The sequence below is a fragment of the Achromobacter sp. 1012554356 genome (assembly GCF_059760815.1).
This window is the reverse complement of the sequence record NZ_JCBANC010000014.1, coordinates 56,965-107,742: the sequence shown is the minus strand read 5'-3', so window position 1 is coordinate 107,742 and position 50,778 is coordinate 56,965. Positions and strand designations below refer to the sequence as shown.

The window sequence follows — 50,778 nt, the reverse complement described above, 5'->3', positions numbered from 1 at the left end:
GGCGTGCTGATGCCAAAGCCCAGCCCGGCCGTGACCAGGCTGAGCAACGGATCGGTATTGTCGAATTCGTAAGTGCGCTCGATCATCACGCCGTGTGACTCGACCAGCCGGTCGATCTCGGCGCCGATGAACGAGCGCGCGCTGTAGCGGATGAACTGGGCGCGCTGGCCCAGTTCCTTCAACGTGTCGATCCGGTCCATGCTCATCGAGCGCGGCACGATCAGCACGTAGGGTTCGCTGAACAGGCTGTATTTGCGGATGGTGGGCTTGCCCGCCGACGCGCTGGTGGTGACGACGAGGTCCAGTTGCCGGTCTTCGAGCTGCTTGTCCAGCACGGGCGTGATGCCCGACCACAGCCGGATCTGGCGCGACGCGCCGGACAGGCCGTGGATCAGCGTTGGCCCCAGCGTGCCGGCAAACGAGTCCACGCAGCCGAAGCGCACGATGTTGCGCTTGGCCCGGCTAAGGTTGCGCACGCTTTCGGTCATGTCGCCGGCCTGCGCCAGCAGCCGCGCCGCGTGTTCAAAAAGCAGCTCGCCCGCCGGCGTGGGCCGGGCGGGGCGGGTGCTGCGGTCCAGCAGTTCGGTCGACATGGCGGCTTCAAGCTGCTTGATCCGCTGCGACACCGCCGCCTGCGAAAATCCCAGCAGTCGCGCCGCACCCGAGACCGACGCCGCTTCCACCACGGCTACCCACGTCAACAGCAGGTTCCATTCTGGATAATTTTCCGTGCTGCTGAACGAAAAACGGTTCATGGCGTGGGCATCCGGCGGCGTTTGGAATGGGCTTAGCGCTGGCGCGCGGTGGTCTGGCGCAACGCAGCGGTCACCATGCCTTCGACCACCGGAATGACCTTGTCTGCCAGATCGGGGCGATAGCCGTACGGGTGCGTTTCGTCCATGTAGGTGGACTGGCACATTTCGAGCTGGATGGCGTGGACGTTGTCGGCCGGCGACCCGTAGTGACGCGTGATGTAGCCGCCCTTGAAGCGGCCATTGACGGCCCAGGTGTAATCCGTGCAGCCGTTCAACTGCTCATGCACGGCGGCCAGGATGTCGGGCGCGCAGGAGGCGCCGTCGGACGTGCCGATGTTCAGGTCGGGCAGCTTGCCCTCGAATAGGCGCGGCAGGACGCTGGCGATCGAGTGCGCTTCCCACAGCAGCACCGTGCCGTGCTCGGCCTTGATGCGGTCGATTTCCTCGCGCAGCTTGGCGTGATACGGCTTCCAGTACGCGTCCAGGCGCTGGGCGCGCTCCGCGTCGGTCAGCACGGCGTCGTTCTGGTACAGCGCATCGCCGCGAAACGCCTGGGTGGGACACAGGCCGGTTTTGGTCTGCCCAGGGTACAGGCTTTCGTCGTTGGGCGGTCGGTTCAGGTCGACGACGTAACGCGAATAGCGCGCGCCCAGCACGGACGCGCCCAGCGCCTGGGCGAACTGATACAGGGTGTCCAGATGCCAGTCGGTGTCGCCGGATTGCAGGGCAACATCGGTCATGTGCGGACGCTGCGCGTCGGGGATCTGGCTGCCGAGGTGGGGAATGGAGATCAGCAGCGGGGCGGTGCCGCGGCTGAATTGATAGAGGTCGGTCAAGAGGAAACTCCGGGTGGCAATGGCAATGCGCCGCGGCAAAGCCGCAGGCAGCGGGCGCTTGTATGCTAGGCAGCGCGGCCCGCTGCGGGAATTGCATCAGTTTAATGGATGCTGATGATTAGCCAAGCCGATGCTGGACTCGTTGGCCGCAGGGCGTTCACCGTGGGCCGCGTGCCGGATCGGCCGCTTGGCCGTGGCTCGTTGACGGAATTACCGGGCCGCGTGCGGTAGAGTAGACGGCGCGCATACTTTAGCGAGCGGTCATGATCGATGAACTGATTCAACTGGGCAAGCTCGTCAGCCTGGGTCTGGCGCTGATGCTGCCGCTGGCCAATCCGCTGACGTCCATGACGCTGCTGCTGTCGCTCGGCCAGCAGATTCCGTTCAAGGAACGGCAGAAGCAGGTGACCCAGGCGGCGTTCTACGTTGTCGGCATCATGCTGGTGACGTATTACGCTGGCGCGCTGCTGATGCACACCTTCGGCATTTCCATTCCCGGGCTGCGCATCGCGGGCGGACTGATCGTGGTCAGCATCGGCTTCAGCATGCTGTTTCCGTCGGACCAGCCGCGCGCGCTGGAGGCCGAAGCCGCGGCCGACGCGCTCGCGCGCCCAAGCCCCAACATCGCCTTCGTGCCGCTGGCGTTGCCGGGCACGGCGGGGCCCGGCACGATTGCGATGATCATCAGCGGCGCGTCGTCGGTCGATACGGCCATCGCACCTGACTATGCGCGCTGGGTGGTGGCCGTGACCCCGGTCATCGTGTTTTCGCTGCTGGGGCTGCTGTTCTGGATCTGCCTGCATTTTGCGGGCCGCATCGTTGCCGTGATCGGCAAGAGCGGCGTCGAGGCCATTTCGCGCGTCATGGGCTTTCTGCTGGTCTGCATGGGCGTGCAGTTCGTGATCAACGGCGTGCTGGAGATCGTGGGCAAATACCCCAATCTGTAGGGCGCTACACCGCGTAGGCGTGCAGCAGCATGTTCACGCCATAGCGGCAGGTGGCAAGCAGGCTGGCCGGCGGACCGTCGGCATGCCCGCCATCCAGGCGCGCGTGAAACGCCAGCCCGTTGATCATGTTGCCCAGCGTCAACGCGGCCTGGCGCAGATCGTCGATCTTGAGTTCGCCGCGGTCGCACGCCTGGCGCAGGCACTGTTCCAACGGCGCATGCACCTGCCGGTCGACCGCCTCGCGCAGCGACGCCGCCAGTTGCGGCATGCGATGGCATTCTGCCAACAGCAGCCGGTGCAGGGCCACGGATTTGGGCTGGACCGCGTAAGTCAGCAGGCGCACCGCCAGCGCGTGCAGGGCGGGGCCCACGGGCTGATCGGGCGGCGGATCCACGAAGACCGTGGCTCGCATCTTGTCCAGCTCATGCTGCAGCACCGCCGCCAGCAGGCCTTCCTTGTTGCCGAACAGTTGATAGGCCGTGGCGGCCGAGCCGCCGGCCTCGCGCACGACCTGCTGGATGGAGGTCTGCGCATACCCGTTATCCAGCAGCGATTGCGTGGCAGCCTCGAGCAGGCGCAGCCGCCGGGCGGCGCCTCTTGGGGTCAGCGGGCGGGACGCTGGCTGGATGGGTGGTGTCATGAGCCCTCTCGATGTCGCGCGTTGCGCAGGATATCTTAGGGGATTCGTAAAAATGTAATGTAGAGTACATTACATTATTGTGGTTCCGCCGCGCACCTGTTAGTCCGTCGCGCGGCGCCGTGGTTTTTAGCGTGTGCGACATCATGATTGACGACAAGGTTTTGCAGCTTGCGGCAGCCCGCGAGTCCTCCTCGGCGCCCGGTCGGGTCCGCAGGCCAGCACCATGCACTGCCGACGCAGCGCGCGGGAACGTGTCGTGATGTCCTGGTTGCTGTGCATCGCCGTGGGGTTGGGGCTGGCCGGCTTGGTCACCGCCTTGATGCACCAGCCTGGCGTCTGGCTGTATGACTGGGTTGCGACCCGCGCGCGTCACGCCCGACCGGCCACCCGGGCGCCGCTGCCGGACGCCAAGCGTGAGCCGCTGACGCAGCCGTGAATCGGCTTCAACGTCCCGGCCGCGCCAATCCCAGATGCCCGCGCAGCGTGGCGTGTTCGTAGTCTTTACGGAACAGCCCGCGCTGTTGCAGCACCGGCACCACCTGCTCCACGAAGTCGTCGATGCCGCCCGGCAGCGACGGGGGCATCAGGTTGAAGCCATCGGCGCCTTCGTTCCTGAACCAGTGTTCCATCCGGTCAGCGATCTGCTCCGGCGTGCCCACCATTGTGCAATGTCCGCCGCCCGCGGCCAGCCGGCCAAGCAATTGGCGCACGGTGGGCTGTTCGGTTTCGATGATGCGCAGGATGGTCCCGTAACGGCCCTTGGGGCCGGTGAACGCGGACAACGGGGGCAGGGGCGGCACGGGCGCGTCCAGTTCCCAGCCCGAACAATCCTGCAAGACGAACGTGCCCAGTTGGCGCAATGAGGCGTCCGCGGGCAGCAGCTCGTCCAGTTCGCGCTGCTTGGCGCGGGCTTCGGCCTCGGTCGAGCCGACATAGGTCACGAGGCCCGGCATGATCGGCACAAAGGCGTCGCGGCCCGCCGCCCGCACGCGCTGCTTGATGTCGCGGTAGTAGGACTGCGCGGCCGGCAGGTCGTAGGCCACCGCATAGATGGCTTCCGCGCGGCGCGCCGCCAGATCGCGGCCCTGGTCCGAGGCGCCCGCCTGGAACAGCACCGGATGCCCTTGCGGCGGACGCGGCACCGTGAGCGGGCCGTCCACCAGGAAATGCTCGCCATGATGGTCTATCTTGTGCAGGCGGTCCGGCACGCCGAAGTGGCCGTTGCGGTCGATGACCAGCGCGTCGTCGTCCCACGAGTCGAAGAGCCGCAGCGCGACGTCGACAAATTCCTCGGCGCGGGCGTAGCGCCAGTCGTGGCCGGGCATGGCTTCGTAGCCGTGGTTGCGCGCTTCGGCATCGAACATCGACGTCACCACGTTCCAGCCCATGCGGCCGCCGGAAATGTGGTCCAGCGAAGCCACCATGCGCGCCGCATGAAATGGCGTGAAGAACGTGCTGGACACCGTGCTGATCAGGCCGATGCGCGAGGTGGCGCGGGCGATCGCCGCCATCGTGGTGAGGGGTTCAAGATACCAGCGCGGACCGTCACCGATGTTGTCCATCGACTGGCCGTCGGCAAAGAAAATGGCGTCCAGCTTGCCGCGCTCGGCCGTGCGGGCCAGGTTTTCGTAGTAGCTGATGTCGCCCAGCCGCTCGGCCGCCGAGTCCGGGTGGCGCCAGGCCGCGCGATGGTGGCCGCAGCCGAAAATGAACAGGTTCAGGTGCATCATGGCGATCAGCTCGTCGATTGCGTCATCAGTTGCGTCATCAATGCCGCGTCCGGCACGCCCTCGGGTGCCGCAAGCGGGCGAACTTAGCATAAAACCGGGCGCCGGGCGGCGCCTTCCCCGCTGCGCGTTGACATCGCCGCGCCGCTCTCCTAACCTTGCGGCAATTCCTGGGGGAGCCCTGTATGGGCTGAGATTCCGCGTCAACGCGGTAACCCTTTGAACCTGATCCGGGTAATGCCGGCGAAGGGAAGGACTCCGCAAGTCTCGCGCGCCCTCCCTGATTCCACTCATCTTGCGGCCTCCCTGTTGGCGGGCCGCCGCGTTACGCGTCCGGCCCCAGGCCGCGCGCGGGAGGACCGACCTTCATGTTGACCCAAACCACCGCCCTGATATGGCTGCTGCTGTTCTCGGGCGGCTTCGCCCTGGCCAGCGTGCTGTACACGCGGCGCAAGCGCAGCACCCTGGAAGACTACATCGTCGCGCGCAACAGCCAGGGGTCCTTTGGCACGATCCTCACGCTGATGGCGTCCACGCTGGGCGCATGGATTCTCTTTTCGCCGGCGCAGGCCGCCACGTGGGGCGGCCTGGCCGCCGTGATTGGCTACGCGCTGGGGTCGATGTCGCCGCGCCTGGTGATGATTCCGCTGGGACGGCGCATGCGCGAGCTGATCCCGCACGGCCACACGCTGACGGAATTCCTGATGGCGCGCTACGGCCGGCCCATGTATGGCCTGGCGCTTTTCATCATGCTGTTCTACCTGTTCATCGCGCTCTCGGCAGAGGTCACGGCCATTGCCAAGCTGGTCGCGATGCTGGCGCCCGTGCCTCTGTGGGCCACTGCGGCCATCGTGATGGGGACGACCTTGCTCTACACCACCTACGGCGGCCTGCGCTCGTCCATCTTCACCGATCAGGTGCAGATGATGATCATCGTGCCGCTGCTGGTGGTGCTGTGCGTCGTGGGCTGGCAGGCGGCGGGCGGCACGTTGCCGACCATTCAAGCGCTGCAGGCCAAGGCCCCGCAGTTGCTGGATCTGACCGACCCGGTGGGCGTGAAGGCCGGGCTGACCTTCTTTGTCGCCATCCTCTTGACCGGCATCTTCCACCAGGGCAACTGGCAGCGCATCTACGCCGCTCGAGACACCCGCACCATGCGCAACGGTTTTCTGCTGGGCGGCGTGCTGGTGGCGCCGTTCATCTTTCTGATGGGGCTGTTCGGCCTTGCCTTCGTCGGCTTGGCGCCCGAGGGCGACAGCTCGATTGCGCTGTTCAGCGTGATCATGCCGCACGCCCCGGCGTGGTTCGTCATCGCCCTGATCCCGCTGGGCCTGTCCCTGGTCATGAGCACCGCCGACACCGCCATCAGCGCGGTGTCCAGCATCATCGCGGTGGACCTGCGCCGCCTGATGCCGAACGCTGGCGGCGCCACCATGAAGCGCCTGGCGCGCTGGCTGGTGCTGCTGATGGCGATCCCCGTGATGATCGTGGCGTCGCAAGGCTACAGCGTGCTGTACCTGTTCCTGCTGGCCGACCTGCTGTGCTCGGCCGCCGCCTTCCCGGTGTTCTATGGGCTGTTCAGCCGCAAACACGATGGTTTCACCGCGACCACGGCCACCATCACGGGGCTGATCGCCGGGCTGTTCTTCTTCCCCGCGCCGGGGGACAAGCCGACGTTCCTGCTGGAATCGTTCTTGCTGGCGGCGTTTGTGCCGGTGGTGACGACGGTGCTGATCCGGCTGGTGATGCGCGGACGGAAAGAGTTTGATTTCTCGACGCTGAGCGCGGCGGTGCGGAGGTTGGATAAGGAGACGATTTGAGGTGGGGGCGCGGTTTAAGACTGCGCCTTGTTCGGATGCCCATGCAGCATCCGAATTCCTTTAGCCTTAAACGTCGTTCCAGGGATTGATGACAGCAACGTCAGCGGCCTTGAAGGGGGCCGTATCGCGGCTGGCGACGATCATGCCGCGCGTTGCGGCCGTTGCCGCGATGTAGCCGTCGGCTGCGCTGATGGCTTTACCCGCTTTGCGCGCCTTTGCCATCAAATGGGAATAGGCGCCCGAAGCCTCCGGGTCGAATGGCAGGATGCGCCCGAAGAATGCTGGCAGCAATTCTTTTTCCAACAGCCGGCAAAAGTGATCGCGTCGCTTGCTTGACGGCATGACCGACAATCCAAGTCGCAGTTCCGCGATGGTGATGGCCGATATGAAAAGTGTCTCAGAGTTCTGGGCATCTATCCACTGCATCACTTGTGCAGAGGGGTGTGGCTTCCAGGCTTCCGAAATGACGTTGGTATCAAGAACGATCATTCAAAATCCATCGGCTTGGCAGGTCTCTTGTCGCGGACCCCGTTGATGGATTCAACCTCTGCTTCGCTCAGGGGGCCGGCTTTCTGGGCGAAGGACGCTAATAGAGAGCCAATCTTGAGGCGCCCCTCGGGGCGTGCTGCCTGTTCGAGAATGGCGCGAACTTCTGCTTCGGTGCTTCGGCCATGCTTGGCGGCGCGCGCACGCAACGCGCGGTGTACTTCGTCGGGAACATTGCGGACGGTGATCGAGGCCATGATGTGGAACCTCTCGGCGTGAATTGATGTCATTTTATTGATTTGATATCACCGTCACAAGTTTGTCTGTCCGGAAACGGGGTGGGTCTCTCGCGGATGCCCAAGTGGATACAAGCGTTGATGAGATTCAGCGCTGGCGCGCGGAGGTCGCCGGTTGGAGATGCGGCGCGCGGCGCTGCCGCTGTATATGCCTCGATGGTGTGCTCTGTCTAAGAAGCGCGCTACGCCACGGCTAGAAAAATCAGACGAAGCGACAGAAAGGCGGGGTCTCAGGCGATAGCGTGCTGAAGACGGTGCGAAGGGGGAGCCAGGCGGAACTCCCGGCTTAAACTCGCAGATTGTCCGAAATTTGCCTACAAATTTCGGACACCCCTCAATGTGGGAAGGATGATTCGGGGGACACTGCATGGAATCAGCCCAGAGGTCCGGAAATTTGCGTGTAGCGCGCTTCGGTTTGAATACCAAAGGCCGCGATCTTGCCGTCGGCGACATTCATGGACATTTCGGCCGGCTTGAAGCCGCACTTGCCGCAGCCAGGTTTTCCCCCGAGCGTGACCGCTTGTTCTCCGTCGGCGATCTTGTCGATCGTGGGCCAGAGTCCGCCGAGGTACTGGCCTGGCTAGAGCGCCCCTGGTTTCACGCGATCTGCGGGAATCACGACCTCATGACGTGGCGGCGTGCCATGAACAATCCGATTCCCGACGTGGATCATCGCGTCCATGGCGGCGAATGGCTGGATGCGTGCGACAGCGACACCCAGGCCCGCATCGGCGCCCGCTTGAATGCCTTGCCGCTGGCCATCGAGGTGGAAACGCCGGACGGTGTCGTCGGTCTGGTGCATGCCGACTTTCCCTATGACGATTGGCAGGCCATCCATGGCGCCGCCTTCAGTCTGGAGGATGAAGATGCGTGCCTGTGGTCCATCGACCGCTATCGAATGCAATATGCGAAGCCTGTCCGAAACGTCCGTGCGGTGGTCCATGGACACATGACGCTGCGCAAGCCGGCGCAACTGGGCAATGTGTATTACATCGACACGGGGGGATGGCAGGACGGCGGCGAGTTCACGCTGCTGGACCTGCATGCGTTGAAGCCTTGCCGCTGAAACGGCTAAGCACCGCCCCGCCTGCCGTTCAAATATTGCCGTTCCACAGGCGGGTCGTAGGTTCCACATGCGGGCCGCAGTCATCCAGCCCGTAGTCATCCAGCCCGTAGAAACAAAAAAGCCTTGGCACACAAAAGTGTCCAAGGCTTTTACGTCTGGAATTTGGTGGAGCGGAGGAGGATCGAACTCCCGACCTTCGCATTGCGAACGCGACGCTCTCCCAGCTGAGCTACCGCCCCAAATCAAGCAAGACCAGAAATATACAGGAATTCCCCCCGGCTGCGCAACACGCGCCGGGGCCGAAAATTTTCAGACAAATGCGAGCGTGGCGATGACCGGCGCGTGGTCCGATGGTTGCTCGTTGCGGCGGGGTTCCTTGTCGATGACGCAGGCGGTGCAGCGCTTGACCAAGGGAGCGGAAAGCAGCACGTGGTCGATGCGCAGGCCGGCATTGCGGCGGAAGGCAAACTGGCGGTAATCCCACCAGCTGAAGGACTTTTCCGGCTGCTCGAACAAGCGGAACGAGTCGGTCAGGCCCAGGTCGATCAGCGAGCGCAGCGCCTGGCGTTCGGGTTCGGACACCAGGACCTGGCCTTCCCACTTTTCGGGGTTGTGCACGTCTTCGTCGGCGGGCGCGACGTTGTAGTCGCCCAGCACGGCCAGGCGGGGGAATTGCTTGATCTCTTCGGCCAGCCATTTGCGCATGGCTTCGAACCATTCCAGCTTGTACGCGTACTTGTCGGACCCGACCGACTGGCCATTGGGGCAATAGGCGCACACGACGCGCACGTCGCCCTCGGGGCTGGGGAAGGTCAGGGCCAGGACGCGCTGCTGCGGGTCTTCAAAGCCGGGGATGTTGCGCACCATCGTCGTGCCGGGCACGCGCGAGATGATGGCGACGCCGTTGTAGGTTTTCTGGCCGGCCCAGACGGCGTGGTAGCCGGCTTCCTTGAATGCCGCCTCGGGGAACTTGTCGTCGGTGAGCTTGAGCTCCTGGATGCACAGCACGTCGACGGGATTGGCGGCGAGCCAGTCGAGGACCTGTTGCAGGCGCACGTTCAGGGAGTTGACGTTCCAGGTGGCTAATTTCATATTTTTTGCAGATCGTTTGTTTATGCGGCTCTCAGGCCATCGAGTTCTGAAATTCTGCCGCTAGCTACAAATCTAGCTACAAAGTCGGCGTGAGGTAGGGCAGCGGGCCATTCCCGGCGGAAGGGGAATGATACCGCGCCCCTATGCCGCCTTCTTCTGCTTGCTGCGCTCGATCAGCGCCCGCACGCTGTCGACGGTGATCCTGGTGGCGTCGCCGATCACGACCTTCTCCAGGTCGCCACGCTTGACCAGCCGGTAGATCATGGTGCGCGACAGGCCCAGGGCTTCCTCGGCCTCCCTCAGTCGATACAGCAGCTTCGGCGCCGCGGCCGGTGCTTGGTGTTGGGCTACTTGCGCCATTAAAGCTCCTTGATGATGGTGTCGCCGCAGCGGCGGCAGACGTGGCCGAGGTAAAGCTGGCGGCCGTCCACTGCGATTCGGTAGTCGTGGCCGAACAGCCAGCCGGTCAGGCCTTTGCATTCGTCGGTCATCCGTGCTCCTTTAATGACGCATCGCTGCTCGGCGTGCGCGATAAATGAGACATTTCCTCCAGCAGCGCCATCGTGTCGGCGTAGGCCCGGCTGGCGCGCATTTCGTCGATCTGGTCGGCCCCGAGGGTATCGGCGCACTCGCGCAGCTGCGCGGCCAGGTGGGCGTCAGGAGCGCGCCGGTTCCAGCGTTCGAAGGCTTCGGCTTTCGTTTCGCCCATCTGCTCGGCCTTGCAGTCGGAACACCCGACGTGGATCGGCGAGACCCATTGGCCGCCGGAGCCATACTCGTCGGGTTCAACGAAGATGCGCGTGCCGCCGCAGAACGGGCAAGGTTTTAGGTCACTCACTCCGCGCCTCCGTCGTTGTGCTGCTTGGGGTGGGCGGCAAGCGTGGCAGCCGCTCGCACGATGGCTCGGCGGGTAGCGGCATAGGCGCACGGCCCGCAGGGCTCGGGGAACTCTCTGTTGGTAGATGGATGCAAAGCAGAGACGTCCTCCTTCCAATGCGCAACGCTTATGCGCAGCTTCACCGCCAGCCGCAGCGCGTCGCCTTCGTCGGTGAGGGGCATCCAGAAGCCGATATCGCCGTCGTGGACATAGATCGCCTGCTGGCCGCCTGACGTCTCGCAGTACTGGAACTCCCGGTACCCCGCAGCCTTCGCGGCCATCTCCAGCAATTCGCGATCACTCCGCATCGCTGCCTCCCGTTCTCTGCGCTCCCGGTTGCGCGGACAGGGCGCGGATAGATTCCTCCAGCTCTTCCATTTCGCAGACCCAGGCCGCTCCTTCGCCGGGGTATTCCCGAGTCCCAGTCTCGGGGTCGGTGCTGCCGTGGTCGGAGTCGTAGTCGTCCACCATCTTCTTGACCAGATCTGCTGCGGCCTTGATACCGGCTCCGAACGCCGCATCACGCTCAGCCTGCCATTTCCTATACCGCTCCAAGCTTCCCTTGGCACTGGGCTTTGCCGGCGGTGTGCCCTGGAGCTGATCCAGCCATGCCTGCACCTCGCCGCCCGACCACATCTTGCGCAGGTGCGTGGGAAAGAGGATGCGCACCGCCGCGCTGGCCTGGGGCGCGGCATACAAGGGCGCGGTAGCTTCCTGAGTGGGCGCGTCGTAAATCTTGGCGTTCCACTTCATCCCGCGCTGACGCCCAGCGACATACACAGGGTCAACGTAGCCGATGGGGCTTTGCGCCTCCCCGGCTACAGGGGCGCTTGCCAGGGCGGCGCGGGCTTGCCACCATTCCCACGCGCTGGGCACGTCCGGGTACACAAGCGCGACGTGGGCTGGCACTCGATAGCGCTCGCGATACGAAGCCTCAAATGCCGCCCGCTCATCGCCCGCCTGCACGCCCTCCGCGCGCAGCTTGGACAGCAGGGCGGATTCGATGGCGCGGGCGAATGCCTCGACCGCTTCGTCATCCAGGCCGTGTTCGACCCAGATGGATCGGATTTCGTCATCCGTCAGCACGGGCTGCGCGGCGTTGTTCTCGGTCGTCATTGAATGGGCTCCATTTTTGCCGGACTGAGCGGCATCGTTTTGCGGATGAACTCGGCGGTCCCTTCCAATCGCTGGGCAGCGAGGTCCGCTCCTTCGGCCTGCGCCATCACCACGCCCGAGACGCTGCACAGCTTCATCAGGTAATTTCCAATCTGGGCGCGGTCGGTCATGCGGCAGGCGGTCAGGTATTCGCCAACCAGGCGGGCAGCGAGCTTTTCGGCTTCGGCAGGGGTTGCCGGTGCTTTCTTGTCCATCACGCCTCTCCCTGCTGCGGGACCTGGGCGGCGAGGGCGGCAATAGCTGCATCGATAGCAGCGCGCACCGTTTGATGCCGCACTCCCTGCTCGTCGCCCGCGACCAGGAAGCCGGTGCCGACAATGCTGGAGATCCGGTCTTTGTTGAAGAACCGGCCGTTGTGCTGCTCCAACCAATCTAGACGGGCCTTATCCAGCGCATCGTCAGCAGCGGGAGCGGCCATACGGGCGCGCATCTGCCAGGCCCACCACGCAGATTGCACGTGATCGTCGTGGTAACGATTGCTGGCCGTGAAAAACTCGAAGTCGTAGTCCTCGAGCCGCATGCCGTGGTGATCCACATATTCAGCCTCGAACGCCTGGCGCTCGTCCTGCGCATCCCCAGGCGCTGAAGGGGCGGGGCGGTTCTTCCGCACGTACTCCGCGATGCGCGGAATATCCTCGAAGGCGATCGTGAAGCCGCGACCATCGCAGCACTCGCATTCCTCCTTGAACTCCTGCACGTCGGATTTGCACTCGGCTACCTGGCGCTCGACAAAGATGTGGCCGCAGCCGTTGCAGTGGTCGCAGGTCAGTTCCCAGTCGCGGGATTCGTTCTTTTCAGACATTCTCAGCTCCAGATGAGGGATGCGATGCGGTGGGCGACGCAGAAGCAGGCCAGGGTCGCGGCGGCCATGAAGATCGCCACGCCGGCCGGGCCCAGCGCCAGCAGGAAGTTGGAGATAGGGTCGTCGGCGGGGTCGCGGCGCGGCTTCATACGTGCGGCTCCAGCTCGGCTTTGATCTGCGTCTGGCGCAGCAGGTCGGATGCGTCGTCCTGCGTGAGCCCGGCGCCAATCCGACGCAGCGCGGGAATCTCGGCATGCAGCGCGGCCATCAGCGGCCCGTCGATCGGCATGCCCACGTCCAGCCGCTTGGCGAGCTGGCGCAGCGCGGCGGCTTTGAACTGGCTGCCGTGGCGCGTCGCCCACATGTCGAAGAAATCTGCCATGCCCGAGATAGCCGGCGCGCTGGCGTACCACTCGCCGTCGGCGACGCAGTAGAAGACCGGCACGCCGCGGGCGTCGACCGCCACGGTGCCGTCGCGCTGGATCTGGTCGATGATGGCTTCGAGCGGCGCCAGGGTCTGCTGGGTCTTGATGAGCATGGGCAACCGGGCCGGGCGCTCCGGGCGGCGCGTGGCGCGCACGCGGGCCTGCTGCTTTTCCATCATGCGGCGCTGCTGGCGGTTCATGGCGGGGATCATGGTCGTTCTCTGTGTAGGGTTGGCCGGCGGGCAGGGCCGTGCCGGCCGTGTGGTTACGCCGCTTCGGGTTCCAGGTCCAGGCCCAGCGTCTGCTGCTTCTCGACGGCCGGCGTGACGCTGATATCGACCTCGCCGCCCAGAACCTCGTACAGGCGCTTGATCTGCTCGCCGGTGGGGTTGCACTTGACGCGGAAGCCGTAGCGCGCGCTGCCTCCTTCCATCAAATCCACAGAAAAATGGTCGACGTCGGCGGTTTCGAAGTCGATGTCGGACGCACCGCCCAGGCCAAAGCCGATGACGACGGTCGCGCCCTTCAACTCGTGCTTCAGGCGCAGCGTGCCGATCAGTTCGCCGAAGACGCGCACGGTCGGTTCCAGCGCGATGTCCTCGAAGCCCGGCACGGCCGGGTTTTCGTCGACCTTGTAGAAGGCGTGGCGCAGGCGCGGGTGGAACGCCGACATCAGGCCGTTCGTGTCCGTGAAGGCGATCTTCAGGTCCGCGCCGCCGACCTTCTCGTCGCCGTGGTTCTCGGGGCGCACGTTCAGGTGTGCGAGCGTGACTTTCTGGCTTTCCAGGCTGAACATTCGTCAGTCTCCTAGGTTGTGCTGCTGGGAAGGGTTAGGCGGCCTTGCGGCGCAGGGTGTCGACCATCGCGCGCAGCTCGGCTTCGAACTGCAGCAGGGCGGTCAGCAGGGTCTTGATGTAGGCTTCGTCGCGCGGGATGCGCTGCACGTACAGGCGCAGCGCCGGGGCCTGGCGCGGGTCGTAGCTGATGAAGTCCCACCACTGCCGGCCCGTGACGAGCATGCAGCCCTGGACCTGGGGGATATGGTCAGCGGGCATGCCTTCCAGCCACGTCTGGACGTGGACTTGCTCGTCATGCGGACATTTCATTTCGATGCCGCCGTCAGCGGCGACCAGCCCGTCCGGGCTGCAGCCGATGAAGTCGTGCTGCGGGTGCAGCAGAAAGCCGGTGGTTTCGACGATGTTCCCGCTGTCGACCTCATAGGCTTCGGTAGCTGCCTGCTCCAAATCCTTGCCCCAGGCCATGGCGCGTGCGCCGACCTCGTGCTTTGGAATGCCTGCCAGCCGCTCAAATGCCTTTAGACGCATCAGCTTCGCGCGCTCTGCGGTGGGCTTGCCGGCCCGGGTGGTGCCGATGATGTCGGCGAAGACGGACGCGGTGAGCTTGCCAGCGCGGTCCATCTGCCATTGGTCGGTGCGTTGTTCGGCGGGCGCGTTCATTCGTCAACTCCGTCGAAGGGGTTGTCTTCGGCGGTCTGCGCGGCCGACGCGCCATCCTGCTGCACCGGAGCCGGCGTGGCATCCTCGGCGGCGGCCAGGGCCTTGAGGCGCTTGATTTCGGCGGCCCCCACTGCGGCGCGCTCATCCTTGGTCAATCCCTTCCAGGCGCTCTCAAGGTCGGCGATGCGCTTTTCCGCCGCGTCGTCGCTGCGCGCTATCATTTCCAAGTCGCGCACCACTTGCTCGCGGTCGACCTCGGCGGCCGGCTGCGGGCGCGCCTGTTCGGCAAAGTCCTGCGCGGTACGCGGCACCTGCTGGGCGGCGCCCATGTCCTTCTCGACAATCGCTTCGGCCTCGTCGCGGTCGTAGATGCCCGTGAAGCCAAATGCCAAGCGGCCGCACTGCATGAACGCCTTGTGGCGCAGCATGCGGCGCGGGTGCGACTTCCAAGGCTGCGTCTCGCGCTTGCACTCGGCCAGATACTCGGTGACGCGCGTCGGGTGTTCGCGGTCCTTGCGGTAGATCGTGCACGTGACCTTGCTGCCGTCGTCGGCGATATCGAACTCGGCGCCGTTGAACTGCGGATGGTCGTTCACGATGCGGGCCCAGCCGTCGACACCCACCACCGGCACAATGCTGCCCTTGTCGGGGAAGGCGTAGATTTCCTTGACCCAGGGATTCAGGCCGTATTGGTTGGCGACGACCAGCAGCGCGCCCATCTGCGCGTCGGACACGTCGCCTTTGAAGGCGGTCTTCTTGAGGACGTCGATGATTTCCGGGTTGGCGTCCATGCCGAAGCGCTCGGCGAGTTTCGTGGCCAGGGACGAAGTGAAGGTGCTGACGGTAAGGGCGGCTGCCATGTGGTTCTCCTTGCCCGAGACTCGGCCGGGCGTATGGGGTTGATTACTCGGTGATCTGCTCGACGCTGGCGGCGTCGAATTCCTTGAGCCAGGCGACGGCGACCTGCACGTCCACGTCGAAGGCCTCGGCGACGGCGTGCGCGATGGCGGTGGCGCCAGGGCCGACCTTTTCGAAGTTCTCGCGCTCGCGGCGCGCGGCTTCGTCACGGCGGGCCTGCTCAGCGCGTTCGGCTTCGGCGCGCGCGGCGGCTTCCTTTTCCTGCTGCTCGCGGGCCGCGGCTTCCGCCTTTTCCTGCTCAACGCGGAGCGCGGCGGCCTGCTGCTCTTCGAACTCGCGGCGCTGGCGGTCGATTTCTTCCTGTTGGGCGCGCAGGGCGGCCGCAGCCTCGTCCTGCTGGCGCTTGAGCGCCGCAGCAGCTTCGGCATCCTTGCGGGCCTGTTCGGCGCGCGCGGCTTCCTGGCGGACGTTTTCGGCGTAGCGCGCGGCATCCAGTTGGCGCTGTTGCTCTGCCAATTCGGCGCGTTCCTTTGCCAAGCGCTCTTCTTCGGCCTTGCGTGCGGCGGCAGCAGCGGCTTCCTGCTCCTGGCGCTGGCGCTCCAATTCGGCGCGCTCGGCGGCCAGGCGCTCGGCTTCCTGCTCCTGCGCCAGCGCTGCGGCGTGCATCTGTTCCAGCTTGGACATGACCTCGGCGTGCAACTGCATGGCCTCGCCGGCGCGGTGCTCGTACAGTTCCGTCGTCAGCGGGAACTCCGCCAGCGTCTCGCGCATCGCCTCGATCTTGGCGGACGACAGGCCGGCGGCGCTGGTGGCGAAGTCGCGGATATGGTCCAGGCGCTCCTGGATCGCCTGCTGGCGCGCCAGTTCGGCGGCTTCCTTCGCTGCCTTGATCTCGGCGCGGCGCTGCTCTTCTGCCTTGATCTGGCCATCGATCGTCTCTTCGATGGCCTTCACCTCGTCCTTGATCTTGGCCAGGATGGAGCGCATTTCGCGCTGCTTGGCCAGCATCGGCTTGTTCCAGCCTTCATAGGCGGCATCGGCCGACGTGCGGATGCTGACGCAGCGGGACCGCGCGGCACGCGCTGCCTTGTCGCCGGCCGTGGTGGTGACGTCGAACTGCACGCCCTTCAGTTCCTTGCGCAGTTCGGCCAGGCCCTTCTGCACAGGGTTGAATTCAGCAAGCGCCGCGGGCGCGTCAAGCACTTCGTCTGCAACTTCGGTCATGGTGGTGGTCTCTCAGGGTTGGCGCGCGGCCACGGCGGTCTTGCCGCAGCCTTCGCAGGCGGTGAGGGTGGATTGGGCTTGCTCGTCGCGCTGCTGGCGGTCGCCGTAGCCGAAGAGCAGGGCAGTCAGCACGCCGGCCACTACATAGGCGGCGACGCGGTTGTCGCGGTCTTTCAGGAGGCGGCGGATCATTGGGCACCCCGGGCTTTCGCGATCGCGGCGCGCGCGGCATCCTTGGCCGCGTCTTCCGCGTCTTCGATCTGCTGCAACAGGCGCTCGTGGGTATCAGGGTCCACGTCGCTCAGTGCGAGCTGGGCATAAGCGGCGTCGGCTTGGGCGCGCTTCTCCAGCGCGGCCAGCATGGAAGGCGCGGCGGCGATCAGGCGGGCATCCTCTGCGCGCCAGATGCTTTCGGCTATCAAGTGACCACCGTAGTAGTCGACATGATCGTGGCCGCCGTTGAGGCTGTAGTTGGGCAACGGTTGGTCGGACACCACGGTGCCGCCCGTCTTGCCGGCGGTCCAATTTCCGGGCGTGTGTTTCGTCGTCATTCGTCTCTCCAGCAGCGCGCCATCAAGGCGTCGCCGATCAGGGCAATCACATAGAGGGCACATAGGCCCCAAATGGCGGCGGCCATCATTTGCGGCTCGCTAGTTCGAAGCGCACGTCAAGCTGACGCTCCGGGTCTTCGATCGCGTCGGCCAGCGTCTCCACGTAGTGCGCGCTGGCGCGGTCCATGAAGCTGCTGAACAGCTCGCCAATACGGCCGAAGGTGTCGCCCATCGCGTAGGCACGCGCCACGGCGTCGAAGGCGTCCACCAGCGATTGCTTGCCGATGCTGTCTTCGTAAACGGCATGCGCGGCCAGCTGGCGGTTCTCGGCGGTAGCCGTGTAGCGGATGACCTCGTGCTGGCCTTCGCGCAGCGCCTGGCGAAGATCGCCGGCCAGCTCCATGCGCAGCTCCTGCTCGGGCGAGATACGGAAGTTGGGAAGGGCGCCCATGATTCAGTTCCTCGCGTCGCCGGCGGCCACGTCCTGCATGGCACGCTGGGCAAGGTTGGGAACGGTCAACGGCACCGGCGCGCCCTTGGCGGCCATTTCGCGGTAACGGTCAAAATCGGGCTTGAACGCGGCTTCGAGCGTGGCGCGGCGTTCGACGTCCAGCACGATCCACAGATCGGCCAGCCGCTTCATGCCGGTGCCGCCGTAGAGCGTCATTTCCGCGACCGCCTGCGCCGTCGTTGCGTTGCTGAAAAGGTTCTTGGACATGGTGGTCTCCTTGCCCCGGCACCCGGGGCGGGGTGGGGGGTTAGGCGGCGCCGCGGCCTTGCATGTAGCCAAGCCGGTATTGCTCGGCGCGGCGTTTCTCTTCCATCTGATGGCGCACGGCCCAAGCCAGCTGCTCGCTGATGCGGCGCGCCTTCTTGTTCAGCAGCCAGATCGATCCGGTTTCAGGGTTGGCACAGCACGGCGCTTTGCTGACCCAGGTGATGGCCTCGGCCAGTTCCTGAGTGCTGTAAGCGTCGGCCAGGCGGCACGCGTCCCAACCAAACACGCCGCGATTGAGCGACGGCGGGGCGATTCGTTGCGGTGTGGCCATCTGGTTCTCCCTGGTTGCTCACCGGGTGGTGAGAGGTGCATTACCGTTTGGTGATGTGTTGGGAGAAGATTACCAAATGGTAATTGAAGCATCAATACCAAATGGTAATTTAATTTGTAACGGGCACAAAAAAACCGCCCGTAGGCGGCTGGTGTGGATCAGGCGGCGTTACTGGAAGCCCGGGGGCAATGCGCGCACAAGCGCGATCGTTGCCATGCTGATCGTCTGCTCAGGATGCTTCTCGCAGTAATTCTTCAGCCAGCCCGCCAGACCTTCCTGATCCGTTGCGATCTGCCCGTCTTCGGGCCGCGCCAGGTTGGTAGCCGTGATGAATCCTTGCACCCAGTTGATATAGGTGTGGGACAAGGTCGACAGAACTTCGCCGTCTGGCTGCCGCCACATCGTGCCAGGGCCGTACTTCTTCAGTTCCGCGACGAAGGAGCCACAAGAGTCATGGACGCCTCTACCAAGCCCGATCACTTGCGCATGGCTGGATGGCGCCAGTGCGAAGATCAAGGCCGCGGCGGCAAAGGATCGCTTCATTGAGCTGGCTCCGGTAGAGGTCTAGACCGGCACGAACTTGCCGATCACCACGCCGCATATCGTAGCGCGGCCATTCACGCGGATCACCTTTTCGGGCCAATCCGGGTTGAGAGGGCGGAGGAACATTTCGCCGTCTTCGATGATGAGCTGCTTGAACGTTGCCCGTTCTTCATCGTCCAGGCGCACGACCACGTGCTTGCCGCTGTGGGCCTCGCGCGACGGGTCGACAAAGATGATGTCGCCGTGCTGAAACTTTTTTTCCATGCTGACGCCCTGGACCTTCAAGGCGAAGGTATTGGGGCCATGCGCGACGGGGCAGGGTAGCCATTCTTCGGCGTCCGCGGGCTGGAAGTTGTCGCATATTTCAGCCCATGCGCCTGCTTGCACCCACGAAATCACTGGTACCAACCCCCTTATCTCTGGTCCCGCGCTGATGTTGTCTCCGTTCACGCCGGCGCCCAGCGGACTGCCTTCGTCCGTCTGCTCGAGGTATCGGAGTGGCATGCCCGCCGCTTCTTCCAGGTTGCGCGCCTTCCGGCTGCCAAAAGACTTGGTCTTCAGCAGCCCGGAAATCTCGCCCTGGTTCAGGCCGTGTCGCGCAACGAACGCGGCCATGTTGGGGAAGTGGCTATCTATCCACTTCCTCAGCTGGCGGCGTCGGTTCTCGACTTCTTTGTCTGCGGCGTTGTTCATGCGCGGCATTGTCTATTACCGAAAGATAAATCACCAAAAGGTATTGACTTGACATTACCAAATGGTAAAGTCACGTCATGCGCACAGAAAACGAAACCCCCTCCCGAGTCCCCGTCGAGGCACTGCTGCAGTGGCTCAGGGATACCCCGAAAGCTGAAGCCGAGGCCCGCTGTGCTGCTCGCGGCACGTCCGTGGGCTACCTGCGGCAGATCGCCTACGGCTACAAGGTCGCCGGCCTGATCGGCGCCGATATCGAGCTGATCACCGAGGGAAAGTGCCGGCGGCAGGATCTGCGCCCGCACGACTTCGCCCGGTACTGGCCCGAGCTTTCCAGTGAAGGCAGGGCTTCGGCATGACTCCATCAATGCACCGTGGCGTGTTCACGCCCATCGGTCGCCCACGCCGTGCGGTCACGCTCGGCGCGCAGCTCATCAAAGATATCCAGCACGGCTTTCTCGCTAGGGTCCACGAAGGTCCGGCGGGCGATGTCTTGGGCGTGCTGCAGCAATTTTTCCGTTTCCGTCACAACTCAACCCTCGCTCTTTGTTCATAAGGAAGTACTCGATGAGCACCACCCAACCAGTATCTGGCGATAGACAGGAAAGCACCCGCAAGACCGGCGCAAGATATTTGGCCGAGGTTTTGCAACGACTTGCAGTCACGACGCAGGACCGTGCAGCCGCTTGCATGGGCATGGACGCAAGCACGCTAAGCCGGTTCAAAGCCGAACACCTGGAACGCGCCTGCCAACTGCTGGCGGCAGTCGGGTTGCAGGTTGCGGCTGCCGATGCCGTCGTGGTGAGCCGCGACGACCTGCAGGCGCTGAAGCGCATGGCCTACAAGTACCTGCAGGCCGAGATCGAATCGGACGAGCGGGTCTGACATGCGCCAGCGCCTGCTGAACCCCAAGACCTACCTGCTGCGCGGGCCGAGCCAGTTGGCCGCTGTGCAGGCGCAGCTGGGCAACCTGCCGCTGGATGAGGAATACCCCATCGAGGTGCTGATCCGCGAGCGGGTCAAGCCGCGCAAGCTGTCGCAGAACGCGCTTATGTGGGCCGGGCCGCTCAACGACATCGCCGAGCAAGCGTGGGTCAACGGCAAGCGCTTCACCGCCGAAGCGTGGCACGAGTTCTTCAAGCGCGAATACCTGCCCGAGGAATACGACCCTGAGCTGTGCAAGGACGGCTACGTGAAGTGGCAGATCACCCCGCGCGGCGACCGCGCGCTGGTGGGCAGCACCACGATGCTGACCGTCAAAGGCATGGCCCAGTACCTGACGCAGGTTGAAGCCGCCGGCGCCGAGCTGGGCGTCGAATTCCGCACGCGTGAGGCCCGCTGATGCTCCGCCGCACGCCCCTGACCCGCAAGACCCCGCTCAAGGCCGCCACGGGCCTGCAGCGCACCGCATTCAAGCGCCGCGCGCCGAAGAATCGCGCCGGCCACGAACCGAAGTACCTGGCCGCGTGCCGCGGCGAGCGCTGCTACCTGCAATTCGCGGGCTGCTGCAGCTACGAAGGCGACCCCACGGTCGTGCCCGCCCATCAGAACGAAGGGAAGGGCATGGGCCTAAAGGTCAACGACAAATTCACCGTTCCCGCCTGCTACCACTGCCACACGCTTTACGACCAGAGCGGCATTGACCGCGAGGTAAAGCGCGCCACCTGGGATTGGGGCTACACGCGCTGGGAACCCGTGCGCGCCCAGAAGATGGCCGCGAACAGCGACAAGTTCAAGGAGGCCGCGTAATGGCCGCTGACTGGATCAAGATGCGCGTCGATCTCCCGACGCATCCGAAAGTTGTCCGCATGGCGTCCGCTTGCAAAGCGGACAGATTGCGCGTTGTCGGCGGACTTTTGTCCGCGTGGAGTCTTTTCGATGTCCATTCCGTCAACGGACAGCTTGAGGGTTACAGCCCCGAAGTGTTGGACGAGACGATCGGATTTCCCGGATTTGCGCACGCCATGATCGCGGTCGGCTGGCTGGAATTTGACGGTTCTTCCCTATGGATGCCCCGGTTTGAAGAGCATAACGGCCAGTCTGCGAAGAAGCGCGCACAGGACGCGGACAGGAAGCGAAACGACCGAAATTCGTCCGCTTCGGAAGCGGACAAAAAGCGGACTAGAGAAGAGAAGAATAGAGAAGAAGAAAAGAAGAAAGAACCCCCTATATCCCCCAAGCCCGAAACCGACAAGGCGAAGGCCGCAGCGGCAATCACAGCCATTGACCTGCAGGCCAGGGGTGTAGAGCCCCAGGTGGCTGCCGACTTCCTGGCGCTGCGCGCGAAGAAGCGAGCGCCCGTAACGGCTACCGCGCTGGCGGGTCTGGAACGCGAAGCCGCCACTGCCGGGATGACCCTGAACGCCGCGCTGCGCACTTCGGCTGAGCGCGGATGGCAAGGCTTTAAGGCCGAGTGGGTCCGCCCTGACAGCGGCGGCAATGGCATGGCCGGCTCCAGCGCCGGGGCGGCCGCAAACGCCGCGCAGATCAATGCCGAGGCCAAGCGCCTCGTGTTCGGTGGTGGCGCCAGCCGTCAGGAGGTGATCGATGTCTGAGGACGATTTCGAACGGTTCTGTGAACTGCTGGACGACGTTGCGGAGCTTCGGCAGTTGAAGGTGCTGGGCGTACGAGCGAAGGCGCTTTTCTTCCAAGCCGTGCGCCGCTACCCGCTGGCGCTGGTCGAGAAGGCCATCCAGGCGCACCTGATCGACGCAGACGAGGGCAAGTACAAGACCATGATCCAGCCCGCGCACATCGTCGCGCAGATCGAGGGCGCCGCGGCCAACGACGGCCGGCCTGATGCCGACGAGGCCTGGGCCATAGCCATGCGCGCCGACGACGAGGCGATCACCGTGGTGTGGACGGACGAAATCAGCGCCGCGCTGAGCGCCGCCCGGCCGGTCCTGGCCAACGGCGACAAGGTGGGCGCGCGGATGGCGTTCAAGTCTGCCTACGACAGGCTGGTCATCAAGGCGCGCAAGGAGCTGCGCCCCGTGCGCTGGATCGCCTCGCTGGGGCACGACGTCGCGCAGCGCGAGGATGCTTTGCAGCAGGCCGTTGCCTTGGGCCAGTTGCCGGCGCCGCACGTCGCCGCGCTGCTGCCTCCGCCGGCGCCCAGCAATGGCATGGGCGATGACGAGGTGGCTGCCGAGAACATCGCGCGCCTGCGCAAACTGGTCGCCAGCGCGCTGTCGCCGTCCGAGAAACGCCGCCGCGCCGCCGAAGAGGCCAGCAAGGCCGAGCGCGAGCGCCTGGACAGCCTGAAGCTGCAATCGGCCGCCAAGGTCGCCCAGCACCAGCCCGGAGCCACCGCATGACCAGCTACGCCGAAGCCAGCGCCGCCGCCAGCGGCCACGAACCCCAGGCCTATGGACTTTGCGCTGCCTTCGGCTGCTGCCTGCCGGGCACGCTCACGATGAGCACCCAGGGCGGGAAGGACTGGCACTGCCGCCTGCACTTCGGCGCGCCTCGTGCCGAGTTCGACGACATCAGCGCGCGCGTGCAGAACCGCAAGGCGCTGTTCACCGCTGCCTACTGGCTGGTGAATCGCGCCAAGGGCGACGCGGTGGCCAGCAAGGTGCTGGACCGCATCAAGGCCCTGGGCCGCGCCGACATCGTTGACGCTTTCGCCAAGGCGGACAAACAGACCGCCTACCACCTGGGCACGCTCCTGCTCCGCGTCCTGGACGACGAATGCCGCCAGCCCCAGGCGCACATGGGCACCCCGAAACCCGCCGGCCAAGGCACCACCTGGCTGGATCAGAGCCAACCCGAGGAAGCCACAGCATGACCCCACCCAACTTCACCCAACAGGCCGCAGACGTGGCGTATGACCCGATGGCCGGGACGCTCGCGGACAGCTTCGCGCGCGCGCAGGCTGCAAACGTGCTGGTTGCTCCCGGCGTGCCCTACGTGGTCGAGCCGCCGACGGTCAACGTCGTCGTTCTGGCACTGGACCTGGGCACGAAACTGGGCTGGGCAGTTCGCGCCCGCGACGGCAAGGTCTGGCACGGCACGGAAGTCTTCACGCCGCGCAAGAGCTGGACGCCGGGGCAGCGCTGGCTGCGCGCGCGATCGTTCCTGACCGACCTGATCGTGCGCCACCAGGCCACGGTCATCGCCTACGAGGACGTGAAGCGCCACGTGGGCACGGACGCCGCGCATGCCTACGGCGCGTTCCTGTGCATCGTGCAGATGGTCGCGGACAGCCACCGAGCCACGCTGCAACCCGTGGGCGTCAAGACGATCAAGAAGTTCTGGACGGGCAACGGCAACGCCGACAAGGACGCCATGAAAGCCCAGGCCACCGTCCGGGGCTTTAAGCCGGAATCTGACAACGACGCAGACGCCCTAGCAATCCTGCACTGGGCTGTCGATCAGGAGCGCAAATCGTGAACAAACCCCACATCAAGCTCATCGGCGGCGTGTGGCGCTGCGAGTCCGGCGCCGTGCTGTGCACCGGCCAGACGCCGCGCCAGTCGTTCAACCGTTGGCTGGAAGCCACGATCAAGGAAGGACTGGCGCACTACGGCCAGGCCGAGCCGGTCGTCGCGCTGCCCAAACCGAAGCGCCAGCCCGCGCAGCGCCGCCCGCAGAAGCCCAAGGCGCTGGACGGCCTGGACATCCCGGTGTTCGTGGCAGGGCCGCGCGGCATCAACGCCATGGCACGCCCGGCGCTCAGCCTCGCATCGGTCGGCCTGCGCCTGAATGGCAGCCGCGCGATGGAAGCGCAGCCGAAGACGCCGTCGCTGTCCAGCGGCCGGCGGGGAGGGGAGTGAGCATGCAACTCGCCACCGCCCGCGCCGCCGACCCCTTCCTGTTCTCCCAGGCTGACCCAGCCGAAGAACTCATCATGACCTGGTACCGCTACACGCTGGCCTGCCGCCCGCACCTGGGGCATTCCAACGCCTCGCCGATGTTCAAGGACGCCAAGCCCACGCGCGGCCACACCGACGACACGCTGTCCGAGCGGGAATTGCGCATCGCGCGCAGCCAGGCCCAGCAAGTCGACGTCTGCATCGACGCACTGCCCACCTGGCAGATGCGCGCCGCCGTGGACATCCACGCAGGCAACAGGCACGCCGGCAACCGCCTGATGCGCAATGCCCGGATGACGCCCGAGCAGCTGCACGAGGCATACCAGGAAGCCAAGGCGCTGCTCATCCCCATGTTCATCCGCCGCGGGCTGATGGGCGAGCCTCTTGCAACTGGCTGAATCCGGCGCTACTATCGCCTCCGAGTCTCCACAAATGCCTCCACGAAGCCCGCAACCGAAAGGTTCGCGGGCTTTTTTGCGTCCCGACACCGACATGACCACCCTGACCGACGAGCAGATCCTGGCCCAGGCCATCGCGATCTGCGGGGATGTTGCGTCCGGAATGTCCGTCGTGAAGGCCTGCCGCAAGAAGGGCCGCGTCGCCCGCTCCACGTTCATGCTCTGGGTCCAGGAGGACCGCCAGGGCATCCAGTCGCTGTACAAGGCGGCCACGAAGGAGCGCGCTCATGCCTTCGCCGAGGAAATGGTGGACATCGCCGACTCGGTGAAGGGCAAATCATCCGACGAAGTCCAGGCCGCCAAGCTGCGTATTGACGTGCGCAAGTGGAACGCCGCCCGCATGGAACCGTCCGTGTACGGCGACCGCGTGCGGACCGAGCTGGCCAACGCCGACGAGAAGCCTTTCCGCCTGACCACCGCCAAGGAATTGACCGATGACGAGCTTGCGGCCATCGCCACAGGAAGCGGCAGCGGAACTGCTGGCCAGGCGTAAGGCGCGCGGCGGGCTCCTGGCGTTCACGCAGTACACGAACCACGGGTACGAGCCGGCCGGGCACCACAGCAAGATCGCCGCGGCCCTGGAAGCCGTCGAGCGGGGCGAAATCACCCGCCTGATGATCTGCATGCCGCCGCGGCACGGGAAGTCCGAGCTGGCCAGCCGCCGGTTCCCCGCCTGGTACCTGGGGCGCAACCCTGACCGGCAGATCATCGCGGCGTCCTACAACGGCGACATCGCGGCGGACTTCGGGCGGGACGTGCGCAACATCGTGGCCGATCCGTACTACCGGCTGCTGTTCGAATCGGGCCTGGCGCCGGATTCCCAGGCGGCCAATCGCTGGCACACCAGCAAGGGCGGCATGTACGTGGCCGCCGGCGTCGGTACCGCTATCACCGGCCGCGGCGCGCACGTGCTGCTGATCGACGATCCGTTCAAGGACCGCGAGGAAGCCGACAGCGATGTGCGCCGGCGCCGAGTGTGGGACTGGTACACGTCGACCGCCTACACCCGCCTGATGAAGGGCGGCGCGATCATCGTCATCAACACGCGGTGGCACGAGGACGACCTGTCGGGCAAGTTGCTGGACCAGCAGACGAAGGGCGGGGACAAGTGGCACGTGGTGAGCCTGCCGGCGATCAGCGATGACGGCGAGGCGCTGTGGCCTGATCGCTACCCGTTGCCCGTGCTCCAGCAGATCAAGGCGGTGCTCCCCGAGCGGGATTGGAATGCGCTGTACCAGCAGCAGCCGAACCCAGACGACGGCACATATTTCCGGCGCGACTACTTCCAGGAATGGGAGACGCTGCCCGGCGACCTGGCGCTGTACGGCACGAGCGACTACGCGGTGACGGCGGACGGCGGCGACTACACGGTGCATCGCATCTGGGGCGTTGATCCGACCGGGGACCTGTACCGGGTGGCAGGCTGGCGCGGTCAGACCGCCTCGGATGTCTGGATCGAGAAACAGATCGACCTGATGTCCAAGCACAAGCCCTTCGCCTGGTTCGGCGAGTCGGGCGTCATCCAGAAGGCGATCGAGCCGATGCTGGTGCGCCGGATGCGCGAGCGCAACACCTTCTGCCGACTGGAATGGCTGCCCAGTGTGACGAACAAGCCGACGCGGGCCCGGGGCTTTCAGGCCCGCGCCGCCAGCAAACGGGTCTGGTTTGAGCCGGGCGCCGAGCTGGCCGAGTTTTTGAAATTCCCGAACGGAAAGAACGATGACGACGTCGACACGGCGTCGTTGATAGGCCGAGCGCTGGACGATGCGCACCCTGCCGTCGTCAGTGCCAAGACCAAACGCAAGACTCTGGACCGCTGGGACCGCGCATTCGGCGCATCTGACCCTGATGATTTCAACTGGAAGACCGCATGATGAGACTGGCAACGATTGACGGCGAGCAGGTGCCCGACGCTGCCCTAGCCACGTCCGGCGGCGAGTTAGACCACCACCTGACGCAACTGGTGCGGGATTTCGAGGCGGCTGAGGACGGCACGCGCGACGCCCGCCTGCGCGCCGAGCGCAACCGGGACTACTACGACGGCAAACAGCTCACCACCGAGGAAATCGCCGCCCTGCGCCGCCGCGGGCAGCCGCCGGTGGTCATCAACTACATCAAGCGCAAGGTGGAGATCCTGCGCGGTCTTGAGCGCCGTTCCCGCACCGATCCCCGCGCCTTCCCCCGCAACCCGCAGGACGAGCAGGGCGCCGAAGCCGCCACCGACGCGCTGCGCTTCGTGGCCGACGAGAACGACTTTGACGTCGTGCGCTCTGCCGTCTACGAATACATGATCGTCGAGGGCTACGGAGGCGCCGACGTGATCGTCGAGGAAGCCCCGAACGGCGACATCGTGGTGTCGATCCAGGCCGTGCCCTGGGATCGCCTGGTGTACGACCCGCACAGCCGCAAGACGGATTTCAGCGATGCCCGGTATCGCGGCATCGTCATCTGGATGGACAAAAAGGAGGCCGTCGCCACCTATCCGGGCCGCGAAGACGCCATCGAGGCGTCCCTGGCGACCATGGCCATGTCTGAGACCTACGACGACCGGCCCAAGGACGGCATGTGGGCGGACAACCGCCGCACCCGCGTGCGCATCGTGCAGATGCAGTATCAGGACACGGACGGCACGTGGATGATCGCAACGTTCACGCGCGGTGGCTTCCTGGTGGATCCCCAGGTTTCCCCGTACATCGACAAGTACGGCCGGCCCACCTATTCCCTCATCATGCGGTCGTGCTACATCGACCGCGAGAACAACCGCTACGGCGCGGTGAGCGACTGGATCGACACGCAGGACGAGGTGAACAAGCGGCGCTCCAAGGCGCTGCACCTGCTGAACCAGCGCCAGACCTACGGCACGAAGGAGGCCGTGCAGGACGTCGCCGAGGCCAAGCGCGAGCTTGCCAAGCCGGACGGACACGTGCAGCTGAACGGCGGCGCCGTCTTCGGCCAGAACTTCGGCATCCTTCCCACGGGCGACATGGCCAATGGCCAGATGGAGCTGCTCCAGCAGGCCACGGCCGAAATGCAGGCCAGCGGCCCGAACGCCTCTCTGGCGGGCAAGGATCAGCGCCAGCTCTCCGGCCGCGCCATCCAATCCCAGCAGCAGGCCGGCAGCATTGAGGTGGAACCCATCGTGGACGAGCTGCGCCAGTGGACGCGCGACATCTACGAAGCGGTGTGGATGCGCATCAAGCAGTTCTGGACGGACGAAAAATGGGTCCGCGTCACCGACGACGAACGGAACATCAAGTGGGTGGGCTTGAATAAGGTGGTGACCGTCAAGGACCGCCTGGCCCAGCTGCCGGCCGACAAGGTGGAGCAGGGCCTGGTGCTGGCCGCCCAGCAATTTGGCATGAATCCCCAGGACCCGCGCCTGCTTGAGCAGCCGGCCGGCATCGAGAACGACGTCAGCGGCTTGGACGTGGACATTGTCATTCAGGAAGGCCCGGACCTGGCCACCCTCCAAAGCGAGCAGTTCGAGCAGCTCGCGCAAATGGCCCAATCGGGCATCCCCATTCCCCCGAAAGCAATCATTCTGGCTTCCAGCCTGCGCAACAAGGACCAGATTCTGGACGAGCTGGAATCCGGCAAGCAGTTGCCGCCGCAGGTGCAGGAGCAGATGCAGGCGATGCAGCAGCAGCTTCAGCAGCAGGCGCAGGCCATGCAGCAGATGCAGGAACAGCTGCGCGACAAGCAGGGCGACCTGCAGATCAAGGCGTTCGACGCCCAGACCCGCCGCATGGAAGCCCAGACGCCCGAGCAGCGCGAGCAGGCCGACCCGATGGCACAACAGGCCGCAGTCATCAAAGACATCGCCACGGCGCGCAAGACGAACGCCGAAGCCGTACAGACCGAAGTGGAGACCGAATTGCTGGTCACCATGCCCACCGCACCAGAGTTCAGGGGAAGCGTCAGCATCTGACGTCTCCCAGTTCAACAGCCGCCTTCGGGCGGCTTTTTTATTCCGCCGCCGGGGATTTCGGGCGTTAAAGCTGCCGCCGGGCTGAATCGGGCGTGAAGGAAGAGCGCAATGAGTGAACAGGATTTCGAAGCCATTTTCGACGGAAAGCAACCCGCAGAGCCGCAGGCCGCGCCGGAGCCCGCACGGGAGCCGGAGCCGCAGGCAGCCGAGCAGGAAGCACCGAAGGGCGAACCGCAGGAGCCGGCAGCCGCCGACTCAGGCACCGGGGAGCCGCCATCCCCTGGAAGTGACAAGAACGTCCCTCTCGCCGCGCTTGAAGCCGAGCGTAAGCAACGGCAGGACTGGAAGGAAAAGGCTATTCGCTACGAGGAAGAGCTGAAGCACCTGAAGGCGCAGCCCGCGCCCCAGCAGCAACAGCCCGACCAGCAGCGCGAAATGTCGCCGCAAGAGTTTGCCATCAACGAGCGTTTCAACACGTCCGAACTGCTGGCCCGCAAGGACCATCCCGACATGGACGAGAAGATGGCAGCTTGGGAAGCCGCAGCTCAGAAGAACCCCGCCATGCGCGCGGAACTGATGCAGCAGCGGCATCCCTGGGAATTCGTCTACCAGCAGGGCACGCGCTTGCTTGCCATGCAGGAAATCGGCGACGACCCCGCGGCGTACCGCGAGCGCGTCCGGCAGGAACTCCTGACGGAACTCCAAGCGCAGCCCCAATCCGCCCAGCCGGCCGCAGCCCCTGCGCCCACGGCAGCTTTGCCCACCTCCCTGGCCTCCGCCCGATCCGCCGCGGGCCGCTCTGCGGACGCATACACCGGGCCGACGCCGTTCGATGACCTGTTCAAAAAGTAAAGGAGCCGTAAATGGCTGAGACCACTGCACGTCCGGGGCTTACCCCGCAAATCTGGGACGACAAGTTCTTCAAGGAATACCTGCGCGCCAACCGCTATATGCGCTACATGGGGACCGAAGAAGATTCGATCTTCATGGTGAAGGAGGATTTGACCCGCAAGCGCGGTGACCGGATCACTTTTGCCGCGGTCCGCAAAATCGGCGGCGGCGTCAAGGGCAACACGGTGCTCGAAGGCAACGAGGCCGAACTCGACGCCCGGTCGATGGCCGTGCGCGTCATGCCGCATCGCAATGCGGTCGTGATGACCGAATGGGACGAGCAAAAGTCCGCGATCGATCTGCGAAACGCCGGTCGTAGCGCTCTGAAAGGCTGGTCGCTGGATACGTTGCGGGACGCGATCAATACGGCGTTCGAGTCGATCCCCAACGCCGCCGGCATCATGATCCCCTATGAGCAGGCCACGGAAGCCGAGAAGGACGCCTTCCTGGCCAACAACGCCGATCGTGTGCTGTTCGGCGCGGCCAAGTCGAACAACGCCGGCAATGACTGGTCCGCCTCCCTGGCGAACATTGACAATACGGCCGACAAGCTGACCCCCCAGGTCATCAGTCTGGCCAAGCGCATGGCCCAGACCGCCTCCCCGGCGATCACTCCGACGCGTACGACCGAGGACCAGGAATGGTTCGTGATGTTCGCGAACTCCCTGTCGTTCCGCGACCTGCAGAACGCCCCGGAAATGACCCAGGCGAACCGCGACGCGCGCGAGCGCAACGTGCGCACCAACCCGCTGTTCACCGGCGGTGACCTGGTGTGGGATGGCGTCATCATCCGCGAGATCCCGGAAATCGGTTCAATTCCGGGCGTGGGCGCTGGCAGTATCGATGTCGGCTTCAACTTCCTGTGCGGAGCCGGCGCGCTTGGCCTGGGCTGGGCGCAGCGCACGAAGTCGACCACGGACGTGCGCGACTATGGCTTCCGCCATGGGGTCGGCATCCAGGAAATGCGCGGCATCGAGAAGCTGATGTTCGGCAAGGGCGCCACGGACACTGACAACCTGGTGCAGAACGGCATTGTGACGGTCATCACGGCCGCCGTGCCGGACGCCTAACCCACATCACGACCTGAGACGAAACGAAGCGCCCAAGGGGCGTTTTTTTTCGTCCCTACCAAGGAGATTTTCATGGCAACTGTCAATGCCGCCCGTGTGGGCGATACCAAGCCGCGCGACGTCATGCCCGGCGTGGGCGATGGCCAATCGGTCAAGGCGATCCCGTTTCGCTACGACTTCTCGGCCGCCGTCCCCGTCGGCACCGTGATCCAGTCGCCGGTCATCCAGGCCGGCTCGGTGGTGCTCGACGTGATGCTGGTCACCAGCGGCGTCAGCACCGCGACCTTCAACGTCGGTTATGGCGCTGACCCGGACTACTTCGCCGCCGCTGCTACCGGCGCCGTGATCCGCTCGAGCGCCGCCACCGCCGCGCCCCTGGTCCTGCCCACGAACGACACCATCGACATCGTGACCGGCACCGCCGTCACGAGCGCCAGCGGCTTCATCGCTGGTTACGTCCTGGTCGTCCCCCTCAACACGTAACCCCAAAGCGGGCCGGCTTCGGTCGGCCCGCCAGGAGAACGACATGGAAACGATCAAGCTCACCTTTACCGGTGACCCGGCCAATCCCGGCGAGAAGCGCGACGACCTGGTCTTCGGCGATTACATCTTCCCGTTGGGCAAGCCTGTCGAGGTGCCCGACACCCCGGCGTTCCGCAAGCTGGCCGAAAACAGCCACTTCAATGCTCACGCTGCCCAGCACCAGGATGACGACGGCGACGACCACCCGCGCACGGTGGCCGAGCTGAAGGAAGCCCTCGACGCGCGCGGCATCGAGTACCCCGCCGACGCCAAGAAGGCCGACCTGGTCGCACTGTACGAGGCGGCCTGATATGCAAACGGCCACGAAACGCGACCTGGGCCCGCGGGTCCTGCGCAAGCTCACTGTGCTGGGTGCCGGAGAAACGCCGGAAGCCGACGACATCGAGCTGGTCAACGAAAAGCTGGATGCGGTGCATGCGGCGCTGCGCACGCGCGGCCTGCTGCGTTGGACGCTGAACGCTGTTCCGGACTTCGCGCAGGAATCGTACGTGCTCATGGCCGCGTTTCTGGCCGCCCCTGAATTCCAGCGCGTGCCGGACGCCACCATGTGGGCCGCCGGCATGCGTGAGATTGAATCGGCGGTGGCGCTGCCCAACGCCGGGACCACCCGGGCGGAGTATTTCTGATGGAAATCTCGGTAGCGCTGGACGGCGCCAAGCGCCGCGACCTGCAGGTGTATGAAGGCGACCTCATCACCCTGACCGTCAAGGTGTTTCGCAAGGACACGGACGAGGACCCAATCGACCCGCTGCTGGTTACCGACCTCGCGATCAGCACTGTCGGTCCGTTTGACGGCACGGTGCCTGTGGGCACGCCTTTCACGATCCCCGGCGGCCTGGTCTGGCGCAACTGGTACACCCTACGCGGCACGGTGGACGGAATCAGCACCACGCTGGCCTTCGGCTGGTTCCTGGGCTACGGCATGCCTGAGCGTACGGTGCCCTGGGGCAATGATTATGGGTGGCGCTGGCCCTTCGGCCCCGGTAACTGGGGAGTACTGCCTTGAGGACACCCATTCCTGTCGTGGGCCCGGCCTACCAGGCTGCCAGCCTGAACCTCAGCGCGCAGCGATGCATGAACTGGTTCATCGAGATTGGCGGCGAGGGCGCCGCTGTGCCCGCCGCGCTGCTGCCTTGCCCTGGCCTCACGCGAGTTCTGGAAATGCCCAACGCGCCGGCGCCCATCCGCGGCATGGCCGTTTTCAAGGGCGAACTCTGGGTGGTGTCCGGCGGCAAGCTGTTCCGCGTGACATCCGGCTGGGTCGCAACGCTCGTCGGATCGTTGGCGACGTCCACCGGCCCTGTGTCGTTGGCGATCAACGAAACCCAGCTTGCACTGGTGGATGGCGTCCTCGGCTACTACTACGACCTGCCCAGCTCGACGTTTGGCACGATCACCGACCCCCAATTCCCCACCGGCGCGCGCCAGATTTCCTACCTGCGCAACCGGTTCCTGGTCGAAGCGCCGCAGTCGCAGTCCATGTCCTGGTCCAAGATCGGCGATGTGCGCGACTGGAACGGCCTGGACTTTGCCAGCACCGACGCGTCACCGGACAATATCGTCGCGCACCTGCCTGACCAGCAACAGCTCTACGTCTTTGGCGAGACCACCACGCAGCTCCTGGTGGCCGACGCCGGCGGATTCTCTCCCAGCCAGAACAGCGCCATCCAGCAAGGCTGCGCCGCCGCCTTCAGCCCGGTCAACATCGACAACAGCGTCATGTGGCTGGGCCGCGGCATGGAGGGGCAGGGCGTCGTCTGGCAGTCGCGGGGCGGCTCGGCTCCGACTCGGGTGTCGACGCATGGCATGGAAACAGCCATTTCCCAGTACGCGCGGATCGACGACGCCATCGGCTTTTCCTACCAGCAGCGCGGCCACCTTTTCTACCAGCTGACGTTCCCCACGGCCATGGCGACCTGGGACTACGACGTGGCCTCGCAGCAGTGGCACGAGCGCGGCTACATGATTCCGTCCACCGGTGAGCTCACCCGGCACCGGGCGAACTGCCACGCCCTGTTCATGGGCAAGCACATCGTCGGGGACTGGGAGCGCGGCCGGCTGTATGAGCTGGACCCCGACAACTATACCGACGACGGCGAAGCGATCTTGCGCGTGCGCGCGGCCCAGACCATCGTCGAGAAGATGAACGACTTGGCCATGGGCGCGCTGGTGGTCCACATCGAAGCGGGCGTCGGAACAAGTCTGGGCCAGGGCCAGAAGCCCCGCATGATGATGCGCAAGTCCAAGGACGGCGGCCACACCTGGGGCCCGCGCCGCACGGTGTCGATGGGTCGCATCGGCCAGTACGACTATGGCGCCAGATTCAACCGCCCCGGCAATGGCCGGCAGGTCGTCTATGAGCTGAGCGTTACCGACCCGGTCAAGGCGGTGGTGCTGGGCGCTTACCTGGGGGACGACTGATGCCGCTCGAGCTGCTACAGAGTTCGGCCACTTTTGCCTCCCAGCAGAACGGGCAGATCGTCCAGTCGACGCAGACGCTGGCCTTTATGCGGGCGCTGGCGCGCGAAATCGCTGATGCCTATGCCCACACCCAGGAGCCGGTCGTTGTGGCCGCCACGGGCTCGCCAATGACCTACGCGGCCACGTCACGCGAGTCGCTGCACGTCACAGGCGGCACCGTTTCGTCGATCGCGTTCAAACGCGGCACCAGCACGCTGACCTTGGGTGCAAACCAACTCATTCCCCTGAACCCTGGCGACCAAGTCGTCATCACCTACACCGTCGCGCCCACGATCACCTCCGTGTCGCGATAACCACGAGGCCCCATGGAACACTTTCATATCCTGACCCGCAACCAGGACGTCAACCCGCTCGTGCTGGCGATCAAGCGCCGCCCGGAGCTGTGGCAAGAAGACACGTTTCTGCGCCATTACCCGCAAGGCCCGTTCGGCGAGACCGAAGCCATCATGCTGCGCTTCCCGGTGATCGCCACCGGCCTGACCGACGAGGAAATTCAGGCCTACAAGGAAAACCGGCTTCCCGGGCATGACCAGCACGAAAGCGTCGACCAGCCGGCCTACAAGATCCTGCACGAGGCGCGCCCGCTCGTCATGGGCCTGATGGCGCGCGTGGGCGGCGAGCGCCTGGGCCGCGTCATCATCAACAAGATCAAGCCCGGCGGCCGGATCTTCCGCCATGCGGACACCCCGGAGCACGCCAACTACTACACGCGGTTTCACATCGTTCTCCAGGGCAACCCGGGGGCCGTCATTCTGTGCGGCGACTTCGAGGGCGAGAAGGCCGAGGCGTTCAACATGGTCACGGGTGACGTGTTCTGGTTCAACAACAAGCTGGAGCACGAAGTGTTCAACAACAGCAACGACGACCGCATCAGCATGGTGGTCGATATCCGCACGTCGAGGTAAGCCATGCTCACGGCCCACGTTGAAAACCTGACCGAGCGCCTGGAAGACCTCAAGCCGCTTTTCCCGCTGCACTGGGAAGAGCTGGCTTTGAACAAGGACAAGGTGCCGCTGGATCCGCAGTACCACGTCTATCTGCAGCGCGACGCGCGCGGCGAAGTCATCTTCGTCACCCTGCGCGACGCCGGCGAGCTGGTCGGGTACTTCGTGGGCTTCGTGGCGCCGGGCCTGCATTACCAGACCTGCCTGACCTGCCACATGGACATCCTGTTCCTGCGCAAGGACAAGCGCGGCGGGCGCGGTGGCGTGATCCTGCTCAATGCGGTCAAGGCCGAATTGAAGCGCCGGGGCGTGCAGCGCTGGTTCGTGGGCACGAAGGTGCACATGGACATCAGCCCGCTATTCGAGCGGCTGGGCTTCGAGCCAGTCGAAAAGACTTACAGCATGTATTTGGGAGAATGACATGGTTGCAGCAGCAGTAGGGGTAGGCACCGCCGTTGCGGGGGTGGCTGGCAGCGCCATGTCGTCCAGCGCGGCCGGTAAGGCTGCGGACGCCCAAAGCCAAGCCGCCGCCGACGCCAACCAGCTCCAGCGGGAACAGTACGAGCAGAACACGGCGAACTTTCAGCCGTACCTGGACGCGGGCAACGCGGGGCTGAACGCGCTTCTGTATCGGCTTGGCCTCGGCACCGGCACGAGCGCGAGCGGACGGGCCCAGACCGAGCAGGAAATCCGGAACGAGCTGCGCGGGCAATACACGACCGGCGCAAACACAGGCCGTCCGCCGACTGTCGAAGAGGCGCTCGCGCAGAATGGTATGCGCGGGGCCAACGCTCGCGGCTACAGCAATGCGACGTGGGGCTATGACCCGCAAGCTCAGCGATGGGGCTACCAGCTCGAGTACATCCAGGGCGGCGACGCAGGCGGCACGAGTAAGCAGTGGGTGTACGCCGAACCGACCGGATCCACTCCTGAAGCGGTGGACGAAGCAGGCCTGAATGCAGCGGTGCAAGCTCGTCTTGCCCAGCAGCAGCAAGACCAGGCGGCCCGGGCTGCTGACCCCAACTACGGCAGCCTCATGCAGGCGTATCAGGCATACAAGCCGTATGAGGCCTACACGCCGCTCACCGAGGCGGAATTCCGGGCCGATCCTGGCTATCAGTTCCGGTTGGGCCAGGGCAACGAGTCCATCCAGAACATGGCCGCGGCGACCGGCAACCTGAATTCCGGGCGCGCGCTGAAGGACGCCATGACCTTCAGTTCCGGGCTGGCGTCGCAGGAGTACGGCAACGCCTACGGCCGGCACGTCAACGACTATCTGACGGGCTTCAACAGCCACGTGCAGAACTACAACACCGGCTTCAACGCGCACAACACGAACATCACGAACCAGTTCAACCGGCTTGCGGCAATTGCTGGCATGGGGCAGGCGTCGGCCTCGTCCCTCGCTGGCGTCAGCCAGAACTACGCGAACCAGGTCAGTAACAACCTGGCGCAGAGCGCGAACGCGCAGGCAGCCGGGACGGTCGGCCAGAGCAACGCGATCAACCAGGGCCTGGGGTCGTTGGCCAACGCCGGCATGAACTATGCCGCCATGAGCCAGAGCGGCTACGGCGGCGGCTATACGCCGTCCACCCCGGCAACGGGGAACGTGAACAGCCTGTACGGCGCATGGCGCCCGGTGGCATAGGAGACCCGACATGCAACTCGACACCAGCATTCCCTTGCAGGCCCGCGGCCCGCAGATCGACAGCCCTGTGAACGCGCTGTTCAACGTGGCGCGGCTGCGATCCACTCAGACTCAGGTGGCCGAGCAGCAGCGCCAAGCGGCAGAGCAGGGCGCGCTGGCCAACGTGCTGCGCTCGCCTGACACGTTCGGGGCCGATGGCCGATTCAACCGCACGGCGCTGCCTGCCATTGCCCAGGCTTCCCCCGGCGCCGCGCTGCAGTATGCGGGCCTCGCCAACCAGCAGGATGCGAGTGCCGATCAGGCGGACGTGCGCCGGATGCAGGTGGCCAAGCAGAACATGGAGCTTCAAGGGCGGCTTCTCCAGGGCGTCCGCGACGAGTCGACCTACCAGGCTGCCAAGCAGGAGGCATCCCGCTACGGAATCGACGTTTCCCAGTTGCCGCCCAGCTATGATCCGGCATGGGTGCAGCAAGCCCAGGCCCGGATGCTGAGCCAGATGGATCAGTTCGACATGAATTACAGGCAGGCGACGCTTGACCTGGCGCGGCGCAAGCAGGATCTGGACGAGCGCGCGCCGCGCGGGCAGGTGCTGGACACGGCCAACGGTCCGATGATCGTGGACCCGCGCACCGGCGAAGGGCGGCCGGTCACATCCGGCGGCGCTGCCGTGCCTCCCAAGGACAAGGGTCTGAACGACACCCAGGCGAAGGCAAACCTGTTTGGTACCCGCATGCAGGAAGCCGACAAGATCATCCAGCAAATGTCAGCCGAGGGCGTCGACCGGCCTGGAATGGTCAAGAGCGTCGCCGAGTCGATCCCGGTCATTGGTGGCGCCCTGGGATCGGTCGTGAACGCGGATCCGACCGGGCTGGTGCGCCCGAGCACGCAGCAGCAACAGGTGGAGCAGGCTCAGCGCGATTTCATCAACGCGGTGCTCCGCCGGGAGTCCGGCGCAGCCATCGCTGATTCGGAATTCGACAGCGCGCGAAAGCAGTATTTCCCGGCAGTCGGCGACAGCCCTGAGGTGATTGCGCAGAAGGCGGCCAACCGCCGCCGCGCCACCGAGCTCATGCTTGCCGAAGTGCCGGCCGCAGCACGCGGCGTCAGCGGCGGGACGGCGGCCCCCGCTGCGGCTTCGCCGGCTGCTCGCCCGTCTCTCGGTGACATCTTCGGAAACTGACATGGCATCCCCTCAAGAGTTCGCGCAGACCTATGGCGCCCAGGCGGCCGCCGTTGGCAAGGCTATCGGTGTCGATCCCTCTGTGCTGCTGGGGCAGTGGGGCCTGGAAACCGGATGGGGCCGTAGCGTCATCCCCGGGACCAACAACCTGGGCAACATCAAGGACTTCGCCGGCGGCGGCGTGGCGGCAAAGGACAACATGACGGGCAGCAACGACCGATACCGCGCCTATGACACGCCCGACGCCTTCGGCCAGGACTTCGCCGGGCTGATTAATCGCAGGTACAAGACCGCGCTGAACGCCGGCACCGACGCGCAGGCCTACGCCCGGGCGCTCAAGGATGGCGGCTACGCCGAAGACCCCGACTACGAACGCAAGCTGATAGCTGCGACGGACCTGGTGCGGCGCTCGGGGGGAATTCTCGATCGGGTGGCCCAGGCCGTACTGCCGTCAGCACAGGCGGCGCCGGTCCCGGATTTTTCCAGCAAGGTGAAGACTGCGAAGGAGGCCGGCTATAGCGACTCTGACATCATTAGCCACCTGTCGCAGAATTCGGGCTTTGCTGACCGCATCAAACGTGCGCGCGAGGCGGGGTATTCCGACGCCGAAATCTACCAGCATCTGGGGCTGCAAGCACCCGCCGCGGCTCCGTCTAGCTCAGGCACCACTGAGGCCGTTGGCAGCGACGGCGTGCCCAAGATTTTCATGGCGCAGGAAGACCCAATCGTCACCGCCCCGAGCGAGGGCCGCGGCGGTGTGGCTGGCGGTGCCTTCATGGGTGCGGTTCGTGACCCGTTGGATGCCGGCGCACAGCTTTTGGTGCGCGGCGCGCGCGCAGCCTCCGGCCTGATCCCTGACGCACTGGGTGGGGAGACGGCGCGCCGATTCATGGACGAGCAGGTGGCGGACGTCGATCGGCAAGTGCGCACGGCGAACCAGGAATATGCCGAATCCCGCGAGCTGGCCGGGCGTGACGGCTTCGACGCGGCGCGCCTGGCGGGCAACGTGGTCAGCCCGGCCAACATCCCCGCCGCGCGACTCATGGGAGGCGCCAATACGCTACTGCAACTGGCTGGGCGCGGAGCAGCGGCCGGCGCGGCGGGCGCCACCCTGCAACCTGTGGTGAATCAACGGGCACAGGATGATTTCTGGGGTACGAAGGGCGGCCAGGCTCTCGGGGGTGCTGTTGCCGGTGCCGTGCTGTCGCCCGTGGCTGCCCGGGTGGGGGACTTCGTCGGAAACCAGGCCGCAGCCATTGCGCAGCGCGTGCGCGGACGGTTCGCCAACCAGGCTGAACTTGACGCCCAGATCCTGCGCGCCATTCAGGAGGCGGGGCCGGAGATGGGTATCCGCGATCTGTCGGAGATCCCCGAGAGCATCCTGGCGGGCGTTCGCCAGCAGGTGCAGGCGGCAATGCGCAGCGGAGACGTGCCAGACCCGGCCGCCCTGGTGCGCCGCGCCGATTTCGACAGGCTTGGCGTGCCCCCGACGCGTGGGCAAGTCACCCGAGACCCTATGCAGTTTGCCGCAGAGCGCAATATGCGCGGCGTCGACCTGGGTGGCGGCCGCAATCCCCTGGCCGACCGCTTCTCGGAGCAGAACCGGCTTCTGACGTCTGAATTCGACCGAATTGGTGCGGCCCAAGCCGATACACCGTTCTCGGCCGGCAACAGCCTGATGAACGCGCTTCGGGAGGCCGACGCGCCGGCACGCGCCGCGGTGGACGAGGCCTATACGGCGGCGCGCGGCATGGCGGGCGTCAATGCAGACATCCCGGCCGCGCCGCTGGCCCAGCGCTATGGCGACGTGCTTTCAGACTTCGGCACGGACGTTCTGCCAGGCGCCGTGCGTCAGCGCCTCGAGCGCATCGGGTTGGCTGACGGGCGGCAGACCGCAGCCCTTACCGTCGGCGATGCCGAGGACATCATTCGTGTCATCAACCGCAATTACGACCCGATGAATAGGGTGCAGGCCCGCGCGCTGGACGAACTGCGAGCTGGCATCCTGGCCAGCGTTGACGACTTGGCGAACGCTGGCAGCCAGATCGGCCCGGATGCAGCGCAGGCTTTCAGCGCCGCGCGAGGTATTGCCGCCGATCGCTTCGGCCGCATCGAAAGCTCGCCAGCGCTCAAGGCCGCACTGGACGGGGCCGACCCCGAGAAGTTCGTGCAGAAGTACGTGGTGAATGCCAGCACTGAGGAAATGCGCGCGTTGGGGCGCGTCCTGTCTGCCGACGAGGGGGCCATCCAGCAGGCCCGTGCGCAAGTGGCTGAGTACCTGCGTTCGGCCGCTTTCGGGCCGAATGCCACAGGCGATACGCCCATGGCGGTGTCGCGTTACATGAGCGCGCTGCAGCGCATGGGAAGGGAAAAGCTGTCCGCCCTGTTCTCGCCGGAAGAGGTGGCGCGCCTGGAGGCAGTCGGGCGGGTGGGCCAGTACATCACGACCCAGCCGGCGGGTTCAGCCGTGAACAACAGCAATACCGGCTCTGCGGTAATGAATCTGCTTGCGGAGGTGTCGGGCCCGGTGGGTCAGATCCCGTTCCTGCGGATCATCCGGGACCAGATGAGGGCTTATGGGAATGAGCGCGCGGCGAGCGCGGCGCTATCGGGCCAGCCTGCCAGCCAAGCGGCCCAGCTTCCGGCCGAACTCCGTAATCGCTTGCTGCCGTACCTGTCTGCGGTACCAATCGCGGGCGGCGTTGCGGCGGGCTCGTCGCTGAAATAGGCGGATTATTGGCAGCCAGAATAGGACCCCGAGCGCCGGGGCTGCTGCCTGCATCAAAACCTCGAAGTTCATGTTTATTCGCCCCTCGTTGAGGGGCTTTCCTTTTTGGGGCTTGCAATGCCGCAATCTTACGTCTCTCCCCGGTTCAGCGCCATCGACATCAACGGCCGGCCGCTGGTCGGCGGGCGCTTGTATACCTACATCAATGGCACCACGACGCCCCAGGCGACCTATCAGGACGCAGCGGGCGGCGCGGCCAATACCAACCCCGTCATTCTGAACGCGCTGGGTGAGGCCGTCGTCTTTCTGACCGAAGGCGTGACCTACACATTCGAGCTGCGCGACGCCGACGACGTGCTGATGTGGACGCAGGACGACATTGCGGGCACCGGCGCCGCGGTGGGGCTGCCCGTGTATCCGACGCCGCCCACGAGCGATGTGGGCAGCCCGATCTACATCAGCGGTATGGGCTGGGCCAACTGGGACGGTAGCGCATACGTCACCGATTATTCCTTGGGATTCGGCGGCGGGGCTTACACGCACCAGAACGTCGTCGTGAACGGCGGGTTTTCGCAGTGGTATAGCGGCACCTCCGTCGGCCCGATCATCGCCGCGAGCGGGGCACCCTACACCGCAGAGCAGTGGCGGGCGTTCATCAGCGGAACCGCGTCGGTGACGGTGAGCCGGCAGCTGGCCGGGTCCGATTATGGTCAGGGCCGCGTCGGGCCGTACACGGCGCGGGTGACCTCGAATGCAGCCGCCACGCCGGCCGCCGGGGACCGAAACGACTTCCGGCAGCCTATCGAAGGCTATAACCTTCTGGCGCTGGCGCTGGGGTCGCTGTGGGGCGGCTTCATGACGCTGAGTTTCTTCGTCAAGGGGTCCATTGCCGGCACCTACAGCGTCGCGTTCCAAAACAGCGGTTCGCCGAGCTTCCGGTCGTACGTGACGAACTACACGATCAATGTCGCGGGAGCATGGGAACGAAAGATGGTCACGGTTCCGATCGATCAGGGCGGCATTGCGAGTTGGGGCCGCAGTACCGGGATTGGTTTGCAGATCCTGTTTGATTTGGGCGGCGGAGCCAACTTCGAGGGTGCGGTAAACACCTGGTTGTCCACGGAAACCTCGCGCACCACCGGCTCTGTGCGGATGGTTTCGACAAACGCCGCAACGCTCGAATTCAGCAACGTGCAGCTGCAGTACGGGAAAACGGCCACACAGTTCGAAAACCTGCCTATTACGACCGTGCAGGAAATGTGCGAGCGGTACTACTTCGTCAAGACGGAAACTGCTACCGGGCTGCTGCCTTCTTCGAACTCCACTTCGCGCCAGCTCAATTTGACGTTCCCGACCAGCATGCGTGCACCTCCGTCCATCACCCTGACCGCCCCGACTGTGTCGCCCAGTTCGGTTCAGGCAAACACCAACGGCGTGCGGGTCGTTTGGGCCATCGGCGACAGCACGACCATCGTTTCCATTGACGGTTACACCGCTAGCGCGAGGATGTAATGGAATATCAAATTCTCGAAGACGGCACGATTTTTAAAGAGGACACGCAGCAGTACATTCCGCCTGTCCACGACAACGCCGACTACATCCGGTACCTGGAATGGCTGGCAGCGCAGGAGGCGGCATGAGCTTCGGCCCGCGCTGGATTCTCGTAGGTGATTCCCTTCAATGCAGCGTCTACGAAGCGCCAGGGCCTGTCGCGCAACCGTGCTGCGACCTGATGGCGGTGAGACTCGCCGCAAACACAGGCGCGGTGATTCACAACCTGTCCGCACCTGGCGCCAGGGCCGCCGACGGTGGGTGGCCCGGGTTTGGCTGGCTTTCCCACTTCGACACGATAAGGCGCGTCTCCAGCGCCAATCCCGCCCAAGGTTTGATTCTCATGCTCGGGACGAATGACTGGGCCGAACCCACAGTAAGCGGCGCGGCCTTCGTGGGCGCCTGTCGCTGGCTTGTGCGCTCGGCCGTGAACCTCGGGCTGGATGTCGTCGCCGTGACGCCGCTATGGCGTGCAGACGGCGCCAACCGGCCCGTCAAAGCGGACGGGGCATGGAACATCGTCGAATGGGGCGGGCTGCTTGCTGACGTCTGCGCGCAGGAGGGTGCGCATTCGATCAAGGGATACACCGCGCCGCTGACGCCCGACCATTTCGCCGATGGGTTGCACCTGACCGCGGCGGGTCACGTGGCGCTCGAAGCCTACATCAGGCCGAAGATGCAGGCGCTCGGGTACATGCTCTGACGATGATGGCTTGGATGCGGTGGCGGTATTGCTCGATTGGGCGTTCTATCGCGTAGAAGAAAGCGGCGCCCACCAGGATGGAAGCCACGATCCCGGCCAGCATGGCATAGACGTTGTCGGGGAACCGGTCCGCGATTTCAACGAGGACGAGTCCATGAAAGAGGTAGGTGGAATAGCTCCAGGCCCCCATTCTGCGCATGGCACCCCACGTTACCAAGCGGCCGAACACACCTTTCCCGTCGATGGTCGCGACGATGAAAACCGCCCATGCCGCGCTGATGTAGACGAACTTGTCGACGATGGCGAGGTCAAGGGGGACATCAAGCAGCGCATGACGTGACCCGGGGGCCGCCAGCACAAGGCCGAGCGTGACCGCGACCGCCAGAACGTTCGAAATCTTGTCCGTGATGAGCGGCCGGATGTCGTTCAACGTGACGGCGAGGAAACAACCGATGGTGAAGCTGGACGCGTACCAGCCGGTGCCGAGTGCATTGATTGGAGTGTTCCAGTAGGGCCATGCGATTTGCTGGCACAACACTAGTGCGATGAGCAGAATGGCCGCTGCCTGAATGCTGTGCCTGCGAGCCAGAATAAAGGCATAGGCGACGAGGGGCAGCCACAGGTAGAAAGTGAATTCGACAGGGACCGTCCAGAGATGGGCATACCCCTTTTGAAATGTCAAAGCGGCCATGACGTCGGACCAGGCAACGATCCCCAGGGCGCCGAAGGCCTTGTGCACGAGCACCGCGATTATGAATAGGGGAAGGATTCTGAGGACACGGCCCACGCCGTAGGAAATAAGGCGTTCGGTGCCGAACCCGGTGTTTTGAAAGTTCCTGGTGAGCAGCAGCGCGCTTAATACGAAAAACAGCCATACACCAATTTTCCCGGTGCCGGCCAAGTGCCGGCCTGCAGCAGCGATGAAGAACATGCTGACGGCGTGGGTGAGTAGGACCGTGAGGCAAGCCAGCCCGCGAATGCCGTCGGCGCCTTCTAGGCGTTGGGATTTATTCATTATTGGATGGCCTGCGGTTTTGGCCGGATACAAATTAGCAGCAAGTTTACCCGCGAAGGCGGGTTTTTTTACGCCTGCGGGCAAAGGAGACAAGCGTGACCGTTGAAGCCCCACGCTTAAGCCAGGACGCGAAGGCGATATTGGCGGTCCTGCACGAAATGCAGGCGGACTCGCGTCGGGAAATCGACGCGAAGTTCGAAACCATGCAGAAAGAAATGCTGGCCATTTCGGCTGCGGTGAAAACGGGCTTCCCCGGTGGTGACCTTGACGGGCACCGCCGCTATCACGAACTCGTCATCGAACGGGAAGAGCAGCGCAAGCAGTTCTGGCATGGGCTGCTGCTGCACATCGCCAAGACCAGCACGTGGGCCATGTTGGCCGGCGTCTTTATCTACCTGGTGCCGCTCATCGGCGCCAATCTAAAGGAGTGGTTGCGCAAATGAATTTCGACACAGCATTCGACCGCCTCATCGGGCACGAGGGCGGCTACAGCAACCATCCGGACGACCCGGGCGGCGAGACGATGTGGGGTGTCACTATTGCTGTGGCGCGCGCCAACGGGTACGCCGGGCGCATGCGCGACATGCCGCGCGAGGTCGCAAAGGCGATTTACCGGTCTCAGTATTGGGACAAGGTGCAGGCCGACAGCATGCCTTTCGCGGTGGCGTTCCAGGTGTTTGACGCTGCGGTGAACCACGGCACGGGCCAGGCCGCCAAGCTCCTGCAGCGGGCGGCCGGCGTGGCGGACGACGGGATCATCGGGCCGAAGACGCTGGCGGCGGTGGCGGCGCGCGGCGCGGCGGCGCTGCTGCTCCTGTTCAATGCCGAGCGCGAGCAGTTTTACACCGATCTGAAGACCTGGCCCAGCTTCGGCAAAGGCTGGTCCCGGCGGGTCGTCAAAAACATGCGGTACGCCGCTGAGGACATCTGATGAATTTTGACTGGAAGGGCGCGCTGGGCAACCTGGCGCCGATGCTTGCCACGGCTCTGGGTGGCCCCCTCGCCGGCGGCGCGGTGGCGGCGATCACCGCGGCGCTGGGCCTGGGGCCGGATGCAACGGATGCCGAGATAACCAAGAAGCTGGCCACCGCCAGCCCCGACACTCTGCTGCAGCTCAAGAAGGCCGAGCAGGAATTCGCGGCGCGCATGGCCGAACTCGGCTTCAAGAGCGAGGCGGACCTGGAGCGCATCGCGGCGGACGACCGCGCCAGCGCGCGTCACCGTGAAATCGAACGCCAGGATTGGACGCCGCGCGTGCTCGCGTATCTGGTCACGGCAGGCTTCTTTACGATGCTCGCGGTGATGGTGTTCGCAGAAATCCCGGAGCGCAGCAAGGATCCGATTTACATCCTGCTGGGCACCCTGGGCGGCACGTTCGGGTCGATCATTGCCTATTACTTCGGCAGCACTGCCGGCGGACAGAAGAAGTCCGAGTTGCTGGCTAAAAATCCTCGCTGAGTGCCCGCGCGCTGCGCTCCAGGATGAACGTCGCCCGGTATGTCGTGGGCACGGCGCCCCGGTCGATCACGAGCAGCCCGTCGCGCTCGCCGGCGGCCAGCACGTCCTGCAGCTTGCGGCCCTGCTCCAGAAAGAACGCGGCCTGCAACCGTCCCAGCGGCAGATAGTCCCCATTCTTCACGTCACTCATGGACCGCAGCGCGCGCGTCCACAGTTCGCGCACGGGCGGGGTGTTGATGTAGTCGCTCATACCGCGTCCGCCCGCTTTGCCTGCCAGAACCAGTGGCTGAACTTGCCGCGCTTGGCCTTCTGCTTGCGGAAGGTCAGGCGGACCCGGCCGGCGTGGCCCGCGTCGATTTCCACGAAGTGATCGCGGTCCTCTGCCGTGACAGCCGGTGGCAGCGTCTTGACGGCCTCGGCCACGTACTGGCCGCCGACGTGTTCCAGGATTCCGTTGTCTTGCATTTCCATCCCCATTACGATGCCGCTCGCAGCGGTGTGACGTTCCAGTCCTTGCCGCTGGCGCAGCTTTCCAGGTAGGCGGCCCACAGCTCGAGCGCGGCCCGACGCTCCGGGATATCGTCGCGAACGTCGTAGATCGCCTCCATCCCCTTGAGCTTGTGATTCAGGGCCAGCTCTGAAATCTCGTTGCTGACCCCCAGATTGCGCATGTGGCCCTTGGCCGTGCTGCGCGTGTCGTGCGGGGTGAACCGGCGGATGTCCAGGTCGCCACGGTCGAAGGCGCGCCGGATGGCTGCCCAGAGCGTGGTCTCGCCGACATGCGTGTCGCCTCCCTGGTTGCGCCGGCGGCGCTCATGGCGGGCGGGGAGCACCCATTCGGACGTACCGGCGAGCGCGTGCAACTGCCGGAACCAGCCGGCGACGGTCGGTGTCAGCGGTACGGTGAAGCCGCGGCGCACCTTCACGTTTTCCTCTGGCACCCACCAAATGCCACGCTGCAGGTCGACATACTCCCATCGCGCCTTTGCCAACTCCACAGACCGCACGCAGGTGGCCAGCAGGATGCGCAGCGCCAGCGCGTTCTCGGTCCCAATGTCCTCGATCTTGGCCAGCAGCCCGCGCAGCTCGGCTTCGGTCAGCATGACGCGGCGTTTTACCGGCGGGCGTGGCCCCATGAGGGACACCAGATCCACGCCGGCGGCCGGGTTGGTGTCGATCAGACGCAGGCCGCACGCGTGGGCAAATAGCTGTTTGGCGGTGGTGAGGATGCGCTTGCTGATGGTCCAGGTGCGTTTCGCGGACGTGAGCATGTGCACGACGTCTGACGGCTGCACCTGGTCAACCTGGATGGCGCCTAGCTTGGGCAGGATCACCTTGTCCAGATCCCAATTTCGGTAGGTAACGGTGTCGGCGGCCAGGTCTTCCAGCTTTTTGGCGCGGAAGTCGGCGACCAGTGCGCGGACATTTGAAATCTTTTCTGACCTGGCCTTGTCCCGTTGCTTCTCCAGGGCTGGATCAACCCCCTGGTCGATGGCCGCACGGTGCCCGCGAGCAAGTGCGCGCGCCGCCGCCAAGGTCAGGTCGGGGTAGTTCCCGATGGTGAGTTCCCGGGCGCGCTTCAAGTGCTGGTATCGCAGCACCCAGGTGGCGGTTCCAGCTCGGGATAGGGTGAACGTCAACCCGTCCCCATCCGTTCTCGAAATGGGCTGACCAGCCGAGACCCATCGGCGGATCTGTATGTCTTCGAGCAAGTTCTTGCCGCGCTTGGCCATGCGTTTCTGCCTCCAAACTTTGTAGCTAGCCGCCTAGCTACAAACCTAGCTACAAATTGAGTTGTCGCCAGGAAAGTACTACATGCAACGCCGGGAAACAAAACAGCCCGCGTTTATGCGGGCTGGCGGGGCATCGTGTGCATGGTGGGAAACAGCGGGCCACCTGCATCGGGCTTGCAGGTGGCGAGTTTCATGGTTTGGTACTTGAATCCAGAGCAGATCAGGGCGGCAAGACCGTCCCCGGCAGAGGGGGCAATGATACCGCGCCGCCATAGGTGTCTGACACCCTCGGGAGGTGACCGTCAGTTCGTGGCAGCGTCTCAGCGGGTGTCAGACACCGACCAGCGTAGCTCCGCGCAAGGTGTCTGACACCCTGCGGAGACGATCGTCAGTTTGTGGCAGCGTCTCAGCGGGTGTCAGACACCGCCCAGCGTAGCTCCGCCACCGCTGCAAGGTATCTGACACCCACAAGCAAAAACCCCGATTCCTGCGAATCGGGGTTTTTCTTTTACTACTCACTGATGTGATTGAACTCGACCGATCCCGGCTCGATTCCGCCGCGCCGCAGGCGGCCGTCAACGTCCTCCGGATTTCCGGTCGCCGCGTCCGCCGCCGGCAAATCCAGCCAATTCGCCAGTTCCTGCTTTGCCTGATGCGTCTCGGATATCCCGCCATTGACCAGCGCCACGCCGTCGCTGCCGTCGAGCTTTCGATAACTGATCTGTGTCTTCATCTTGCCTCCTGGGTTGCGGTGGATTTGCCGGTCCACCGTAACACACGACGCATCGTCGTAACCCGGGGAGCAACCCGGATTTGGCGGTCAGCCCTTGACCAAGCCGCCATCCACAATCAAGTTCTGCCCGGTCACCGCACGCGACCAGGGGCTGGCAAAGAACAGCACCGCGTCGGCGAACTGCTCCGGCGTGGTGACTTCGCGCAGCGGGGTGCCGGCGGCGATCATGTCGAAGACGGCGTCGGGCGTGGCGGCCGAGGCGTCGGTGGTGCGCAGCAGGCCACCGGACACCATGTTGACGGTGATGCCGTCCGCGCCCAGCTCGTGGGACAGGGTGCGGGTGAAGGCGAGCAGCGCGGCCTTGGCGGCGGTGTAGTCGTGGTACGGCACGACCGGGTTCTGGACCAGGTTGGTGCCGACGTTGATGATGCGGCCGCCGCCGGCGGCGCGCATGCCGGGCAGGGCGGCTTGCGTGGTGTTCAGGGCGGCGCGCACGCTGCCTTCGAGCTGGGCGTTCATCTGCGCCCAGTCCAGCGTGTCGGCGTGGGGGCGGGCGTCGCCGTTGAACTGGAAGGCGGGCAAGGCGTTGTTGACGATCGTGCTGACCGGCTGGCCGAAGTGCTGGCTGGCGCGGGCAACCAGGGCGGCGACGGCGGCGGGGTCGCGCACGTCGGCTTGCACGGCCAGGGCGCGGTCCGGGGCGGTCGCTGCAAGGGCCTGCGCGCGGTCCGCGCTGTGCAGGTAGTTGATGACGACCTTGGCGCCTTCACGCAGAAAGGCCTGCGCGATAGCCGCGCCCAGGCCGCGGCTGGCGCCGGTGACGATGACGAGTTGCTGATTCAGGTTCAGTTGCGGGCGTTGCGATGACATGACGGTACGGCTTCCTGCTCAATGTTCCGAGCCGCTGTTGAGCATGCGGCTGCGGGCTTTTTCAATATGGGCGCGCATGACGTTGCGCGCGCCCTCGGCGTCCTGATCTCGGATCAGTTGATAGATGTGGCGGTGTTCGTCGATGGCGGCGCGCGTGCGCTTCCAGGGTTCGCTGTGGACCAGATGGCGCATGACGTTCACGGCGTGGCTCACGTCGTATTCCAGCGACTTGAGCACCTGCACGAAGCGCTGGTTGCCGGTAGCCGTGGCAATGGCGCGGTGAAAACCGTAGTCATGATGGTGGGCAATGGCGCCCGATGCGTCGGCTTCTTCGTAGCCGGTCAGCATGCGGTCCATTTCCTGCAGATCCTCAGGCGTGCGGCGCAGCGCGGCCAGGTGTGCGCATTCGGGCTCGATCACCATGCGCAGTTCCAGCCCTTCCAGAATGTGGCCGACGCGGCGCGCGGGGTCCACCGCGGGCATGCCGCCCATCAGGTCAGGCTTGGACTTCACGTAGGTGCCGGACCCGCGGATCGAGTCCACGAGCTGGTCTTCACGCAACCGGTCCAGCGCCTGGCGCACGACGGGCCGCGACACTTCAAATAGCGCAGCCAGTTCCAGTTCGGTCGGCAGCTTGTTGCCGGGGGCGATCTTGCCGGTGGCGATCGCGTAGAACAGGCTTTCGTAGACGCGCTCGGCAAAACGCTCGGCGCGGACATAGCCCAGGCCGGACGCCACCTCGGCCAGCACGTCCAGTTCGGGACGGGGGCGGGTGGCCGCGGCCAGCAGCGATTCAAGCTGCGGGTCACGTACGTTGCTCATCGGACGCGCTCCTGTGAAGTGGGGACGGTTGTCATGCGGCATGACTAACCAGCGGGGTGCTAAGCCCCTGAATTATTAGGGATAACCCGATCATCCAGAAAAATATCCTGAAGGTTGGGATTAAAGCTGTCATTCCAATTGACAAGTTGCGAGGGGCTCCCGTACCTTGCCATTCAACCCCCCAACCGGCCGTTCGGCCGCTACTTTACTCCGCACATCGTGACTCAGAAGAACTTTATCGCCAACCAATGGGTGGCTGCGGCCACCGGTGAAACCATTCCCGTCCTGAACCCGTCCGATGGCAAGCCATTCGAGGAACTGGCCCGCTCGAACGAGGCCGACGTGGACCGTGCCGTGCGGGCCGCGCGCCAGGCGTTCGAGGGCGAGTGGGGCCAGATGGCGCCCGCCGTCCGCAGCCGTTTGCTGATGAAGATTGCCTTTGCGCTGCTGGACCGCCAGGAGGAACTGGCGCAACTGGAATCGGCCGACACGGGCAAGCCCATCAAGCAGGCGCGCGCCGACGCCGCCGCCGTGGCGCGCTATTTCGAGTTCTATGCCGGCGCGGTCGACAAGCTGCACGGCGAGACCATTCCCTATACGCCGGGCTTCACCGTGCTGACGGTGCGCGAGCCGCACGGCGTCACCGGCCACATCGTGCCGTGGAACTATCCGCTGCAGATCTTCGGCCGCAGCGTCGGCGCGGCATTGGCCGCGGGCAATGCCTGCGTGGTCAAGCCCGCCGAAGACGCCTGCCTGTCGCTCCTGAAGCTGGCCGAGATCGCCGCCGAAGTCGGCCTGCCCGCCGGCGCGCTGAACATCGTCACGGGCTACGGCCATGAGGCGGGCGCCGCGCTGTCCGCGCATCCGGGCATCGACCACATCTCGTTCACGGGCTCGCCGCAGACCGGCAAGATGGTGGCGCATGCCGCCGCCGAGAACCACGTACCCGTCACGCTGGAACTGGGCGGCAAGTCGCCGCAGATCGTATTTGACGACGCCGACCTGGACGCCGCGATGCCGGTGCTGCTGGGCGCCATCATCCAGAACGCGGGCCAGACGTGCTCGGCTGGCAGCCGCGTGCTGATCCAGCGCGGCGTTTACGAAACCGTGCTCAAGCGCCTGTCGGAAGCGTTTTCCGCCACGGTGACCGGCCCGGCCGCGGCCGATCTGGATGTCGGTCCGCTGATCAACGCGCGCCAGCAGGACCGCGTGCGCGGTTTCCTGGCCGAAGCCGAAGCGCAAGGCATGAAGGTCGCCGCGCGCGGCAAGCTGAAGGACGGCACGCCGGAAGCCGGCTTCTACCAGCCGCCCGTCCTGTTCCGCGACGTGCCGCCCGACAGCCGCCTCGCGCAGGAAGAAGTGTTCGGTCCGGTGCTGGCCGCCATGGTGTTCGACACCGAGGAAGAAGCGCTGGAAATCGCCAACGGCACGCTGTATGGCCTGGTGGCGGGCGTGTGGACCCGCGACGGCGGCCGTCAGATGCGCCTGGCCCGCAAGCTGCGCGCCGGCCAGGTGTTCGTCAACAACTACGGCGCGGGCGGCGGCGTGGAACTGCCGTTCGGCGGTTCGCGCCAGTCGGGCTACGGCCGCGAGAAGGGCTTTGAGGCGCTGTACGGCTTCACCTCCCTGAAGACCATCGCGATCCGCCACTGATCCTGCGGCCCCCGGCAAGGACCCGGACAAAATATCGGTTAACGTTGATGTTTTGCTTCCGGGGCCTGCCGCCCCGCATTCAGGATCCGTATGTTCACCGGTATTGTTCAAGGCACCGCGAAGATCGCCAAGATCGCGGATCGCGAAGGCCTGCGCACCTTCACGCTGGATTTCCCCCCTGGTTTCTGCACTGACCTGGCCATCGGCGCCAGCGTGTCGACCGACGGCGTTTGC

The 50,778-nt window shown here is 65.0% G+C and carries 73 protein-coding genes, 1 tRNA gene and 1 riboswitch (2 of these 75 cut by a window edge); of the genes, 38 read left to right on the top strand and 36 right to left on the bottom strand.

Going from position 1 to position 50,778, the window contains the following annotated elements:
- Window positions 1-755 carry the 5' portion of a LysR family transcriptional regulator gene (locus AC6LJW_RS09675; protein ID WP_056569965.1) on the bottom strand. It extends 259 nt beyond the left edge of the window, so 755 of the gene's 1,014 nt are visible here — the first part of the coding sequence; the start codon lies at window positions 753-755; its stop codon lies beyond the left edge, outside the window.
- Between the two features lie 32 nt (window positions 756-787).
- Window positions 788-1,591: an N-formylglutamate deformylase gene (gene hutG, locus AC6LJW_RS09670; RefSeq protein WP_056569966.1), complete on the bottom strand. Its 804-nt coding sequence runs from the start codon at window positions 1,589-1,591 to the stop codon at window positions 788-790.
- A 263-nt stretch (window positions 1,592-1,854) separates the two neighbouring features.
- Between hutG and AC6LJW_RS09665 the strand changes: the two genes are divergently transcribed.
- Window positions 1,855-2,538, top strand: coding sequence for a MarC family NAAT transporter (locus AC6LJW_RS09665; RefSeq protein WP_498087129.1), 684 nt, complete (start codon window positions 1,855-1,857; stop codon window positions 2,536-2,538).
- Window positions 2,539-2,542: 4 nt separating this feature from the next.
- On the opposite strand, the gene AC6LJW_RS09660 is transcribed toward AC6LJW_RS09665, so the two are convergent.
- Entirely contained in the window at window positions 2,543-3,178 is a 636-nt protein-coding gene (locus AC6LJW_RS09660) for a TetR/AcrR family transcriptional regulator (protein ID WP_498087127.1), read from the bottom strand.
- A 256-nt stretch (window positions 3,179-3,434) separates the two neighbouring features.
- Between AC6LJW_RS09660 and AC6LJW_RS09655 the strand changes: the two genes are divergently transcribed.
- Window positions 3,435-3,614, top strand: coding sequence for a hypothetical protein (locus AC6LJW_RS09655; RefSeq protein WP_498087125.1), 180 nt, complete (start codon window positions 3,435-3,437; stop codon window positions 3,612-3,614).
- A 7-nt stretch (window positions 3,615-3,621) separates the two neighbouring features.
- On the opposite strand, the gene AC6LJW_RS09650 is transcribed toward AC6LJW_RS09655, so the two are convergent.
- Window positions 3,622-4,908, bottom strand: a complete 1,287-nt coding sequence (locus AC6LJW_RS09650; protein ID WP_498087123.1) for an LLM class flavin-dependent oxidoreductase — start codon at window positions 4,906-4,908, stop codon at window positions 3,622-3,624.
- A 159-nt stretch (window positions 4,909-5,067) separates the two neighbouring features.
- A riboswitch (TPP riboswitch) is annotated at window positions 5,068-5,174 on the top strand.
- 99 nt (window positions 5,175-5,273) lie between these two features.
- Between AC6LJW_RS09650 and AC6LJW_RS09645 the strand changes: the two genes are divergently transcribed.
- Window positions 5,274-6,725, top strand: coding sequence for a sodium:solute symporter family protein (locus AC6LJW_RS09645; protein WP_056569970.1), 1,452 nt, complete (start codon window positions 5,274-5,276; stop codon window positions 6,723-6,725).
- A gap of 66 nt (window positions 6,726-6,791) precedes the next feature.
- Here the strand turns inward: AC6LJW_RS09645 and AC6LJW_RS09640 are convergent, their stop codons facing one another.
- Both AC6LJW_RS09640 and AC6LJW_RS09635 read right to left on the bottom strand, forming a co-directional pair.
- Window positions 6,792-7,214 carry a type II toxin-antitoxin system VapC family toxin gene (locus AC6LJW_RS09640; RefSeq protein WP_498087121.1) on the bottom strand — a complete coding sequence of 141 codons (423 nt, stop codon included), beginning with the start codon at window positions 7,212-7,214 and terminating at the stop codon, window positions 6,792-6,794.
- Window positions 7,211-7,468 carry a FitA-like ribbon-helix-helix domain-containing protein gene (locus AC6LJW_RS09635; protein WP_498087119.1) on the bottom strand — a complete coding sequence of 86 codons (258 nt, stop codon included), beginning with the start codon at window positions 7,466-7,468 and terminating at the stop codon, window positions 7,211-7,213. Before AC6LJW_RS09635 ends, AC6LJW_RS09640 begins: the two co-directional genes overlap by 4 nt.
- Window positions 7,469-7,874: 406 nt before the next feature.
- Here AC6LJW_RS09635 and AC6LJW_RS09630 point away from each other — a divergent pair, with 406 nt between their 5' ends.
- Window positions 7,875-8,573, top strand: coding sequence for a metallophosphoesterase (locus AC6LJW_RS09630; RefSeq protein WP_498087117.1), 699 nt, complete (start codon window positions 7,875-7,877; stop codon window positions 8,571-8,573).
- A gap of 163 nt (window positions 8,574-8,736) precedes the next feature.
- Here the strand turns inward: AC6LJW_RS09630 and AC6LJW_RS09625 are convergent.
- The 22 genes from AC6LJW_RS09625 to AC6LJW_RS09520 form a co-directional block, all read right to left on the bottom strand.
- A tRNA-Ala gene (locus AC6LJW_RS09625) sits at window positions 8,737-8,812 on the bottom strand.
- Between the two features lie 70 nt (window positions 8,813-8,882).
- Window positions 8,883-9,665, bottom strand: a complete 783-nt coding sequence (gene xth, locus AC6LJW_RS09620; RefSeq protein WP_498087115.1) for an exodeoxyribonuclease III — start codon at window positions 9,663-9,665, stop codon at window positions 8,883-8,885.
- 141 nt (window positions 9,666-9,806) lie between these two features.
- Window positions 9,807-10,025: a helix-turn-helix domain-containing protein gene (locus AC6LJW_RS09615; protein ID WP_498087113.1), complete on the bottom strand. Its 219-nt coding sequence runs from the start codon at window positions 10,023-10,025 to the stop codon at window positions 9,807-9,809.
- A complete protein-coding gene (locus AC6LJW_RS09610; protein ID WP_498087111.1) occupies window positions 10,025-10,156 on the bottom strand; it encodes a hypothetical protein in 132 nt (43 codons plus the stop codon). Before AC6LJW_RS09610 ends, AC6LJW_RS09615 begins: the two co-directional genes overlap by 1 nt.
- Window positions 10,153-10,503 (bottom strand): Lar family restriction alleviation protein, encoded by a 351-nt coding sequence (locus AC6LJW_RS09605; protein ID WP_498087109.1) that lies wholly within the window; start codon window positions 10,501-10,503, stop codon window positions 10,153-10,155. The genes AC6LJW_RS09610 and AC6LJW_RS09605 overlap by 4 nt, the downstream gene beginning before the upstream one ends.
- Window positions 10,500-10,850: a hypothetical protein gene (locus tag AC6LJW_RS09600; protein WP_498087107.1), complete on the bottom strand. Its 351-nt coding sequence runs from the start codon at window positions 10,848-10,850 to the stop codon at window positions 10,500-10,502. The genes AC6LJW_RS09605 and AC6LJW_RS09600 overlap by 4 nt, the downstream gene beginning before the upstream one ends.
- On the bottom strand, window positions 10,840-11,658 hold the full coding sequence (locus tag AC6LJW_RS09595; RefSeq protein ID WP_498087105.1) for a hypothetical protein: 819 nt from the start codon (window positions 11,656-11,658) through the stop codon (window positions 10,840-10,842). The genes AC6LJW_RS09600 and AC6LJW_RS09595 overlap by 11 nt, the downstream gene beginning before the upstream one ends.
- Window positions 11,655-11,912, bottom strand: coding sequence for a hypothetical protein (locus tag AC6LJW_RS09590; protein WP_498087103.1), 258 nt, complete (start codon window positions 11,910-11,912; stop codon window positions 11,655-11,657). Before AC6LJW_RS09590 ends, AC6LJW_RS09595 begins: the two co-directional genes overlap by 4 nt.
- Window positions 11,912-12,520, bottom strand: coding sequence for a hypothetical protein (locus AC6LJW_RS09585; protein ID WP_498087101.1), 609 nt, complete (start codon window positions 12,518-12,520; stop codon window positions 11,912-11,914). The genes AC6LJW_RS09590 and AC6LJW_RS09585 overlap by 1 nt, the downstream gene beginning before the upstream one ends.
- Window positions 12,521-12,522: 2 nt before the next feature.
- On the bottom strand, window positions 12,523-12,669 hold the full coding sequence (locus tag AC6LJW_RS09580) for a hypothetical protein (RefSeq protein WP_498087100.1): 147 nt from the start codon (window positions 12,667-12,669) through the stop codon (window positions 12,523-12,525).
- Window positions 12,666-13,157 carry a hypothetical protein gene (locus AC6LJW_RS09575; RefSeq protein ID WP_498087098.1) on the bottom strand — a complete coding sequence of 164 codons (492 nt, stop codon included), beginning with the start codon at window positions 13,155-13,157 and terminating at the stop codon, window positions 12,666-12,668. The genes AC6LJW_RS09580 and AC6LJW_RS09575 overlap by 4 nt, the downstream gene beginning before the upstream one ends.
- Window positions 13,158-13,210: 53 nt before the next feature.
- Window positions 13,211-13,741 (bottom strand): hypothetical protein, encoded by a 531-nt coding sequence (locus AC6LJW_RS09570; RefSeq protein WP_498087097.1) that lies wholly within the window; start codon window positions 13,739-13,741, stop codon window positions 13,211-13,213.
- A gap of 34 nt (window positions 13,742-13,775) precedes the next feature.
- On the bottom strand, window positions 13,776-14,402 hold the full coding sequence (locus AC6LJW_RS09565; protein ID WP_498087095.1) for a lambda exonuclease family protein: 627 nt from the start codon (window positions 14,400-14,402) through the stop codon (window positions 13,776-13,778).
- Window positions 14,399-15,262, bottom strand: coding sequence for a phage recombination protein Bet (gene bet, locus AC6LJW_RS09560; RefSeq protein ID WP_498087094.1), 864 nt, complete (start codon window positions 15,260-15,262; stop codon window positions 14,399-14,401). The genes AC6LJW_RS09565 and bet overlap by 4 nt, the downstream gene beginning before the upstream one ends.
- A gap of 43 nt (window positions 15,263-15,305) precedes the next feature.
- Entirely contained in the window at window positions 15,306-16,484 is a 1,179-nt protein-coding gene (locus AC6LJW_RS09555; protein WP_498087092.1) for a hypothetical protein, read from the bottom strand.
- Between the two features lie 12 nt (window positions 16,485-16,496).
- The gene (locus tag AC6LJW_RS09550) at window positions 16,497-16,676 is read right to left on the bottom strand and encodes a hypothetical protein (protein ID WP_498087091.1); all 180 of its coding nucleotides are present in this window, start codon (window positions 16,674-16,676) and stop codon (window positions 16,497-16,499) included.
- Window positions 16,673-17,035: an XkdD/Y8K6 family phage-associated protein gene (locus AC6LJW_RS09545; RefSeq protein WP_498087090.1), complete on the bottom strand. Its 363-nt coding sequence runs from the start codon at window positions 17,033-17,035 to the stop codon at window positions 16,673-16,675. The genes AC6LJW_RS09550 and AC6LJW_RS09545 overlap by 4 nt, the downstream gene beginning before the upstream one ends.
- An 85-nt stretch (window positions 17,036-17,120) precedes the next feature.
- Window positions 17,121-17,486: a hypothetical protein gene (locus AC6LJW_RS09540; RefSeq protein ID WP_498087089.1), complete on the bottom strand. Its 366-nt coding sequence runs from the start codon at window positions 17,484-17,486 to the stop codon at window positions 17,121-17,123.
- Window positions 17,487-17,489: 3 nt separating this feature from the next.
- Window positions 17,490-17,753 carry a hypothetical protein gene (locus AC6LJW_RS09535; RefSeq protein WP_498087088.1) on the bottom strand — a complete coding sequence of 88 codons (264 nt, stop codon included), beginning with the start codon at window positions 17,751-17,753 and terminating at the stop codon, window positions 17,490-17,492.
- A 40-nt stretch (window positions 17,754-17,793) separates the two neighbouring features.
- A complete protein-coding gene (locus AC6LJW_RS09530; protein ID WP_498087087.1) occupies window positions 17,794-18,084 on the bottom strand; it encodes a hypothetical protein in 291 nt (96 codons plus the stop codon).
- A gap of 168 nt (window positions 18,085-18,252) precedes the next feature.
- Complete coding sequence (locus AC6LJW_RS09525) at window positions 18,253-18,627, bottom strand: hypothetical protein (protein ID WP_498087086.1); 375 nt, start codon at window positions 18,625-18,627, stop codon at window positions 18,253-18,255.
- A 21-nt stretch (window positions 18,628-18,648) separates the two neighbouring features.
- Window positions 18,649-19,320 (bottom strand): LexA family protein, encoded by a 672-nt coding sequence (locus AC6LJW_RS09520; protein ID WP_498087085.1) that lies wholly within the window; start codon window positions 19,318-19,320, stop codon window positions 18,649-18,651.
- 77 nt (window positions 19,321-19,397) lie between these two features.
- Here AC6LJW_RS09520 and AC6LJW_RS09515 point away from each other — a divergent pair, with 77 nt between their 5' ends.
- Window positions 19,398-19,676 carry a hypothetical protein gene (locus AC6LJW_RS09515; protein WP_498087084.1) on the top strand — a complete coding sequence of 93 codons (279 nt, stop codon included), beginning with the start codon at window positions 19,398-19,400 and terminating at the stop codon, window positions 19,674-19,676.
- Between the two features lie 5 nt (window positions 19,677-19,681).
- Here AC6LJW_RS09515 and AC6LJW_RS09510 read toward each other — a convergent pair whose 3' ends face one another.
- Window positions 19,682-19,828, bottom strand: coding sequence for a hypothetical protein (locus AC6LJW_RS09510; RefSeq protein ID WP_498087083.1), 147 nt, complete (start codon window positions 19,826-19,828; stop codon window positions 19,682-19,684).
- Window positions 19,829-19,884: 56 nt separating this feature from the next.
- On the opposite strand from AC6LJW_RS09510, the gene AC6LJW_RS09505 reads away from it, so the two are divergent.
- The 28 genes from AC6LJW_RS09505 to AC6LJW_RS09370 all read left to right on the top strand — a co-directional run bounded on the left by AC6LJW_RS09505 (window position 19,885) and on the right by AC6LJW_RS09370 (window position 42,260).
- A complete protein-coding gene (locus AC6LJW_RS09505) occupies window positions 19,885-20,202 on the top strand; it encodes a CII family transcriptional regulator (RefSeq protein ID WP_498087081.1) in 318 nt (105 codons plus the stop codon).
- Window position 20,203: 1 nt separating this feature from the next.
- Window positions 20,204-20,659 carry a recombination protein NinB gene (locus AC6LJW_RS09500; protein WP_498087080.1) on the top strand — a complete coding sequence of 152 codons (456 nt, stop codon included), beginning with the start codon at window positions 20,204-20,206 and terminating at the stop codon, window positions 20,657-20,659.
- Entirely contained in the window at window positions 20,659-21,066 is a 408-nt protein-coding gene (locus AC6LJW_RS09495; protein ID WP_498087079.1) for a hypothetical protein, read from the top strand. Before AC6LJW_RS09500 ends, AC6LJW_RS09495 begins: the two co-directional genes overlap by 1 nt.
- Window positions 21,066-21,872 (top strand): phage replication initiator YdaU family protein, encoded by an 807-nt coding sequence (locus tag AC6LJW_RS09490; protein ID WP_498087077.1) that lies wholly within the window; start codon window positions 21,066-21,068, stop codon window positions 21,870-21,872. Before AC6LJW_RS09495 ends, AC6LJW_RS09490 begins: the two co-directional genes overlap by 1 nt.
- Window positions 21,865-22,635, top strand: coding sequence for a hypothetical protein (locus tag AC6LJW_RS09485; protein ID WP_498087076.1), 771 nt, complete (start codon window positions 21,865-21,867; stop codon window positions 22,633-22,635). Before AC6LJW_RS09490 ends, AC6LJW_RS09485 begins: the two co-directional genes overlap by 8 nt.
- The gene (locus tag AC6LJW_RS09480; protein ID WP_498087075.1) at window positions 22,632-23,108 is read left to right on the top strand and encodes a hypothetical protein; all 477 of its coding nucleotides are present in this window, start codon (window positions 22,632-22,634) and stop codon (window positions 23,106-23,108) included. The genes AC6LJW_RS09485 and AC6LJW_RS09480 overlap by 4 nt, the downstream gene beginning before the upstream one ends.
- On the top strand, window positions 23,105-23,713 hold the full coding sequence (locus AC6LJW_RS09475) for a hypothetical protein (RefSeq protein WP_498087073.1): 609 nt from the start codon (window positions 23,105-23,107) through the stop codon (window positions 23,711-23,713). Before AC6LJW_RS09480 ends, AC6LJW_RS09475 begins: the two co-directional genes overlap by 4 nt.
- Window positions 23,710-24,096 carry a hypothetical protein gene (locus tag AC6LJW_RS09470; RefSeq protein ID WP_498087072.1) on the top strand — a complete coding sequence of 129 codons (387 nt, stop codon included), beginning with the start codon at window positions 23,710-23,712 and terminating at the stop codon, window positions 24,094-24,096. The genes AC6LJW_RS09475 and AC6LJW_RS09470 overlap by 4 nt, the downstream gene beginning before the upstream one ends.
- Window positions 24,097-24,098: 2 nt before the next feature.
- Complete coding sequence (locus AC6LJW_RS09465; RefSeq protein ID WP_498087071.1) at window positions 24,099-24,533, top strand: hypothetical protein; 435 nt, start codon at window positions 24,099-24,101, stop codon at window positions 24,531-24,533.
- Window positions 24,534-24,627: 94 nt separating this feature from the next.
- Complete coding sequence (locus AC6LJW_RS09460; protein ID WP_498087070.1) at window positions 24,628-25,086, top strand: terminase small subunit-like protein; 459 nt, start codon at window positions 24,628-24,630, stop codon at window positions 25,084-25,086.
- The gene (locus tag AC6LJW_RS09455) at window positions 25,028-26,467 is read left to right on the top strand and encodes a terminase large subunit domain-containing protein (protein ID WP_498087068.1); all 1,440 of its coding nucleotides are present in this window, start codon (window positions 25,028-25,030) and stop codon (window positions 26,465-26,467) included. Before AC6LJW_RS09460 ends, AC6LJW_RS09455 begins: the two co-directional genes overlap by 59 nt.
- The gene (locus AC6LJW_RS09450) at window positions 26,464-28,521 is read left to right on the top strand and encodes a portal protein (protein ID WP_498087067.1); all 2,058 of its coding nucleotides are present in this window, start codon (window positions 26,464-26,466) and stop codon (window positions 28,519-28,521) included. The genes AC6LJW_RS09455 and AC6LJW_RS09450 overlap by 4 nt, the downstream gene beginning before the upstream one ends.
- A gap of 108 nt (window positions 28,522-28,629) precedes the next feature.
- Window positions 28,630-29,373 carry a hypothetical protein gene (locus AC6LJW_RS09445; protein WP_498087066.1) on the top strand — a complete coding sequence of 248 codons (744 nt, stop codon included), beginning with the start codon at window positions 28,630-28,632 and terminating at the stop codon, window positions 29,371-29,373.
- Between the two features lie 11 nt (window positions 29,374-29,384).
- Window positions 29,385-30,482, top strand: coding sequence for a phage capsid family protein (locus AC6LJW_RS09440; RefSeq protein ID WP_498087064.1), 1,098 nt, complete (start codon window positions 29,385-29,387; stop codon window positions 30,480-30,482).
- 72 nt (window positions 30,483-30,554) lie between these two features.
- Window positions 30,555-30,965 carry a hypothetical protein gene (locus AC6LJW_RS09435; RefSeq protein ID WP_498087063.1) on the top strand — a complete coding sequence of 137 codons (411 nt, stop codon included), beginning with the start codon at window positions 30,555-30,557 and terminating at the stop codon, window positions 30,963-30,965.
- 43 nt (window positions 30,966-31,008) lie between these two features.
- Window positions 31,009-31,314, top strand: a complete 306-nt coding sequence (locus AC6LJW_RS09430; RefSeq protein WP_498087062.1) for a HeH/LEM domain-containing protein — start codon at window positions 31,009-31,011, stop codon at window positions 31,312-31,314.
- Window position 31,315: 1 nt separating this feature from the next.
- A complete protein-coding gene (locus AC6LJW_RS09425) occupies window positions 31,316-31,651 on the top strand; it encodes a hypothetical protein (protein WP_498087060.1) in 336 nt (111 codons plus the stop codon).
- Window positions 31,651-32,031, top strand: coding sequence for a hypothetical protein (locus AC6LJW_RS09420; protein ID WP_498087059.1), 381 nt, complete (start codon window positions 31,651-31,653; stop codon window positions 32,029-32,031). Before AC6LJW_RS09425 ends, AC6LJW_RS09420 begins: the two co-directional genes overlap by 1 nt.
- Window positions 32,028-33,446, top strand: coding sequence for a packaged DNA stabilization protein (locus AC6LJW_RS09415; protein ID WP_498087058.1), 1,419 nt, complete (start codon window positions 32,028-32,030; stop codon window positions 33,444-33,446). Before AC6LJW_RS09420 ends, AC6LJW_RS09415 begins: the two co-directional genes overlap by 4 nt.
- A complete protein-coding gene (locus AC6LJW_RS09410) occupies window positions 33,446-33,799 on the top strand; it encodes a hypothetical protein (RefSeq protein WP_498087057.1) in 354 nt (117 codons plus the stop codon). The genes AC6LJW_RS09415 and AC6LJW_RS09410 overlap by 1 nt, the downstream gene beginning before the upstream one ends.
- A gap of 12 nt (window positions 33,800-33,811) precedes the next feature.
- A complete protein-coding gene (locus AC6LJW_RS09405; RefSeq protein WP_498087056.1) occupies window positions 33,812-34,411 on the top strand; it encodes an aspartyl/asparaginyl beta-hydroxylase domain-containing protein in 600 nt (199 codons plus the stop codon).
- A gap of 3 nt (window positions 34,412-34,414) precedes the next feature.
- A complete protein-coding gene (locus AC6LJW_RS09400; RefSeq protein ID WP_498087054.1) occupies window positions 34,415-34,870 on the top strand; it encodes a GNAT family N-acetyltransferase in 456 nt (151 codons plus the stop codon).
- A 1-nt stretch (window position 34,871) separates the two neighbouring features.
- On the top strand, window positions 34,872-36,098 hold the full coding sequence (locus AC6LJW_RS09395) for a hypothetical protein (RefSeq protein ID WP_498087053.1): 1,227 nt from the start codon (window positions 34,872-34,874) through the stop codon (window positions 36,096-36,098).
- Between the two features lie 10 nt (window positions 36,099-36,108).
- Window positions 36,109-37,278, top strand: coding sequence for a hypothetical protein (locus AC6LJW_RS09390; protein ID WP_498087052.1), 1,170 nt, complete (start codon window positions 36,109-36,111; stop codon window positions 37,276-37,278).
- Window position 37,279: 1 nt separating this feature from the next.
- On the top strand, window positions 37,280-40,006 hold the full coding sequence (locus AC6LJW_RS09385; protein ID WP_498087051.1) for a glucosaminidase domain-containing protein: 2,727 nt from the start codon (window positions 37,280-37,282) through the stop codon (window positions 40,004-40,006).
- Window positions 40,007-40,123: 117 nt separating this feature from the next.
- The gene (locus tag AC6LJW_RS09380) at window positions 40,124-41,518 is read left to right on the top strand and encodes a hypothetical protein (protein WP_498087049.1); all 1,395 of its coding nucleotides are present in this window, start codon (window positions 40,124-40,126) and stop codon (window positions 41,516-41,518) included.
- Entirely contained in the window at window positions 41,518-41,646 is a 129-nt protein-coding gene (locus tag AC6LJW_RS09375) for a hypothetical protein (protein WP_498087048.1), read from the top strand. Before AC6LJW_RS09380 ends, AC6LJW_RS09375 begins: the two co-directional genes overlap by 1 nt.
- Window positions 41,643-42,260 carry an SGNH/GDSL hydrolase family protein gene (locus AC6LJW_RS09370; RefSeq protein ID WP_498087047.1) on the top strand — a complete coding sequence of 206 codons (618 nt, stop codon included), beginning with the start codon at window positions 41,643-41,645 and terminating at the stop codon, window positions 42,258-42,260. The genes AC6LJW_RS09375 and AC6LJW_RS09370 overlap by 4 nt, the downstream gene beginning before the upstream one ends.
- Here AC6LJW_RS09370 and AC6LJW_RS09365 read toward each other — a convergent pair.
- Complete coding sequence (locus AC6LJW_RS09365; protein ID WP_498087045.1) at window positions 42,223-43,275, bottom strand: acyltransferase family protein; 1,053 nt, start codon at window positions 43,273-43,275, stop codon at window positions 42,223-42,225. The two genes, AC6LJW_RS09370 and AC6LJW_RS09365, sit on opposite strands and share 38 nt — an antisense overlap.
- A 95-nt stretch (window positions 43,276-43,370) precedes the next feature.
- On the opposite strand from AC6LJW_RS09365, the gene AC6LJW_RS09360 reads away from it, so the two are divergent.
- The 3 genes from AC6LJW_RS09360 to AC6LJW_RS09350 are packed head-to-tail and all read left to right on the top strand — an operon-like array spanning window position 43,371 to window position 44,733.
- Window positions 43,371-43,718, top strand: a complete 348-nt coding sequence (locus AC6LJW_RS09360) for a hypothetical protein (protein ID WP_498087044.1) — start codon at window positions 43,371-43,373, stop codon at window positions 43,716-43,718.
- Window positions 43,715-44,206: a glycoside hydrolase family 108 protein gene (locus AC6LJW_RS09355; RefSeq protein WP_498087043.1), complete on the top strand. Its 492-nt coding sequence runs from the start codon at window positions 43,715-43,717 to the stop codon at window positions 44,204-44,206. Before AC6LJW_RS09360 ends, AC6LJW_RS09355 begins: the two co-directional genes overlap by 4 nt.
- A complete protein-coding gene (locus tag AC6LJW_RS09350) occupies window positions 44,206-44,733 on the top strand; it encodes a hypothetical protein (protein WP_498087042.1) in 528 nt (175 codons plus the stop codon). Before AC6LJW_RS09355 ends, AC6LJW_RS09350 begins: the two co-directional genes overlap by 1 nt.
- Here the strand turns inward: AC6LJW_RS09350 and AC6LJW_RS09345 are convergent.
- From AC6LJW_RS09345 to AC6LJW_RS09320, 6 genes are all read right to left on the bottom strand, one after another.
- Window positions 44,717-44,983 carry a hypothetical protein gene (locus AC6LJW_RS09345; protein ID WP_498087041.1) on the bottom strand — a complete coding sequence of 89 codons (267 nt, stop codon included), beginning with the start codon at window positions 44,981-44,983 and terminating at the stop codon, window positions 44,717-44,719. The genes AC6LJW_RS09350 and AC6LJW_RS09345 overlap by 17 nt on opposite strands.
- Window positions 44,980-45,198, bottom strand: a complete 219-nt coding sequence (locus AC6LJW_RS09340) for a hypothetical protein (protein WP_498087040.1) — start codon at window positions 45,196-45,198, stop codon at window positions 44,980-44,982. Before AC6LJW_RS09340 ends, AC6LJW_RS09345 begins: the two co-directional genes overlap by 4 nt.
- A gap of 11 nt (window positions 45,199-45,209) precedes the next feature.
- Entirely contained in the window at window positions 45,210-46,466 is a 1,257-nt protein-coding gene (locus AC6LJW_RS09335) for a tyrosine-type recombinase/integrase (protein WP_498087039.1), read from the bottom strand.
- Between the two features lie 511 nt (window positions 46,467-46,977).
- On the bottom strand, window positions 46,978-47,199 hold the full coding sequence (locus tag AC6LJW_RS09330; protein WP_498087038.1) for a hypothetical protein: 222 nt from the start codon (window positions 47,197-47,199) through the stop codon (window positions 46,978-46,980).
- Window positions 47,200-47,286: 87 nt separating this feature from the next.
- Entirely contained in the window at window positions 47,287-48,069 is a 783-nt protein-coding gene (locus AC6LJW_RS09325; protein ID WP_056569979.1) for a 3-oxoacyl-ACP reductase, read from the bottom strand.
- Between the two features lie 18 nt (window positions 48,070-48,087).
- A complete protein-coding gene (locus AC6LJW_RS09320; RefSeq protein WP_056569980.1) occupies window positions 48,088-48,891 on the bottom strand; it encodes a FadR/GntR family transcriptional regulator in 804 nt (267 codons plus the stop codon).
- Window positions 48,892-49,107: 216 nt separating this feature from the next.
- On the opposite strand from AC6LJW_RS09320, the gene AC6LJW_RS09315 reads away from it, so the two are divergent.
- Both AC6LJW_RS09315 and AC6LJW_RS09310 read left to right on the top strand, forming a co-directional pair.
- On the top strand, window positions 49,108-50,544 hold the full coding sequence (locus AC6LJW_RS09315; RefSeq protein WP_498087146.1) for an aldehyde dehydrogenase family protein: 1,437 nt from the start codon (window positions 49,108-49,110) through the stop codon (window positions 50,542-50,544).
- 90 nt (window positions 50,545-50,634) lie between these two features.
- On the top strand, window positions 50,635-50,778 hold the start of the coding sequence (locus tag AC6LJW_RS09310; protein WP_056569982.1) for a riboflavin synthase. 561 nt of this gene lie beyond the right edge of the window; 144 of the gene's 705 nt are visible here — the first part of the coding sequence; its start codon is at window positions 50,635-50,637; the stop codon falls past the right edge of the window.

Excerpts from the sequence above, each read along its gene's own strand:
- AC6LJW_RS09665 (WP_498087129.1), top strand. The coding sequence starts at position 1,855 with ATGATCGATGAACTGATTCAACTGGGCAAGCTCGTCAGCCTGGGTCTG.
- AC6LJW_RS09660 (WP_498087127.1), bottom strand. The coding sequence starts at position 3,178 with ATGACACCACCCATCCAGCCAGCGTCCCGCCCGCTGACCCCAAGAGGC.
- AC6LJW_RS09650 (WP_498087123.1), bottom strand. The coding sequence starts at position 4,908 with ATGATGCACCTGAACCTGTTCATTTTCGGCTGCGGCCACCATCGCGCG.
- AC6LJW_RS09645 (WP_056569970.1), top strand. The coding sequence starts at position 5,274 with ATGTTGACCCAAACCACCGCCCTGATATGGCTGCTGCTGTTCTCGGGC.
- AC6LJW_RS09640 (WP_498087121.1), bottom strand. The coding sequence starts at position 7,214 with ATGATCGTTCTTGATACCAACGTCATTTCGGAAGCCTGGAAGCCACAC.
- AC6LJW_RS09635 (WP_498087119.1), bottom strand. The coding sequence starts at position 7,468 with ATGGCCTCGATCACCGTCCGCAATGTTCCCGACGAAGTACACCGCGCG.
- AC6LJW_RS09630 (WP_498087117.1), top strand. The coding sequence starts at position 7,875 with ATGGAATCAGCCCAGAGGTCCGGAAATTTGCGTGTAGCGCGCTTCGGT.
- xth (WP_498087115.1), bottom strand. The coding sequence starts at position 9,665 with ATGAAATTAGCCACCTGGAACGTCAACTCCCTGAACGTGCGCCTGCAA.
- AC6LJW_RS09615 (WP_498087113.1), bottom strand. The coding sequence starts at position 10,025 with ATGGCGCAAGTAGCCCAACACCAAGCACCGGCCGCGGCGCCGAAGCTG.
- AC6LJW_RS09610 (WP_498087111.1), bottom strand. The coding sequence starts at position 10,156 with ATGACCGACGAATGCAAAGGCCTGACCGGCTGGCTGTTCGGCCACGAC.
- AC6LJW_RS09600 (WP_498087107.1), bottom strand. The coding sequence starts at position 10,850 with ATGCGGAGTGATCGCGAATTGCTGGAGATGGCCGCGAAGGCTGCGGGG.
- AC6LJW_RS09595 (WP_498087105.1), bottom strand. The coding sequence starts at position 11,658 with ATGACGACCGAGAACAACGCCGCGCAGCCCGTGCTGACGGATGACGAA.
- AC6LJW_RS09590 (WP_498087103.1), bottom strand. The coding sequence starts at position 11,912 with ATGGACAAGAAAGCACCGGCAACCCCTGCCGAAGCCGAAAAGCTCGCT.
- AC6LJW_RS09585 (WP_498087101.1), bottom strand. The coding sequence starts at position 12,520 with ATGTCTGAAAAGAACGAATCCCGCGACTGGGAACTGACCTGCGACCAC.
- AC6LJW_RS09580 (WP_498087100.1), bottom strand. The coding sequence starts at position 12,669 with ATGAAGCCGCGCCGCGACCCCGCCGACGACCCTATCTCCAACTTCCTG.
- AC6LJW_RS09575 (WP_498087098.1), bottom strand. The coding sequence starts at position 13,157 with ATGATCCCCGCCATGAACCGCCAGCAGCGCCGCATGATGGAAAAGCAG.
- AC6LJW_RS09570 (WP_498087097.1), bottom strand. The coding sequence starts at position 13,741 with ATGTTCAGCCTGGAAAGCCAGAAAGTCACGCTCGCACACCTGAACGTG.
- AC6LJW_RS09565 (WP_498087095.1), bottom strand. The coding sequence starts at position 14,402 with ATGAACGCGCCCGCCGAACAACGCACCGACCAATGGCAGATGGACCGC.
- bet (WP_498087094.1), bottom strand. The coding sequence starts at position 15,262 with ATGGCAGCCGCCCTTACCGTCAGCACCTTCACTTCGTCCCTGGCCACG.
- AC6LJW_RS09555 (WP_498087092.1), bottom strand. The coding sequence starts at position 16,484 with ATGACCGAAGTTGCAGACGAAGTGCTTGACGCGCCCGCGGCGCTTGCT.
- AC6LJW_RS09550 (WP_498087091.1), bottom strand. The coding sequence starts at position 16,676 with ATGATCCGCCGCCTCCTGAAAGACCGCGACAACCGCGTCGCCGCCTAT.
- AC6LJW_RS09545 (WP_498087090.1), bottom strand. The coding sequence starts at position 17,035 with ATGACGACGAAACACACGCCCGGAAATTGGACCGCCGGCAAGACGGGC.
- AC6LJW_RS09540 (WP_498087089.1), bottom strand. The coding sequence starts at position 17,486 with ATGGGCGCCCTTCCCAACTTCCGTATCTCGCCCGAGCAGGAGCTGCGC.
- AC6LJW_RS09535 (WP_498087088.1), bottom strand. The coding sequence starts at position 17,753 with ATGTCCAAGAACCTTTTCAGCAACGCAACGACGGCGCAGGCGGTCGCG.
- AC6LJW_RS09530 (WP_498087087.1), bottom strand. The coding sequence starts at position 18,084 with ATGGCCACACCGCAACGAATCGCCCCGCCGTCGCTCAATCGCGGCGTG.
- AC6LJW_RS09525 (WP_498087086.1), bottom strand. The coding sequence starts at position 18,627 with ATGAAGCGATCCTTTGCCGCCGCGGCCTTGATCTTCGCACTGGCGCCA.
- AC6LJW_RS09520 (WP_498087085.1), bottom strand. The coding sequence starts at position 19,320 with ATGAACAACGCCGCAGACAAAGAAGTCGAGAACCGACGCCGCCAGCTG.
- AC6LJW_RS09515 (WP_498087084.1), top strand. The coding sequence starts at position 19,398 with ATGCGCACAGAAAACGAAACCCCCTCCCGAGTCCCCGTCGAGGCACTG.
- AC6LJW_RS09505 (WP_498087081.1), top strand. The coding sequence starts at position 19,885 with ATGAGCACCACCCAACCAGTATCTGGCGATAGACAGGAAAGCACCCGC.
- AC6LJW_RS09500 (WP_498087080.1), top strand. The coding sequence starts at position 20,204 with ATGCGCCAGCGCCTGCTGAACCCCAAGACCTACCTGCTGCGCGGGCCG.
- AC6LJW_RS09495 (WP_498087079.1), top strand. The coding sequence starts at position 20,659 with ATGCTCCGCCGCACGCCCCTGACCCGCAAGACCCCGCTCAAGGCCGCC.
- AC6LJW_RS09490 (WP_498087077.1), top strand. The coding sequence starts at position 21,066 with ATGGCCGCTGACTGGATCAAGATGCGCGTCGATCTCCCGACGCATCCG.
- AC6LJW_RS09485 (WP_498087076.1), top strand. The coding sequence starts at position 21,865 with ATGTCTGAGGACGATTTCGAACGGTTCTGTGAACTGCTGGACGACGTT.
- AC6LJW_RS09480 (WP_498087075.1), top strand. The coding sequence starts at position 22,632 with ATGACCAGCTACGCCGAAGCCAGCGCCGCCGCCAGCGGCCACGAACCC.
- AC6LJW_RS09475 (WP_498087073.1), top strand. The coding sequence starts at position 23,105 with ATGACCCCACCCAACTTCACCCAACAGGCCGCAGACGTGGCGTATGAC.
- AC6LJW_RS09465 (WP_498087071.1), top strand. The coding sequence starts at position 24,099 with ATGCAACTCGCCACCGCCCGCGCCGCCGACCCCTTCCTGTTCTCCCAG.
- AC6LJW_RS09460 (WP_498087070.1), top strand. The coding sequence starts at position 24,628 with ATGACCACCCTGACCGACGAGCAGATCCTGGCCCAGGCCATCGCGATC.
- AC6LJW_RS09455 (WP_498087068.1), top strand. The coding sequence starts at position 25,028 with ATGACGAGCTTGCGGCCATCGCCACAGGAAGCGGCAGCGGAACTGCTG.
- AC6LJW_RS09450 (WP_498087067.1), top strand. The coding sequence starts at position 26,464 with ATGATGAGACTGGCAACGATTGACGGCGAGCAGGTGCCCGACGCTGCC.
- AC6LJW_RS09445 (WP_498087066.1), top strand. The coding sequence starts at position 28,630 with ATGAGTGAACAGGATTTCGAAGCCATTTTCGACGGAAAGCAACCCGCA.
- AC6LJW_RS09440 (WP_498087064.1), top strand. The coding sequence starts at position 29,385 with ATGGCTGAGACCACTGCACGTCCGGGGCTTACCCCGCAAATCTGGGAC.
- AC6LJW_RS09435 (WP_498087063.1), top strand. The coding sequence starts at position 30,555 with ATGGCAACTGTCAATGCCGCCCGTGTGGGCGATACCAAGCCGCGCGAC.
- AC6LJW_RS09430 (WP_498087062.1), top strand. The coding sequence starts at position 31,009 with ATGGAAACGATCAAGCTCACCTTTACCGGTGACCCGGCCAATCCCGGC.
- AC6LJW_RS09425 (WP_498087060.1), top strand. The coding sequence starts at position 31,316 with ATGCAAACGGCCACGAAACGCGACCTGGGCCCGCGGGTCCTGCGCAAG.
- AC6LJW_RS09420 (WP_498087059.1), top strand. The coding sequence starts at position 31,651 with ATGGAAATCTCGGTAGCGCTGGACGGCGCCAAGCGCCGCGACCTGCAG.
- AC6LJW_RS09410 (WP_498087057.1), top strand. The coding sequence starts at position 33,446 with ATGCCGCTCGAGCTGCTACAGAGTTCGGCCACTTTTGCCTCCCAGCAG.
- AC6LJW_RS09405 (WP_498087056.1), top strand. The coding sequence starts at position 33,812 with ATGGAACACTTTCATATCCTGACCCGCAACCAGGACGTCAACCCGCTC.
- AC6LJW_RS09400 (WP_498087054.1), top strand. The coding sequence starts at position 34,415 with ATGCTCACGGCCCACGTTGAAAACCTGACCGAGCGCCTGGAAGACCTC.
- AC6LJW_RS09395 (WP_498087053.1), top strand. The coding sequence starts at position 34,872 with ATGGTTGCAGCAGCAGTAGGGGTAGGCACCGCCGTTGCGGGGGTGGCT.
- AC6LJW_RS09390 (WP_498087052.1), top strand. The coding sequence starts at position 36,109 with ATGCAACTCGACACCAGCATTCCCTTGCAGGCCCGCGGCCCGCAGATC.
- AC6LJW_RS09385 (WP_498087051.1), top strand. The coding sequence starts at position 37,280 with ATGGCATCCCCTCAAGAGTTCGCGCAGACCTATGGCGCCCAGGCGGCC.
- AC6LJW_RS09380 (WP_498087049.1), top strand. The coding sequence starts at position 40,124 with ATGCCGCAATCTTACGTCTCTCCCCGGTTCAGCGCCATCGACATCAAC.
- AC6LJW_RS09375 (WP_498087048.1), top strand. The coding sequence starts at position 41,518 with ATGGAATATCAAATTCTCGAAGACGGCACGATTTTTAAAGAGGACACG.
- AC6LJW_RS09370 (WP_498087047.1), top strand. The coding sequence starts at position 41,643 with ATGAGCTTCGGCCCGCGCTGGATTCTCGTAGGTGATTCCCTTCAATGC.
- AC6LJW_RS09365 (WP_498087045.1), bottom strand. The coding sequence starts at position 43,275 with ATGAATAAATCCCAACGCCTAGAAGGCGCCGACGGCATTCGCGGGCTG.
- AC6LJW_RS09355 (WP_498087043.1), top strand. The coding sequence starts at position 43,715 with ATGAATTTCGACACAGCATTCGACCGCCTCATCGGGCACGAGGGCGGC.
- AC6LJW_RS09350 (WP_498087042.1), top strand. The coding sequence starts at position 44,206 with ATGAATTTTGACTGGAAGGGCGCGCTGGGCAACCTGGCGCCGATGCTT.
- AC6LJW_RS09345 (WP_498087041.1), bottom strand. The coding sequence starts at position 44,983 with ATGAGCGACTACATCAACACCCCGCCCGTGCGCGAACTGTGGACGCGC.
- AC6LJW_RS09340 (WP_498087040.1), bottom strand. The coding sequence starts at position 45,198 with ATGCAAGACAACGGAATCCTGGAACACGTCGGCGGCCAGTACGTGGCC.
- AC6LJW_RS09335 (WP_498087039.1), bottom strand. The coding sequence starts at position 46,466 with ATGGCCAAGCGCGGCAAGAACTTGCTCGAAGACATACAGATCCGCCGA.
- AC6LJW_RS09330 (WP_498087038.1), bottom strand. The coding sequence starts at position 47,199 with ATGAAGACACAGATCAGTTATCGAAAGCTCGACGGCAGCGACGGCGTG.
- AC6LJW_RS09325 (WP_056569979.1), bottom strand. The coding sequence starts at position 48,069 with ATGTCATCGCAACGCCCGCAACTGAACCTGAATCAGCAACTCGTCATC.
- AC6LJW_RS09320 (WP_056569980.1), bottom strand. The coding sequence starts at position 48,891 with ATGAGCAACGTACGTGACCCGCAGCTTGAATCGCTGCTGGCCGCGGCC.